Below are 57,671 nucleotides of genomic sequence, written 5' to 3'. Positions count from 1 at the left end.
GAAAGACTGCCCTTCACGGAGCATCTTGCGTTCGCCATCGACCAGAAGAATCGCGGTTTTGGGCATTAGCCCCTCGAGGTCGATCTGCGGGGCGGCGTTCACCACCGAGCAGAGCAGGCCAACCACACACATACCGGGCAAGCGCAGCAGCCGAGGTAAGCCGCCCTCCGCGGCTGGGCAAAGCAATCTTTTGAGCTTCTTCGCAATAATCATCCCAACCACCAGCGTATAGAGTGCAGCAGTGCACAGGCCATCGCGCCGGCCACCACATCATCAATCATGATGCCCATACCCCCACCCACGCGTTTGTCCAACGCACCAATTGGCCAGGGCTTGACGATATCAAAAACACGAAAGGCCACAAAGCCCGCCAGTATCCAGACCCAATCGGGTGGCAGAGCAAACATGGTTATCCAGTAACCGACAAACTCATCCCAGACGATGCCGGGATGATCATGCACCTGCAACTGCCTGCTGGCCGCCTCGCAGACCCATACTCCAAATACAAATGTGATGAGCAGCGCGACCGAATATAGGCCCGGACCCAACTGCGCCAGCAACACGTAAAATGGCACCGCTGCCAACGTGCCAAAGGTACCAGGCGCCCTGGGAGCCAGCCCCGACCCAAAGCCAAAGGCGAAAAACTGGGCCGGCGATCGATAGGGGCTTGGCAGATTCGACTGGGGATCGGGCATGGCGTGTGGGCTCCAGTGCTCTGGATTCCCGTGTGCGCGGCTGCATGGCACACCGGAATGGCGAAGTGTCTGTTATTTAAAAATGCTGGTAGCCGCTACTGAAGTCAAGCTCGAGGCCAGTGAAAACCCCCTCACCCTCTTCCACCGTACCAATGAGCGTGCAGCCCGCAGGGGCGTGCTCAGCCATCGGAAGACAGAAGCAAAGTTCATAGTCATCGCCGCCGCCCAGGGCCCAGCGCAATCTCTGGCCGCTGTCCTCCTGCGTGAGTATGGCGGCCGACAGCGGTAACGCATCCGGATCTATATTGATGCGCACACCACTGGCTGCGGCAATATGCCCGGCATCTGCCAGCAGGCCGTCGGATATATCGATAGCGGCAGAGGCCCTGCCCAGTAATTGACGCCCCAGTGCCAGGCGCGCGGTCGGACGATTAAAGCGCTGCAGCAGAAACTCGGCATGGTCTACAGAGGGCTGCCATTGGCCGCTGAGGAAAGCGAGCGCGCCGGCGGCATCCCCCAGCGTACCCGAGACGTAGACCGCATCCCCGGCGCTGGCGCCGCTCCTGAGCAGGGCCTGATCCAGCGGCAACGCGCCCAGAACCTGCACAGTAATCGTCAGTGCACCGCGAGTGGTATCGCCCCCAACCAGGGGCAGGTCATAGGCCGAAACCGCCTGTGTCACACCCTGACTGAAAGCATTGAGCCAGAACTCATCGGCCTCGGGCAGGGTCAGGGCAATGGTCATGCCCAATGGCCGCGCACCCATGGCGGCCAGGTCAGAGACGGCCACCGAGACGGCACGAAAGCCGATATCCTCGGGGAAGCTGCCTTCGGGAAAATGCACGCCCTCCACAACCGTATCTACAGAGGTAGCCAGCCGCTCTCCGGGTAGCAAGCGCAGAATCGCGCAGTCATCCCCAACCGAGAGATCCACGGCCTCGCCGCGCCCCAGGGCGGAAAAATAGCGGTAAATCAGGGTGAATTCAGATGCGGCCATCAGGACGCCGCGTCGGTCTCGGCCTTGCGCAGCTGGCGGGCGACTTTGTCGAGCACACCGTTGATGTACTTGTGACTGTCGGTGGCGCCAAACTTTTTGGCCAGGGCGACCTCTTCATTGATCACCACCTTGTAAGGTACGTCAATGCGCTCCTTCAGTTCAAAGGTCCCCATGCGCAGCAGGGTTCTCTCTATGGGGTCAAGGTCGTCGATGCTACGGTCGAGCAGCGGCTCGAACGTGGCTTCGAGTTCATCCACGCAGCCGGGCACGCCGTGCAACAGGGCCTGAAAGTATTCCAGGTCAACGCGCGCGAAATCGTACTCGGCCCGAAACTCGGCCTCGATCCCGTTGAGCGTCGCACCGGCCATCAGCCACTGGTAAAGCGCCTGCATACCATAGTGGCGGGCCTTGCGGCGCTCCGCGGCAAGTGTGCTATGGGTCGCCCTGGTCATTCAGTCGAGCTTATTCATCAGACTGACCATTTCCAGCGCGGACATCGCTGCCTCTTCGCCCTTGTTACCCGCCTTGGTGCCAGAGCGCTCAACGGCCTGCTCGATCGTGTCAACGGTGAGCACCCCGAACGAGACTGGAACGCTATGCTCCATACTGACCATCGCCAGGCCCTTGGTGCACTCGCCGGCGACATATTCAAAGTGCGGGGTGCCACCGCGAATAACCGCGCCCAGGGCGATAATCGCATCAGCATCACCCCTGGCGGCGATTTTTTTACATACCAGGGGAATCTCGAAAGCACCGGGCGCGCGAACAATTGTGATCTGGTTATGGCTTATGCCATGTCGGCGCAGGCAATCAACGGCGCCTTCCAGAAGGTGCTCGACAACGAAACTATTCCAGCGGCCCACAACAATCGTGTAGTTGCCCTTGGCGCTGGTGAAGTCGCCCTCTACTGTTTTAATGTCGCTCATGTCTGTTTCTCTCCTTCCTTTGTCGTCCCCGCACAGGCTACCGGCCCGCTCTGTGCTTGATTCGCGGCATTCAGTCCTGCGAGCTCACGAAGTCCATCACCTCCAGGCCGAACCCGGAAATCGCATTGTACTTGATCGGCGCGCCCATCAAGTGAATTTTTCCGACCCCCAGGTCACGCAAGATCTGTGATCCCAGCCCCACTGTGTTGTAGCTATCCGGACTGGCTGTCGCCGCGGCCTCGGCCTGGCCCAGGGCCATGTCGATACTGCTGAGCAGGCGCTCTGGCCCCTCGTCCTTCGCCAGCAGAACAACCACACCACACGCGTTCTCCGCCAGGGTCTGCATGCAGCGTGCGAAGCTCCAGCTGGGGTGACCCTCCACCTCGCTGCACACCATGTCACGCAGCGCAGATTGCACGTGAACCCGCACCAGCGTGGGCTGGTCGGGTGTGATTTCGCCACGCGATAATGCCAGGTGGATATTGCCTTCGGTCTGGTCGCGGTAGGCCGTCAACTGAAACTCGCCATAAGCCGTATTGATGCGCCCCTCGCGGACCCGGCGGATGGTACGTTCGTTAACCATGCGAAAATGTATCAGGTCAGCAATGGTGCCAATCTTCAGCCTGTTCCTGGCGGCAAACTCAGCTAGGGCCGGGCCGTCAGCCAGCGTCCCTTCCGGCGTGAGAATATCGGCGATAACCGCCGCCGGGAGCAGGCCTGCCAGGCGTGCGTAATCTGATGCGGCCTCGGTGTGGCCAGCTCGCGTCAACACTCCGCCCGGAACCACTTCCAGTGGAAAAATATGACCCGGCTGGACGATATCCGCAGGCACCGCGTGCGGGGCAACGGCTGCTTGCACAGTCAGGGCACGGTCCGCTGCAGAGATGCCGGTGTCTATGCCCTGGGATGCCTCAATAGACAGCGTAAAGTTGGACTTCTCGCCGATCGCCGCTTCTACCATCGGTGGCAGGTCCAGCTGGCGACAGCGCTCTTCCGTCAGGGTCAGGCAGACCAGCCCCCGGGCCTGGCGCGCCATAAAGTTCACATGGCTGGCGTCGCAATGCTCGGCAGCGACCATCACCACACCTTCGTTATTACTGTCGGCGTCGTCGTCTACCAGCACGACCATGCGGCCCTGTCGCAGATCAGAGATCAGCTCGTCCACTGTATTTACTTGCATTGCATTCTGTCTTCGTCTCTTTTGAGTGTCGTTGCAGGGCGTATCAATCGCCCTGTTTGTTGCCCCTGCTCCAGGGGCAACGAGCCGCTTACTTATTCAAATACCCACTCTCAGCCAGCGTTTCCATGGACAGCGAACCACCCTGCACATGTGCAGCACTGTCTCCCTGCATCAGCCGCTCCAGGTAGCGGGCAATAACGTCCACTTCCAGATTGACGCGAGTGCCGGGCTGATATTCGCCAAACACCGTTTCCGCCATGGTCTGTGGAATAATGTTCAGCTCGAACTCAGCGCCGTTAACCGCGTTCACGGTCAGACTTGTGCCATCCACGGTAATACTGCCCTTGTGGGCTATGTATCGCGCCAATTCATCCGGCGCCCGCAGCGTAAAGCGAATGGAGCGAGCATCCTCGTGCAAACTGACTACCTCGCCCACGCCATCGACATGGCCGGAAACAATGTGCCCCCCCAGTCGGCTCGCCGGTGTCAGGGCCTTTTCCAGGTTCACCCGTGAACCCTGCTTCAGGCCACCCAGCGTCGTAAAGTCCAGGGTTTCAACCGAGACGTCAGCCCAGTAACCATCACCGGGTAACTCGACGACGGTCAGACAGGCGCCATTGGTACAGATGCTGTCGCCCAGGGCGACGTCCGCAAGGTCCAGTTCCCCCGTGTTGATACGCAGGCGCAGGTCGCCCCCCGAGGGTTGCATCGCCGCCACTTCGCCAACGGCCTGAATAATGCCTGTGAACATACGTCTCCCTGTCGATACTGCGCGGTTCTTGGTGCTTATTGGTACCGGGGCACCACAGTAATGCGCCAGTCCTGGCCCACCCTGCGCATGTCCTCGATATGCAGCGGCAGCTTTTCGGTCATCCGCTGCAGCGGCAATTCCAACAAGGGCCGGGCGTCACTGCCCATCAGCACTGGTGCCATATATACGATCAATTCGTCCAGCAGGCCCTCTCTAAGGAAAGCGCCAGCCAAACGCGGGCCGCATTCTACCAGAATTTCATTGCTTTGCCGCGCGGTGAGAAAGTCCAGCAGACCGTGCAGATCGAGGCCATTTTTATCATGCTCAAGTGGCAGGCGGTTAACCGCTGTTGCGATGATCGCCGCCGGCACCACGGCCTGGTCTGCATGGCACAGCAGCGTCGGGGCAGCGCTGTCGAGGACGTTCGCCGACGGCGGCGTGCGCAGTCCTGAATCCAGCACCACTCGCAGCGGCTGGTGAGCGCTGGCGCGAAGCGCTTCCTCCGGTGACAAACCCAGTTCGTCCTCACGTACCGTAAGCGAACAGTTGTCGGAGATCACGGTGCCAACGCCAGTGACCACGGCACAGCTCATGGCACGCAACCTCTGTACATCTACACGCGCCGCGGCGCCAGTTATCCACTGACTCTCTCCCGAGGCCATGGCGGTCCGCCCGTCGAGCGACATCGCCAACTTGGCCCTCACGCGTCCACGACCACGGCTCATGCGGGCAATAAAACCGGGAATGACCAGGCGCGCTTCCGACTCCAACAAACCGCACTCAACCTGAATGCCGGCAGCGCGCAATTTCTGCAATCCGTTACCGGCCACCAGAGGATTCGGGTCCTCCATGGCGGCCGACACGCTCACCACCCCGGCCCGGATCAGGGCATCGGCACAGGGCCCTGTTTTGCCCTGGTGGGAACAGGGCTCCAGGGTTACATAGGCGGTTGCTCCCCTGGCGGCGTCTCCGGCCTGCCGCAGGGCCTGCACCTCGGCATGATCGCCGCCCGCGGGTTGAGTAAAACCCTCGCCGACCACGGCACCGTCACGGACCAGCACACAACCCACGTGGGGGTTGGGCATGGCAGAATACATACCGCGCCTTGCCAGTTGCAGGGCTCGGGCCATCATGCCGGTGGCGAATGCGTCTGACATCGTCGGGCGATCAGTCGGACCGCGGCTCTCTTTCGAGAAAGTCGATGGCGTCGCGAAATTCGGATATATCCTCGAAGCTGCGATACACAGACGCAAAGCGCACGTAGGCGACCTTGTCCAGCTTCTGCAAATTGTCCATAACCAATTCCCCAAGGAAGACGGAGTTCACCTCACGTTCTCCGGTGGCCCGCAGTGCGTGCTTGATCTTGTTGATAACGGCTTCGACATCCTCGGTAGGCACTGGGCGTTTCTCCAGGGCCCGGGTGAAACCGGCGCGCAATTTGGCTTCATCAAATGGCTCACGGTTGCCGTTTTGCTTGACCACGCGCGGCATGACCAGCTCGGCAACCTCGTAAGTGGTGAAGCGCTCGGCGCAGCTCAGGCATTCCCGACGTCTCCGTACCTGGTCTCCCTCGGCGACCAGGCGCGAATCGATCACCTTGGTGTCTTCAGCGGCGCAGAATGGACAATGCATAGGTTAGTCTCGATTGGCTAAGTAGCTGAACAGTAACATATTTTCGGAAGCTGTTCGCCCAACAGCGTCGTGGCGCCGGGGTAACCCTGTTGCCACAGTCAGGCCACCGCTTTTTACGCAGCCGCGCTGGCGGGGGCTTTCCGCTGTGGATGTCTGAGGCTGCCAAAAGGTTGCGCCCAGCAACCTTTGCCGGGTTCCGTAGCGGCCCGCCAGCGCGGCGGAGTTTGTGGCCGTGGCAACAGGGTTACCCCGGCGCCACGACGCTTCATGCACCGAAGTGGGTAGGCGATTTATCAATCAACCATAGACGGGGAACCGCGAGCAGATTTCCAGAACTTTGCCTTTCACCTCTTCAATGACCTGCTCGGAATTGCCGCTCTCTAGAGACTCCAGCACGTCACACATCCAGTGAGTGAGCTGAGCGCTTTCCTCTTCGCCAAAACCGCGAGTGGTGATCGCGGGCGTACCCACGCGCAAACCAGAGGTTATAAATGGAGAGCGTGGGTCGTTGGGCACAGCGTTCTTGTTGACGGTGATATTGGCCGCGCCAAGGGCCGCATCGGCATCCTTACCGGTGTAGGGCTTGCCGATCAGGTCTACCAGCATCAGGTGATTTTCAGTGCCGCCGGAAACGATATTAATACCACGCTCAATAAACGTTGCCGCCATGGCCTTGGCGTTCTTCACCACCTGCTTCTGGTACTCGACAAATTCGGGGGTGGCTGCTTCCTTGAAGGAGATCGCCTTGGCGGCGATCACGTGCATCAGCGGACCACCCTGACCTCCGGGGAATACGGCGGAGTTGAATTTCTTTTCCAGTTCTTCGTTGGCCCGGGCCAGGATGATGCCGCCACGAGGACCGCGAAGTGTCTTATGGGTAGTAGATGTCACCACGTCGGCGTGCGGGACCGGATTGGGATAAATCCCCGCCGCCACCAAACCAGCAACATGGGCCATATCCACCAGCAGGTAGGCACCGACTTTGTCAGCAATCTCACGGAATCGCGCCCAGTCCATCACCTGGGAATAGGCGGAAAAACCGGCGATGATCATCTTTGGCTTGTGCTCCAACGCCAGCGCTTCAACCTGATCGTAGTCCACCTCACCGGTTTCCGCGTTGAGGCCGTACTGGATGGCGTTGTAGTTCTTGCCGGAGAAATTAGGCTTGGCACCGTGGGTCAGGTGCCCGCCATCGGCAAGGCTCATGCCCAGGATGGTGTCACCCGGCGTCAGCAGCGCCAGGAATACAGCGTAGTTGGCCTGCGAGCCTGAATGGGGCTGCACGTTGGCATAGTCGGCACCAAACAGGGCTTTAGCCCGTTCGATCGCCAGCTCCTCAGCCTGGTCAACGTACTCGCAGCCGCCGTAGTAGCGCTTGTGGGGGTAGCCCTCGGCATACTTGTTGGTCAGCACTGTGCCCTGTGCCTGCATTACCCGGGGACTGGCGTAGTTTTCGGACGCAATCAACTCGATATGCTCTTCCTGTCGGCGCTCTTCACGGCCGATGGCGGCAAAGATTTCGTCGTCAAATCCCTCTATGGTCATGCTGTTTTCGAACATGGGTGTCTCCCGGGTACTGGCGGGGTCTCACACCCCGACTGGAAAAGCGACGCAGTTTACAGAAAAAGGCAGCTACAAAGAAGCGTTAAACCGCTAATATCCATTCAGGTTTCGACCTGCGAGCACCCGGGCGCGCGCCTGCACAATCCCGACGCCCTGGCGACTGTCACTACGCCGGTCCACATTGATAGATCATGATATCTGGCCTATATATAACGAGGTGGCGCAGTCATTGCATGGGCAATATTGCGGTGCGCGCAACACACTATCCAGGGGAAACATGAAAAGTAGCTGGAATACTTACGACACCGGTCCCTTCTTCGATGAACTGATCACGCCGGCAGGCACGCCCCGCGTGGCCGCACGGCGGGCAGTCAACCTCTTCAAGGAAATGACCAATGAGGAGATGAACGCCAGGCGCTCAGCTGCGGAACTGGCAATCATAGATATGGGCATCTCCTTCACCGTCTACTCAGAGGGCGAAAATATAGACCGCGCCTGGCCCTTCGACATGATTCCACGGATCATCACCGGAAAAGACTGGGCGAAAGTCAGCCGAGGGCTCGCCCAACGCACCCGCGCCCTCAACGCCTTTATTGATGACATCTATAACCAGCAGAGAATCCTCAAGGACGGCATCGTTCCCGCTGAGACCGTACTGGAGTCGGGAAACTACAAGGCGCAGTGTGCCGGGATGTCGCCCCGTTATGGTGCCTGGGCACATATCTGCGGCACTGACCTGGTGCGTGACAAGGACGGTAGATTCTACGTATTGGAAGACAATCTGCGCGTGCCTTCCGGTGTCTCTTACATGCTGGAGAACCGCGAGATTACCAAACGGGTACTGCCCGAGCTGTTCGAAAACTACAGCGTTCAACCTGTGGATGACTACCCCTCACGCCTCTTCAGCACGCTGGCCTCTCTCTCGCCACGGGACCGCAGGCGCCCCTGTGTAGTGGTGCTCACTCCCGGTATCTACAACTCCGCATATTTCGAGCACTCCTTCCTGGCCCGCGGCATGGGCGCGGAACTGGTCGAGGGCTCGGATATGTTCGTGGATGACGACGACTGCCTGTATATGCGCACCGTGGACGGCCCCGAGCGTGTGGATGTGGTGTATCGCCGCATCGATGACGACTTCCTCGACCCGGAGGTTTTCCGCGAGGATTCCACCCTGGGTGTGCCCGGCATTATGCGCGCCTGGAAAGCCGGTAACGTGGCCATAGCCAACGCGCCCGGTTCCGGCGTGGCCGACGACAAGGTCGTCTATGCCTTCGTGCCCGATATGATTCGCTACTACCTCAATGAGAAACCCGCCATTCGCAGCGTGAAGACCTATCTGTGCATGATTGAAAAGGACCGGGAATACGTATTGAACAACCTGGAAAAGCTGGTGGTGAAACCCGCCAATGAGTCGGGAGGGTATGGTTTGATGGTGGGCCCCCACTCCACCAGTAAGCAACGGGATAAATTCAGCCGCCTGATTCAGGAGAACCCACGCAACTACATCGCCCAGCCCACGCTCTCACTTTCCACTGCGCCCACCTACATCGGCGACACCGTGGCACCGCGTCACCTCGACCTCCGACCCTTCATCCTCAGCGGCAAGGAAACCTGGGTCACGCCCGGTGGGCTGACCAGGGTCGCCCTGGTAGAGGGCTCCCTGGTGGTTAACTCGTCCCAGGGCGGCGGTAGCAAGGACACATGGATTGTGGAGGGCTCGAGATGAGACTGCTCTCCCGCGTCGCCGAGCGCCTTTACTGGATGGCGCGCTATCTTGAGCGAGCCGAGGACACAGCCAGATTGCTGCGCTCGCACACGCACCTGATCATGGATATTCCCTCCGGGTCAGAACCCAGTTGGGAGGTACTACTGCAAACCCTGGATGCGGAAGAGGGTTTTTCCAGGAACCACCGGGTAGCCAACGAAACCAATGTACTCAGGTTCCTCATGGCTGACCTGGAAAACTTAAGCAGTATTGCCCGCTCCATTCAGGCCGCGCGTGAAAACGTCCGTACTACCCGCGATGTCCTGCCGGCAGAGGTCTGGGAACACGTGAATGAGCTTTACCACTATTCACGAGAGCACTCGGCATCATCGGTGGGCCGACGCAATCGTCACCGCTTCCTGGAGCAGGTGATCGGCCGCTGCCAGATGATCAATGGCCTGATCATGACCACGCTGTGTCGCGACCACACCAACCGCTTTGTAAGAATCGGACATTTACTGGAGCGCGCCGACATGACCACCCGCGTTCTGGACGTGGGCATAGGCACCCTGATGAACGAGGAACGTAACCCTAGCACCACCGATCCCCTGGTCTGGGCAAGCGTACTCAGCTCGCTGTCCGCCCTGGAAACCTACCGGCGCACGGTTGGGCCACTGGTAGAAGGCGCGGAGGCCGTCGACTTCATTTTCCGCGACGGCACGCTGCCGCGGTCGCTGAAGTTCTGTCTGAATGGCATTCGTGAAGAACTGGCTCCCATGCAGAACAATACAGCGGCGATGAAAGTGATCGACCGCGCACGACGCAGCCTCTCCCGTTTCGACCCACATAAAGCCGGACGACTGGACATGCATCGTTTTATCGACAAGTTCCAGGCCAACCTGCTGGCCCTGGGTACGGAGATCAATGTCGCCTGGTTTCTCACCGAGCAGGCTTGAACCTCCACCCACATAACCTCACGCGGTACACAACATGACGATTCGGGTAGCGATCAACCACCGGACATCCTACAAGTTTGACCGGCCCGTCAATATGTCGCCGCATACTGTCCGTTTGCGTCCTGCACCACACTCGCGAACGCCTATTGCCAGCTACAGCCTGAAGATCAAGCCGCAGGAGCACTTTATCAACTGGCAGCAGGATGCCTTCGGCAACTACCTCGCCAGGCTGGTGTTTCCAAAGAAATGCACCGAGTTCGAAGTCGATGTAGAAGTCATCGCCGAAATGACGGTGATCAACCCCTTTGATTTTTTTCTCGAGGAGTACGCGGAGAACTACCCTTTCACCTATCCGGAACAGCTTAAGAAAGAGCTGCAGCCCTATCTGGAGGTCATAGAGCAAGGCCCCCTGTTTGCAGAGCTGCTGGAGAGCGTTGACCGTAGCAAAGCCACGGTCAACGACTTCCTGGTTGCGGTAAACCAACTTGTCGAGAGCAAGGTCGAGTACCTGGTGCGCCTGGAGCCGGGCGTACAGACACCCGAGGAGACCCTGGAACTGAAGAAGGGGTCCTGTCGTGACTCGGCCTGGCTGCTGGCTCAACTGTTCCGCCGCCTGGGTCTCGCATCACGCTTCGCCTCCGGTTACCTGGTACAACTCAAGGCGGACGAGAAGTCCCTGGACGGCCCGTCGGGCACGGAGGAAGACTTTACCGACCTGCACGCCTGGTGCGAAGTTTACCTCCCGGGCGCCGGCTGGGTGGGCCTGGACCCCACTTCCGGGTTGTTTGCCAGCGAGGGCCACATTCCACTGGCCTGCACACCGCACCCGGTCTCTGCGGCCCCCATCGCCGGCGCCACAGACAAGTGTGAAGTTGAGTTCGAGTTCAGTAATACGGTTACCCGCATCCTTGAAGATCCGCGCGTTACCAAACCCTACAGCGAGGAACAGTGGTCGCACATCCGCGCCCTGGGCAGCGCCGTGGACGCGGTATTTGATGCCAACGATGTACGCCTGACCATGGGCGGCGAGCCCACCTTTGTCTCCGTCAATGACATGGAGTCGGACCAGTGGAATACGGACGCCCTGGGGGCGGACAAACTGAGTCTGGCCAAAACGCTGTTGCTGCGCCTGCGTGACCGCTTTGCCCCCCATGGGCTGCTTCATTACGGTCAGGGCAAGTGGTACCCCGGAGAAGAAGTTCCCCGCTGGGCACTGGGCGTGTTCTGGCGCAAGGACGGCGAACCGCTGTGGCGGGATCACACCCTGTTTGCACGGGTAGACAAAGACTACGGGCGCGATATCAAGGACTGCATTCGCTTCGGCCGCAAACTCTGCGACCTCCTGAGCCTGCCACGAGCCTGTAGCCAGCCAGCGTATGAGGATGGCATTTACTACCTGATGCAGGAGCAAAACCTGCCCAAAAACCTGGATATCCTCTCCAACAAGGTCAGCAGCGACCTGGACCGGAGACGCCTCGCCAGACTGATCGAGCGCGGCTTCAGTATTCCCACGGGCATGGTGCTGCCGCTGGCACGCAACACCGGATGGCCGCTGCAGGAGAAGGAATGGCATTCCAGCCTCTGGCCGATGCGTCGAGAGCGCATTACCCTGATCCCGGGCGACTCGCCCATGGGCCTGCGCCTGCCCTTGGCCGACCTGCCAGAGCTCGCTGAAAAAGCCGACCAATTCCGCCCCCAGCGCGACCCTTTCGAGCCCCGCAAGGGCCTCGCCAAACGCGAAGACATGCGCTTTAACGAGGCCGGTGAGCATGCCGATGACGCTCTGGAGGAGCCTGCGTATGAAGCGGTCGTGCGCACTGCGCTGTGCATCGAGGCCAGGGACGGCAAGCTGTGTGTCTTTATGCCGCCACTGGAATACCTGGAAGACTACGTGGAGCTGACTGCCGCCGTGGAGGTCGCCGCCGCGGCGCTGAGCATGCCGGTGCTGGTCGAAGGCTATGAGCCGCCCAAAGACCCACGCATGCAAAAATTGCTGGTCACGCCGGACCCGGGCGTGATCGAAGTCAACGTGCACCCGGCAAACAACTGGGCCGAGCTGGTGGAAAACACTACCGCCCTTTACGAAGAGGCTAGGCAATCGCGCCTCTCCACCGAAAAATTCATGCTCGACGGACGCCACACCGGCACTGGCGGCGGCAACCACATCACCCTGGGTGGCGCCACGCCGGCAGACAGCCCCATGCTGCGTCGTCCGGACCTGCTGCGCAGCCTGATCACATTCTGGCAGCATCACCCCAGCCTGTCGTACCTGTTCTCCGGCATGTTCATCGGTCCAACTTCCCAGGCGCCGCGGGTCGATGAGGGACGCGACGAGATGCTCTACGAGCTGGAGGTGGCGTTTTCCCAGATGACATCAGGCGAGGTGCCCCAGCCCTGGCTGGTTGACCGCCTGCTGCGCAACCTGCTGATCGATGTTACGGGCAACACCCATCGAGCCGAATTCTGTATCGACAAGCTGTATTCCCCGTCCGGGCCGGCTGGCCGGCTGGGGATACTTGAGTTCCGCGGCTTTGAAATGCCGCCGCATCCGCGTATGGCCCTGGTGCAGGCGCTGCTGCTGCGCTGCCTGGTGGCACGCTTCTGGGAAAAGCCGTACCACAAGCCCCTGGTGCGCTGGGGTACGGAGCTGCACGACCGATTCATGTTGCCTCACTATATCTGGGAGGATATGAAACACGTGGTGAACGATTTGCGCGACCACGGATATGCCTTCGACCTGGAATGGTTGCTGCCCTTCGAGGAATTCCGCTTCCCCCACTACGGCCGGGTGCAACTGGGCGATATCGAACTGGAACTGCGCTGGGCGGTGGAGCCCTGGCATGTTCTCGGCGAGGAGACCACCAGCTTCGGCACCTCGCGCTACGTTGACTCTTCCGTGGAGCGCCTGCAGATCCGTTGCAGCGGCCTCACCGAGGGCCGCTACGTTATCGCCTGCAACGGCCGTCGTGTGCCCATGCGCAGCACCGGCGTCCACGGCGAGTATGTGGGCGGTGTGCGTTACCGTGCCTGGCAACCTCCCTCAGCCCTGCATCCTCTTATCGGTGTCCACGTGCCGCTGACATTTGACCTTATCGACACCTGGAACGGGCGTTCACTGGGCGGCTGCACCTACCACGTGTCCCACCCCGGCGGCCGCAGCTACGACACCTTTCCGGTCAACGCCTTCGAAGCGGAATCCAGGCGCATCAATCGTTTCGATACTGTTAGCCACACCCAGGGGCCGTTCATTCCCATGCCGGAGGTCTCTGCCCTGCGTGAGTTCTTTCCCAACGGCGCAGTGCCCGGACCCATGGAGCCGCCACCGGAAGAACCGGCAGGTGAATACCCCTACATTCTCGATATGCGCAGCCCCGGTCCACGCTAGCGTGGCCGTAGCTTTATGCGTATATTGAGCCGCCTCAAATCAGTGTCCAGCGCCGCAGGTTAAGCTCAACCGATGTCCCAGTCGCAATCACCATCAATTGGCCAGCCAACAGTGCCGGCAGCCTCCGACACGCTGGAGTACAGCCCCCAGCCCGGGCTGCTGGACGAGACCAGGGCGGCAGACGGCAGTGTCAAGCCAGGCTGGCAATACCTGCTGCAGAGCGTTGGCGACCTGGGTCCGGAGGTGATGCGCCAACGCGAGCACAAAGCCAGACGCATCCTCCGCGACGATGGCGCCACCTACAATCTTTACGGCAAGCCGGGCAGCCCCAGCACCAGCTGGGAGCTGGACACTGTTCCCTATGTGATCGACAGTGAGGACTGGGCCGGTATTGAAGCGGGTCTGGTGGAGCGCTCAGAGCTGTTCAACCTGATCCTGCGCGACCTCTATGGTCCGCGCGATATCATTCGCCATGGTGCGCTGCCCCCGGAAGCACTGTTCGGCCACGGCGGATTCCTGCGCGCGTGCCAGGGCCTGCAAATGCCTGGTGAACAGGAGTTGATCCTGCACGCCGTCGATATCGTACGGCGCGCAGACGGCAGCGTTTGCGTGCTCTCCGACCGCACCCAGGCGCCGTCAGGCTCTGGGTACGTTCTGGAAAACCGCACTGTGATGTCACGCGTTTTTCCCAGCCTGTATCGTGACAGCCATGTGCACCGCATCGCCAGTTTTTACCATCGACTGCGCCTCAAGCTGATTTCGTTGTCACCCTCGGGGGATATTCCACGCATCGCCCTGCTCACCCCGGGTGCAAGGAATGAAAGCTACTTCGAGCATGCCTACCTCGCCAACTACATGGGCTTCCCGATGGTGCAGTCCGGCGACCTGGTGGTACGCAATGGCTTCTTGTGGATGAAGTCGCTGGAGGGCCTGAAACGCGTAGATGTGCTGCTGCGCCGGGTGGACGATGAATCCTGTGACCCAGTTGAGCTGCGCGCCGACTCGCAGATGGGGGTACCGGGCCTACTCGAGGTCGTGCGCACAGGGCGGCTGGTGATCGCCAACCCACTGGGTAGCGGCGTACTGGAAAACCCCGCGCTGCTGAAATACTTACCCGCTATCAGCATGTTGTTACTGGGCCGCGAGCCACGCCTGGATTCAGTGCAGACATACTGGGCTGGCGACCACCGGGACCTGGCTTTTATCAACGACAATATCCGCTCACTGATCATCAAGAATACCTGGCGCGGTAGCAACGAGCCCAGTGTTTTCGCCGGCGACCTGGACGAGACTCAGCTGCAGGCCCTGCTGGCAAGAATCCATCGTTACCGCCACCAGTTCGTCGCCCAGGAAAAGCTGGCGAAGTCCTACACGCCCGCATTCAACGGCAGCGGTCTGGAGCCCAGGCCGACCCTGCTACGCACATTTTCGGTGGCAACAGATAATTCATACACGGTACTGCCCGGCGGGCTGACGCGCATAGGCACATCACTGGACGGGCAGTTCATCAGCATGCAGGAGGGCAGCCCCTCCAAAGACACGTGGGTGACAGCGTCGGAGCCGGAGCGTGCACCGGTGCCGGGGCTTGCCCCGGAGAAACGGCATTTTTCAGGCGAGTCAGCGCTGGACAGTCCGCCCAGCCGGGTTGTCGAAAACCTGTACTGGATGGGTCGTTACGCTGAACGCGCGGACGCCTCGATGCGCTTGTTGCGCACTGTATTCGTGATGCTCAATGGCGAAGACCCGATCAGCGCCGATGCCCAGCGCATCCTGCTGCAGACCGTCTCCGAGATCACCTACACTCTCCCCGGTTTCACCACGGCCACAGCGGCACAGCTCGCAGACCCGGAAGCGGAACTGATGCAGATTGTGCGCGACGGTGAACGTGTCGGCAGCGTGCGCTCAACCATCAACTCGATGTTGCTGGCCGCAGACGAATCCAAAGAACTGCTTTCCACTGACACCATTCGCGTTATCAATGATGTGCGCGATGCGCTGGACAATCTCGACGGCGACCTGGCCGGCGGGCTTGCCTCGGCACCCGAAGAAGCACTGGACCCACTGGTTACCGCGCTGGCCGGTTTGTCGGGGCTGACCCAGGAATCCATGATACGCGGAATGGGCTGGCACTTTATCGAAATGGGCAAACGCATCGAGCGTGCACAACAAACCATCGCCACCGTTAAAGGTCTGATGGGCACTGTCAGCGGAGAAATGGAACAGTCCACGTTGCTGACTGCCCTGCTTACCTCAATGGAGGTATTGATCACCTACCGGCGCCGCGGTCGCGAGAAGCGCGGCATCGAACTTGGCCTGGAGCTGGTCCTGCTGGATAGCCGCAACCCGCGCTCACTGCTGTTCCAGCTGGAGCGCCTGCAGGAACACCTGGTTGAGTTGCCCAGGCCCGGCAAAGAGTCCGGCGAGCTGAATGCGGAGAGTCGCGCCCTGCTGGAAGCGAGCACCCTGGTTAAACTCAGCACCCTGCCGCAACTGCTCCAGGTCGCAGACCAACGCCGTCCCGAGCTGGAAGCCAGAATGACGCAGCTGGCGGACTTGTTGCGTGAATTCAGCCGCCTGATTACCGATAAGCACTTCGATCACCGCAGCGGCCCGCAACAATTGTTCACCAGTTTTGGCGGCACCGCCCCGGGAGTGCTCAACGCAGGCTTACCAGGCGCCGGGGAGCGCGGCTGACATGCGCTATCGAGTCACTCACTCCACCCATTACCGCTACGCCGCCAGGGTCACATCCTGCTACAACCTGGCCAACGTGGTGCCGCGCGATACCAAACGCCAGCGTTGTATCAGCAGCCGCATCGTGGTTTCACCGCAGCCTGCCGTCAGCCGTTCGCGTACCGACTACTTCGGCAACCAGGCTTACCACTTCGAAATACAGAAAGCCCACAAGGAACTGGTTATCACTGCCGAGAGCGAGATCCACATCTCGGACCGGGACCTGGACCTGAACCTGGATTTTGGTATTTCCTACGGACAGGCCCTGCACCATCTGCGCAACAACCGCTCGCAGCAAACGCTGGAAGCCCGGGAATACCTGCTCGACTCGCCCATGATAGCGGCGAGCGAGGAGCTGGCGGCCTACGCCCAGCCCTCGTTTATCCCCGACCGATCACTGAAGTCATGCGTTGCAGACCTGACCAGCAGGATTTTCCACGATTTCGCCTATGACCCGGCTTTCAGCACTATCGCCACCCCTCTCACCGAAGTACTGGCGCACAAGCGCGGCGTCTGCCAGGACTTCGCACATCTGCAGATAGGTTGTCTGCGCGCTGTGGGCATTCCCGCCAAATACGTTTCCGGTTATATCGAGACACTGCCGCCTCCAGGTGAAGAAAAAATGGTGGGTGCCGATGCCACCCACGCCTGGGTCAGCTACTTCTGCCCGGATGAAGGTTGGCTGGAGTTCGATCCGACCAATGACACGTCTGCCAGCAGCCAACACATTGTCACCGCTTTTGGTCGCGATTACATCGATGTCACACCGATCAAGGGCGTGATCTTTGGAGGGGGTGAGGCCCCGGTTCTCAGCGTTTCCGTTAATGTGGAGCGCATAGAGGACTGACTCACACTGAATCCCGGCACCGTGTCTGCGCTCCCCGCCATACCTGTCATTCAGCAGAGGGTGCGCGCGGCGCGGCGCGCTGTTAAAATCCGCGCCTTTATCAGCCCATTCAAGAGTTACCCATGGCCCAATACGTCTACACCATGAACCGGGTCGGCAAAATCGTGCCGCCCAAAAAAGAAATTCTCAAGGATATATCCCTGTCTTTTTTCCCGGGCGCCAAAATCGGCGTTCTGGGTCTCAACGGTGCGGGTAAATCCACCCTGCTGCGCATCATGGCAGGCGTTGACACCGACATTATCGGCGAGGCACGTCCGCAACCCGGCATCAAGATCGGCTACCTGCAGCAGGAACCGCAGCTGGACCCTGAAAAAACCGTCCGTGGCAACGTGGAGGAAGGCGTACAGGAGGCCATCGACGCCCTGGCTGGCCTGGAGAAGGTCTACGCCGACTACGCAGAGCCCGATGCTGACTTCGATGCCCTCGCCAAAGAGCAGGCACGACTGGAGGACGTTATTCAGGCCACCGACGCACACAACCTGGACCACCGCCTCGAAGTGGCCGCCGACGCCTTGCGCCTGCCGCCCTGGGACGCAGACGTGACCACCCTCTCCGGTGGTGAGCGCCGCCGGGTCGCACTGTGCCGCCTGCTGCTGTCCAACCCTGACATGATCCTTCTCGACGAACCCACCAACCACCTGGACGCCGAGAGTGTAGCCTGGCTGGAACGCTTCCTGGAGAGCTTCCCGGGGACCGTGGTGGCGATTACCCACGACCGCTACTTTCTCGACAACGCGGCCGGCTGGATTCTGGAACTGGACCGTGGCCGCGGCATTCCCTACGAGGGCAACTATTCGGATTGGCTGAACGCCAAGGAACAGCGCCTGGAGCAGGAAGCCCGCCAGGAAGCCTCCCACCAGAAGGCCATCAAGGCCGAACTGGAATGGGTGCGCTCCAATCCCAAAGGACGCCAGGCAAAAAGCAAGGCTCGCCTGCAGCGCTTTGACGAGTTGCAGTCGCAGGAATTCCAGACCCGGAACGAAACCAACGAGATCTATATCCCACCCGGGCCGCGCCTGGGTGATAACGTGATCGAAGTAAAGAACCTGAAGAAAACCTTCGGTGACCGCCTGCTGTTCGACGATGTCAGTTTCGTTGTCCCCCCCGGGTCCATCGTCGGCATCATCGGTGCCAACGGCATGGGTAAGTCCACCTTGTTCAAGATCATCACCGGCGAGGAGCAACCCGACGGCGGCGAGGTCAACGTCGGCGAGACGGTGAAGCTGGGCTACGTGGACCAGTCCCGTGACGACCTCGATGGCACCAAAACCGTGTGGGAAGAGCTGTCTGACGGCCAGGACATCATCCGCATAGGCAACTACGAGGTGCAGTCGCGCTCCTATTGCGGACGCTTCAATTTCAAGGGCTCCGACCAGCAGAAATACGTGAAGGATTTATCCGGCGGTGAGCGCAACCGCCTGCACCTGGCCAAGCTGCTCAAGCAGGGCGCCAACGTGCTGTTACTGGACGAACCCACCAACGACCTGGATGTGGAAACCCTGCGCGCCCTGGAAGAGGCCCTGCTGGCTTTCCCCGGCGCCGCCATGGTGATCTCGCACGACCGCTGGTTCCTGGACCGCATTGCCACCCATATTCTGGCCTACGAGGACGATGGCGGCGTGGTATTTCATGAGGGCAACTTTACTGACTACGAAGAAGACCGCAAGCAGCGCCTGGGCGCGGCCGCGGATCAGCCGCATCGCGTGAAATACCGGAAACTTAAATAACGCCGACCTCCCGGGATGCCGCGAACAATCAAGCGGACATGTAAGCGGCTTCCCCGGTGAAGTGAAAACCTCGGTTTTTAGAGGCAGGAGTGTTTGCGTCGAGCACACACAGCGCTATAGTGTTGTTATCGCTAGTATAAATAGAGCGTTAGTATGACCGAAATCCGTAATGAGCAACGCAAGAACACCCGGGTCCCCCTGGATCTTCCGGTGGAGATTCACCAGGGTGGCAGTATGTGGCCCCAGCGCCTCATCGATATCTCCCTCTCCGGAGTCGCCACGGACCAACCCGGCGAGTGGGACGCGCAATACAATGAAGCCTTCACCCTGATCATCAAGCTGGAGGATGGTACGGAAATTGAGCTGCATGCCTACCTGCAACACGTAGAAGCGGGTCGCCTGGGTTTTACCGTACAACACGTGGACCAGGAAAACATCGGTCCGCTGATGAATCTGCTCAGCCGACAAATGGACCTGTCAGCCCTGGAAGAGGAGCTCGCCCGCCTGCTGTAGAGGCGGTGGGAACGGTGCCGGCATCAGCGCCTGGGCACCAGCACAAACTGGCCGTTTTCGTGGCCTGCATCCTCAATGGCCGCGAACTGGGGTGCCTGGTCCAGGTAACCCAGACGAGCCGCTTCCATCTGCACCCTGCCGAATACCTGGGCATGCAGCATCTCGCCGTTGATCACCCCTGCGTTGCCCCCCAGCACCTCAAGCAGCGCACCGGCAAAGACCGAGTGACCATCAGGACCCTCGTCCAGCACAGGCTTGAGTCCACCAGATGTCAGCACGGTGCGCGACTTGTTCGCCATCCAGTATTTCACCAGGGCAGGGACCGCTTTATTGATGGTGGGGCTGGCATTGCGCAACATGGCGCCTGAATAGCAGGAGTCCGCCACGACCAGAACGTGTTTGGCAGGGCTGTGGTTGAGGGTCTGGGTAAGGTCACCGCTGGATACGGCATCAGACAGGGGTGCGCCCATGCGGTAGTCCGTGGGCAGCCAGTAGCCATCCCCGAATTCGTCCATCTTGCCATGACCAGCGTAATACAGCACCACTGCGTCCTTTTTGCTGAAATCCCTCGCCTGCTGCAATACAGAGTACATCTCGCTGCGATTGAGATTGATCAGCACCTCCACCGAGAAACCATAGCGCGACTCCAGCATCTGTTTCAGCTCACGGGCGTCCCGCGGCGGCGTCTGCAGGTCCGGCATGTAGTCATATTCATAGTTGGCGATAATTACCGCCTTGTAATTGCCTGCCGGTTTCACCCGTGGCAGTGAGGCTGGTACGCTGGAAAAAGACGGACCGGAAGCCGATTGTGCAGCGGCCCGGCCACGCCCGGCCGGGTTCGCGACCACCGCGGTGCCGCTGCGTGTAGCCAGCAGCCGGGTCTCCTGCTGCGCGCCCAGCATATTGACGTCACTCTGCAGACGCGCCTGTTCCCGACGAATCTGCGAGGTCTCCGTACCCACCTGCGCCAGTTTCATCCGCGTTCTTTCCAACTCCGCCTGCAGGCGACGCCGGTCCGCTTCACTGCGACTGCGACTCGTGCCCAGGTCCTGCTCCAGGTTCTGCACCTGCTGGTTCAGCGCTTCCTTCTCCCAGCGCGCCTCCTCCATGGCCTGGTCGGCTGCACGCAGGCGGGTCTGGGCCGCGGCTAACTTGGTCTTGGCCGACTCCAGTTCAATTTCCATCCAGCTGCGCTGGTCTACTTCCGCCGCCAGCTCCGAGCGCATCTGATCCTGCTCATTGACCATATCCGCCCAGCGCCCTTGCATGGCATCGCGCTCCGCACGCAATTCGCTCACCACCCGCTGTTGCTGTTCCATTTCAGCGCGCAGTATCTTAACTTCTCCCTGTTCATCCTCGCCCAGTGCTTCCATGCGCTCAGCCAGGGTGGCCGCATCTGCCTGGGCATCGGCCAGGGCGTACCGACTGCGGGTCAGGTCCTTTTCTATTTGTGCCACTTGCGCCTCAGCTGCCTGCAACTGTTGCGCCAGTGCCTTGCGCTCCGCCTGGCTGCTGGCCAGGGCGGCGCTGAGATCGGCCTCGCGCAGATTGGCGCTGGCCAGTTCATCCTTGAAGCTGCTGCGCTCCTGGGCCACCGACTGTTGCAGTTGGGCTAATTCGGTTTCCTGCCTGGCGACCTCAGCCCGGGCTGCACGCAGTGCATCTTCAAGGGCGGTCTTGTCCGCGGAGCCCGCCGCCCCGGAAGTCTGTTGTCGGCCAACTTGTTCCTGCAAACTGGCCTGCCTGGCCCGGCTATCTTCAAGCGACGCCACGGTCTGCGCGAGCCGTTGTTCCATCGCCGTCAAGTCCTGTTCCTTGCCGTTCAACTCCCGCAGCAGCGCGTCGCCCCGCGTGGCCTCCTCCTCCAACTGCTCTTTGGCGCGGGCGAGTTGCTTCTGCCTCACCTCGCCCTGGCGAATGCTGGCGGCCAGCTGGGCCTCCTGGGCACTGACGTTAGCCTCAAGTATTTCGATAGCGACCGCCTGCTCATCCAGGCGTTGTTGACGCGCCAGCAGCTGCTGCTCCAGCTCGCGCACCCGGACAGGGTCCCCTGCCGCCTGCACGGACTCCAGCTCGGCCTGCAAAGAGGCGGTAGAGCGACGCTCCGATTCCAGTTCGCGGCCCTGTGTGACCAAGCTGGTTTTGGCACTCTCCAGGTCGCGCTGCAGCCGCCCGGTGGCCAGGTTTTGCTTTTCCAGCTGGCCCAGCAAACCGTCAATACGTCGCTGCGCAGCGCTGCGCTCGGCCTCCACTTCGGAGGCCAGCAAAAGGTCTTCATCCAGATCCAGCGCACTGCGCCAGAGGCCCAGGGCCTGGCCCTTGTCTGCCTCGACGCCCAGCCCGTTTTCGTAGAAATAGGCGAGCCTGCGCTGAGCCCGACGGTCACCCTGCTCCGCGGCCTTCCCATACCATTGCGCTGCGCTCTTGTAATCCGGCTCTCCAAGCCAGCCTTTCTCATATATTTCACCCACGTATATCTGCGACGTAGCATCACCGTCCAGCGCACCCTCCATCCAGACCGCCAGCGCATTCTCGTAGTTAGCTCTATCGTAGAGGGTATATTCGCCACCGCGGATTTCACACTCGGAAGAAGTCATCTCCCGGGGTTTGCGCCGCTCCAGATAGGTCATCATGCCGCCGACCTTGCGTACCCGGCCAGGTAGCAGGCATATCACCGGTTTATTGGCGTCGACGTCAGCGTAGTTTTTACTGGCGATTGAGGCCTGCTGCTCCGTGGCCGCCATAGTGGGCATCAAGGCAAGGATCGAGGCCGCAGCAAGTAATGGAAGTTTCACGGGGTTCCTCCTGTTATTCGAGTTTTCCCTGGCCAATCGCTTCAGTATAGACCAGGCACCTGTGCCTGCTAGTAGAGCCTTCAGCAATCCAGGGACATTTCCTGCGCCAGGGAACTCAGGTCATCGTGCCCGGGGTATATCTTCAGGCCCTCACAGGTAGCGAAAGCCGCTCCCCCTTCATCGCCCTGCGACGCCAGGGTATCGGCCCACCCGGCATAGGTATCGATAATAGCGAGTATGCCTTCTCTGGCCTGTGGAGAATCCACCAGGCCCAGCACCCCGGCATAGGCGCTATAGGCATTGTCCGCGCCGACGCGCAGGATGTGATGGGCGCTGGCAAAATCGCCGGCGGCAAATTCTGCCTGGGCGATTTCCAGGTAGGCATCACCCTGCGACAGCCAACGTTGTACCCGCAACTCCTGCTCGGGGGTAAGCGGCTCGCTGCCGGCGGTGACCAGGCTATCGAGAAACACCTGCTCAGAGTCCGGTGCCTTCATCGCCAACAGCCCCAGGCCGGCAGCAGCAAGAGTTGCCGCCAGGGCCACCCCGGCCAGGCCACCGAGCACCATCTTGCGGCGAGCCCGCTCACCGCTAAGTCCCTCCGCAAAAGCGTCCACACTGGCCAGACGATCCGCGCGATTGAACGCCAACCCCTTCTCCAGCGCTGCCCAGCGACCGCCACTGAGCCCCGCCACTCGCGCGGGCTTGAGGCCCTGCGCACGGGCCTTGATTGATTCTATGTTAGCGAAAGGATGCTTGCCGGTCAGCAGTTCATAGCTCACGCAGGCCAGGGCGTAGACGTCATCCTCAGGGCCAGGAGGTAGTCCCTCGAACATTTCGCAACTGGCGTAGGCCGGGGTAAGCGCACCCAGTGCGCTGGCGTCAAATTCCGTTTGTTGCCCTCCCTGTTGGGCGCTCTCATTGGCGCGTGCGATGCCCAGGTCGAGAATCTTTGCCGCGCCGTCGGTGGTGAGGAATACGTTGTTAGGCTTGAAGTCGGAGTGCACCAGGTCGGTGCCGTGAATGTAGGACAGGCCCGCCGCCATACCCTCAATAATCGGCCAGGCCTCGTCCCAGGGCAGGCCGTCGCGGGCACGACCGGCAATGAGCTCATCCAGCGGTTCACCGCGGATGTGCTCCATGATCATGTATGGCTGTCCCAGGTGCTGGTCGAAGTGCAGCACGTGCACCACATTGGGATGGGACAACTGTTGCGACTTGCGCGTTTCGCGCTGCAAGGCCATGCGCGCCACGCCGTGGGAGGCGAAGCGGCTGCCTAGAAACTTGATAGCGACCTTGGACTGGCGATCCTTGAACTCGCGTTCGTACAGCTGGTCCACCGCAAGGAATACACGACCCATGCCGCCCTCACCGAGCAGGTGCTCCAGCCGATAGCGCCCGGAGATGATATCCCCGGGAACCGGATCCACCACATCGTCGCCAGGCGATACTGGTGGCGTGGCCAGGGTATCGGCGACGGTGGCCTGCTCCCCAGTGTCCGGGCCCGAGGTCGGGGTCGGGTCGACCACCGTATCCGCTACGGTGCCCTCGGTCAGGTCTTCAGCCTGGTGCGCGCTGCGCGGCGGAATCTTCATATCACCACATCCTGGCGGCCGCAGTGTCTGTCTCCAGCGCTAGAAACTCCCACGCACACCAATGGTAAAGAGGTTGGCGGATACATCTTCAAGGCCCAGGGTCGTGCGGTAGTCGACGAACGCCTGAATATTATTGGCGAACACCGCTGCCACACCCAGACCGACGGAGAAGTAGTCCGTGTCAGGATCATCAGAGCCCACGTTAAGATTGAAAGACTGGCCCACCTCTTGTGAGGCGTAGCGCGCGTCTACCATTCTCGCATCGTTCTTGAACTCATGGTGCCAGTCCGCGCGTGCGTAGGGCACGAGAACGCCGGAGGACGTACTGAAGCTGCGAGTCAACTGCGCCCCCAGGGTGGAAACCAGGGACTCGATATCCTGATCCCCGTAAGCCAGGTTAAGCCCGCCGTTGACAGCGGAATCCTTCTCCGTATAGCCGTCCACGGTAATGTCCAGGTAGCTCAGCCCCAGGTCGACACCGAGGTCAAAGCCACCGAGTTCAAAAGTGGTTCCGGTAGACAAACCGAGGCCCAGGGTGTCACTGTCGGTTTTGCCGCTCATCGTGCGATCGATATCCAGATTTTGACCGCGGCCAGAACCGTCGGCAGCGCCCTGGTAGCGCACCACCCGCTCTGTCTCATAATCGTTACTGCCGTAACTCACCAGCCCGTCCACGTAGAAACGCCCGAGGTTGCCGATCAGGTAAGCACTGAGACTGTAACCATCCAGCTCAAAGCCACCGCCCGACACAGTGGAGGTAAGCGAGTTACCCGCCAGCGATGACCTGCTGTTGTCAAAGTCCACCTCATAGTCGGCATAGCCCGCGGCAACGCCGGCTACCAGGCCAGAATCGAACATATAGTCAAAGCCCAGAGTGGCACCATAGGAGTCGTAATCGTATTCGTCCTCAACCTGAGTGCCGTCGCGCTCACCAAAACCGTAGGCGCCGTTGAGAAACCACCCCCAACCCAGGCCGTCACCTTCCTCACCGGCATTGCCGCCGACCACCGGCGTGCCGTTCATGGCGAGGTTGACGCCACCGGCTGTAGAGCGCGCCCCGGCACGTATAGCGTCCAGACGCATACCGATATTGGCAAACTGCCCGTTTGAGGTCTCCGAGGCCAGGCTGCCCTTGGACACCTGCTCCTCACCGGTGAGTTGCTGCATCGCCTCGGCGAGCTGCCCACTGCTCCAGCCCAGGTTATTACCGGTGGGGCCATCATTATTCGCCAGGGCATTAGCGGTGGTGACCATTTCGTTACAGCGGAAAAAAAGATCCTCTTCTGCGGTTTCCGCCGGGCGTATATCGCCAGCCACCGGACGGTACTTATCCAACATCTGGCCACAGGTCAGCTGCACCACATTACCGGTACCCACCTGCAGGTCTGTGCTGTTGTCCGCTCCTGCTACCACGGAGCCCAGCGTCGTATCCTGTGTCTGTGTCTGCGCCTGTGAGTGCGCAGCAATCGTCACCCCAAAGACCGCTATTGCTATTTGCTTCTTATTCACGATGAACTCCTATTTTTATTTTAACCGCTGCAACCGCTAAACGCAGATTATCAGAGTAGTTGCGGACAGGTTATTATCATAGACCAAAATTTTAGGCGAAGTTAAGTCTTGTCAATTCCCGCCCCTCCAGCCCGGCAGGCGAAACCGGCCCCGCTTGAGCAGCTTGGCGGCAGGGCGCTGGCCCTGCTGCTGACTCTGCTCAGTGCCGCCTGCGGCCAAAACCCTACTCATGAGGCAATGGCGCTGGCTGCCGGGGCCGACGCCCATACCGGCTATATTACCGGCACCACGTTCTCCCACCTGCTGGTCACGCGCATCCCCGACGGGGATGTCGAGCAACTCAGTGTCTACCTCGGCGGCGATGGCCGCGCCTTCATCCGTCCTGGGCAGGTGTCCCTGGACCCGACGCCCAGGCATCATCTGGGCCTGAACCTGATGCTGGCAGACCCTGGCCCGGCGGCCTATATCGGCCGCCCCTGTTACTACAGTGCTGCCGGCAGCACACCCTGTGAGCCCTCTCTGTGGACCACATCCCGCTACTCCCGGGAAGTGCGCGACAGTATTGCAGCGGTAGTGGCCGACCTTGCCGGGCAGCACCCGGAGGCCGCCATCCGGCTGATCGGCTTCAGCGGCGGCGGCACCCTGGCCATGCTGGTGGCCGCAGTCAGCCCCGCAGTGGTCGAAGTGGTGACCCTGGCCGCACCACTGGATACCCAGCGATGGACAGAACTGCACGGCTATAGCCCCCTGACCGGTTCTCTCAATCCCGCAGACCAGCATCATTGGCGGCCTGGCCTGCGACAGTCGCATTACTTCGGGGAGCACGACAAGAACGTCCCCGCCGCACTCGCAAGTGGCTTTATCCGCAGGCTACAGGCAACCGGCCTGCCGGTAACATCACACACCGTCAGTGGCTTTGATCACAGCTGCTGCTGGCTACAGGCCTGGCCTGCCCTGGCGGAGCTAAAGAAGCTGCCACAGGACCAACAGGGCGGCGACGAGCAGCACCGCCCCGGCCGTCCATTTCAAGGCAGCACTCCCTGATTTCGTACTTGTCGCTTTGCCTGCACTGGCCGCCGCAGGAGCGGCCGGTTTCTTGCTCGCCGCCGGGCTGCCACCTGCCTTGCCATGAAACACCAGACGGGTATTTCCCAGGCTGATTTCATCCCCGTCACCCAGGTAGGCAGAGAGGCGTTTTTCGCCATTTACATAGATGCCATTGGCAGACACCAGGTTGACCAGCTGCCAGCGCCCACCGCTGTGGCTCAGCTGGGCGTGTCGCTTGGATACGCTGCTATCATCGAGCAAAATCTGACAGCGCTCCTCACGACCGATCTCCCACACGTCGGGACTGTCGCCGCCGCTGAGTTCAAGTTCCAGTAATTCAGGTTCACCGCCGGTGGCAGACAGCAACAGCAGGTGAGCCAGCTCCGAGGCCCTGCCCATGGCCTGCCCGGCGGGGCTCTCCCGCTGCAGTTCATCCAGCCCCAACACCCGGGTGTGGCCCTCTTCGGGCCCATCCACCCAGCTGCCGGGCACCGGCGCATCCGCCGACGGCGAGGGCTGCGGCGCAGGTGGCGGGTCTGCTTTCACGGCCGCGGCAGGGGGCTCCTTGTTCACCGCCTCGTCTGCCGGCGGCGCCGCACTGACCACAGTGGCACCGGCATCGACCACGGTCGCGCCCATATCCACCACGGTGGCATCCATTGCCGCTGCGCCGCCACTTATCGCCACCACGTAGCAGTGCTTTTCGAAACAGAGGATATCGCCATCGGCAAGCTCCACCTCACCCACCGCCGGCGTTTCATTGACCCGGGTGCCGTTGGCGGACCCCAGATCCTCTACCGTTAGCCGGCTGCTCTGTACGCGCAGCCGTGCGTGTTCGCGTGATACCCGGCCATCATCTATGACCATGTCGCAGTCGGGGGACCGGCCCACCGTCTGCTCTCCCGACAACTCGATGCTTGCGCCGTCACTGGCGACAAGTTTCGCCGTAAATTCACTCATTTTCGTTCCTCTTTACACTACGCCCTGGCTGATCAGGCCAAGGATTACTGCAACGATTAGCGCTGCCCCCAAAAAGATCCTCAACCGCCTGGACCTTTGCGCGCCGGTATCATCCTTACGTTCATCCCCGCTCACTCCCGGCTCCGAGCCTGGCGTGAAATTCTGTACGGTGTCTTCCGCGCCGCGAGGAGCAATACGCCGCACCACCGTCTGTCCCGTATCCCCGCTGTACTCCACCGCCGCGGTGGCCATTCCATGGTATTCCCCACTTTGCGGATCGAAGTGCCAGTATGTCCTGGGAGCGCCCTCACCCTCGCTCGCGGCCGCGCCCGCGCAGTCCACCAGCAGCGCAGTGATATTGTCCTGACCGCCCTTGTCCACCGCCAGCTGGACCATTGCCTTGCAGCGGCTGGCCGGGTCTTCGTCCCGGCCAAGAATCGCAGCCAGCTCGCCGCTATCCAGCACATCGGAGAGACCGTCGCTACACAGCAACAACTCCGCTCCTTGCGGCAACTGTCCCTGGTTCTCTCCCACCGCGAGGTCACCCTCTTGCTGCAGGCCAATGGCCTGTACGATGATGTTTTTACGCGGATGCACCCTGGCCTGCTCGGGAGTAATCTGGCCCTGATCCACCAGGGTCTGTACGAAAGAGTGATCCTGGGTAAGCAGGTGCAGCATGCCGTCCCACAGGTAGGCCCTGCTGTCACCCACCCAGGCGATCCGGTAGCCGGACTCGTCGCATTGCAGGCCGACCACGGTAGACGCCATACCCTGGCGCCCCTTGCCCTGTTCTATCGCCTCGCGTACCGAACGATTGGCCTCCTCCACCGCCTCGCGCAGGGTCAGCCCCTCGGCGACCCCTGCTGAAATCGTGCTGCAGGTCAGGGCACTCGCCACCTCCCCGGCATTGTGGCCACCCACCCCGTCGGCAACCAGGGCCAGACCCAGCTCACGGTCCACCAGCCAGTTGTCCTCGTTGTGGTCTCGCTGCCCGACGTCGGTCGCCGCCTCGGCATTGAGTACAACCGCCTCATTCACAGGGCCTTCTCCACCTGCCCGGCGAGCACCGCAAACTGCTTGGGCACAAAGCGGTTCTCATCACGCACGGATTCGAACCAGGCATCCATGGCCTTCTCGTAAGTCCCGGCATCGCCCAGTGCCAGACCCAGGGTTTCCACCCCGAGGAACACCTGTTCAGCGGCGGTAAAGTGACGGAACTGCCCAGCGGCCGCGCGCTGCAACAGGCCGCCGCGCAGCCGTTCCATGGTGGTGCTGTCGTAGTTACTGCCACTCAGTTTTTCAGCCATCGGGGCGAGCAAGTCGTGTAAGCTGCGGGCCTTTGCGACCACTGCCTCACGGCTTTCCAGGGATGCTGTATGCAAGGACCGCAACGCATTGTCCAGCGCGCCGGCCTCGCCCAGCTTGCCCGTCTTTATCACCGCGATAAGCACGACCAGGCTGCCATCATTGAGGCGCACAGCCCCTGGGGGCAGGGCCTGATCAGCCCCCTCCCGCTGCCAGCGCAGGTCGTCCATAGGGTGGTGGCAGGCATGACACTGGTAAAAAGACAATTCGGGGATGAGGCCAGGATCAGTAAACCAGGACTCCTGCAGCAACTCCAGCTGCGCCATGGCGGTAACTGACAGTCCCGCCAGCCACATATTGACCGAGGCAATCGCCGGTTTACGCTCCCGGTAGTCGCTGTCGACCTCGTAGTGTGCGGGCTGGTTGACGGTGAATGTCTCCAGTTCGAAACTCAACCGTGGATGACCGGCACCCATGATCCGGTGGGTGGCAAACTTGTCCCGGGTACCCAGATGGCAGGACAGGCAAAGGCGTGCCCGCGCCAGCGGTTCCTCGGTGGGGTACATCCCCTTGGCCAGGTTATCCGCATGGTTCGTTCCCTGCTCCGCATGCGATTCCAGCCAGCGTCCGGCGCCACCGTGGCAGGCCTCGCAGCCCACACCGTCGGAAATCTGGAAGCGCCTGCCGCGGGCCTCGCTGGCGACATTGTCCGCATGGCAGTCGAGGCAGATTTTCGCTCCCGCCGCTGACGGCAGCCCGAGCTTGCGGGCGATAGCCCTGGACTGGTCTGTCTGCAGGGTGCGATAGGCGCGGGAGTGGTAATCCTGGCGCAGCCAGATCCGGTACTCGTTCAGCCACACAGTGCTACCGGGCTCGGGGCTGCTCTTGCCGTGGCACACGCTGGTGCTGCAACTGGCCACACCCTCGTGCACATCGGCCCCCGCTTCGGGCAGGGGCAACTGCTGGGCCTTGAGGCCCAGGGAGAGAAACAACAGGGACAGTGCTAGTTTTCCACGTACCATGGCTTACCGTCTTTATCCACATAGAGTCTGCGCATTTCAGCTTCGTTGAGGGGTCGCGATCCAACGCGCCCGAATACCGCCACCTGACCGCCGGTCTCGTCCACCCCACGATCGCGCTCCAGGGGCCGACTCAGGGAACGCGCCGGGGACGGAGTAGTATAGCTGGCGATCAATTCAGGCTTCGGCTCGGGGCTGAAGCCATAGAATTTGGGCTGACTGTCCGGCGAGGTCAGCTGCAGTACCTTGAGCCCGGCGCTGCCATCGGCCACGTAAGCGAATATAGAGGCGTTGGTCGCAGCCACGGTGACATCGCTGGCATCCACCAGACCGTCTTTGAACAGCTGCAGCAAACGCGGTTGCTCCGCGCGCTTGATGTCGATGATGGCCAGCCCATCGGCGCCGGCGGCCACGTAGGCGTAAGTGCGCGCCAGGTGCAGGCGCCGGGCATCGGCCAGGGGTACCGTGGCACCTTCCACCAGCTGCGGCGAGGCGGGGTTGGTAATGTCCACCAACTTGAGTCCGTCCGCGTCAGTGACGAAGAGATAGCGGAACTGCTGGGCCACCGAGTGGCCGCGATTCAGCGGCACCACCGCCTCCAGCACCGGCGTCAGGGGTTTGTCCAGGTTCAGCACCACCAGGCCTGCATCAGCGATAATGTAGACGTAACGACCCCCTATGGTCATATGGCGCGCGCCGTCCAGCACCCCGTTCTCGTTCCAGGTCAGTGCACGCTCAAGGAAGTTATTGCGCGGTTCCCCGTCCATCAGGGTATCGATGTCGGTAAGGATCAAGCCCTCTTCGCTGTCGGTGATATAGGCGTAGTCGTAGGTGGGATGGAAAGGCTGCTCCAGGTTGGTCTTGCGCATCAGGTCTCCCTGGTTGCGCGAGGGCTGGATCGGCTGGGTGGTGGGCAGCACCACGCAGGTGGCATTACTGCTTTCCACCCGGGTGTCATGACCCAGGGGACTGAAGGGCGCAGTAATGAGGCGCTGGGCCACACCTTTGTTACCGATACTGGCAGCGTCATACACCTGCATACCTTTCTCCCCCTCCGCCACGAACAGGTATTCGCCGCGCAGCTGCAGGCAGGCCGCAGGGCCAGAGCCGTGCGGATAGCCGTGTTGCAGCATTTTGCCCTGCTCCTGGTGGGCCTGGAAGAAGTCCGGGTAGGCGTAGCGCTGCAGGTAGGAGCCGATCACCGCCTGGGGTTCCTGCCACTCGGTCACCTGCACGCCGGTGATGTGATCTTCGCCACCAACATAGGCATGGTAGCCAAGGAAGTCGGCGAAATCAGTACCGAACATCAGCAACTGGGCCATGATCGCGTTGTTGTCATTTTCCCGTGACAGGTGGCAGTCCTCGCACTGCTTGGTCTCGGTTTTGCGCACCGTGTGCGGGAAGTGGGGGTTCATCGCCTGTGAGCTGTAGCCGCTGGACGCGATGGGCGGCTGCTGTACGTAGATTTTCTCGCGATTGGCATTGGTGGAGGACAACACCAGGGCAGAGGTGGAGCGCACCGGCGCGATCTTGCCGCCCTTGGCGGTCTCCCTGCGCCCGAGGAAGAACATCTGGTCGCGGGCGACCTGGGGATTATAGGTCGCGTAATTGCGCGACTCACCGCCTTCGTAGTGGTGCCGGTCAGTCTTGTTGTTGGCTTCGATCGGGAGGTGGCAGCCGGCACAGCTGGTGGTCCAGGAGGTATGACAGGTATAGCACTCCATCTCGTCGTCGGAGTGCGCCAGCTCGGTGGTCGCCACTTCGGAACCCCAGTTCTGCTTGCTGGTGTCCTTGCTCATCAGCTTGGCCCGCGCCGCCTTCTCGTTGTACTCGGGGTGCGCCGGGCTGACGGTATCCTTGACCAGACTCATCTCCCACTCCAGCTCCGGGTCCAGCACCGAGCGCTGGATCAACTTATTGTCGATCCACTCAAAGCGTTTGCGCCCGTCCGGATTGCGGATGGCCCCCAGGTCGGTGCCCCCCTCCAGGGCCGCCGGCCCGGAAGTAAACAAGTTGGGGTAGGCCTGGGCAGAGCCGTGGCAGTCCTTGCAGTCGATCTCCACCGCAGCGGCCACTTCACCGTAGATGTGCCCGTTGCCGTGATTATCCTGGGCGTAGTGGCAATCCACACAGTGCATGCCCACATCCATGTGGATAGAGGACATATGTACCGCCTTCTGGAATTTCTCCGGGTCGTCGTCGCTGACCGTATTGCCCTCAGCGTCGAGCAGGGTGCCGTCACGGTCGCGCTTGAAAATCGCGCGGAAGTTCCAGCCGTGGCCGTGATAGTCGGCGAACTGGGTGTCATTGAGCCCGGGATTCAGCTCGGAAACGGCCTTGAGGAATTCCATATCCGCCCACTTGCCACGAGGGGCAGCGCCCTCCGGGTTGCGGTCCAGCACCTTACGCCGCTCCTCCTCGGTGGGATAGACCTGTTTCTCCGGCCACATGGCGGGCGCATCAGACTCGTAATCCCACATGGTGTAGCCGAGGTAGCTGTTGACGAACATATTCGGCTGGTGCATGTGGCAGACCATGCACTGGCTGGTGGGAATCGCCCGGGTGAAGGCGTGCTGCAGCGGGTGGCCGGAGCGTCCTTTCTTGATGGTTGGATCTGCAGTCTGGGTTTCCCCGGTGTGGCCGAACTCGGCGTACTGGCCGGAATGGGCCGGGTCGCGATCGTTGGCGTACACCACGTGACAGGAGGCGCACCCCGAGCTGCGGTAGTCACCCGGCTGGTCGTTGGTACCCAGGAACCAGGTGTGGGGGTCGTTCAGGCGCGTCTTGGTGATATTGATCACGGGCACGGATATGCGACCACCGGTGCCAGGGCCACGGTTGGACTGGCGGAAGTCGGGCCGCCCGGGTTCCTCCAGGCGCTGCAATTGGCCCAGGGCGTTGGGGACACCGGTCTCCGGGAACAGGTTGGATATATTCCTGCCGCCGCGCTCAAACACGCGGAAAATATCCCCGGGCTTGATGGTCTCCCAGGCCGGCAGGGGGAACAACTGGGGCAGGATACTGGCCTGCTCGGTCATTTCCGGTGTGGGCTTGAGAGGGGCGATTATGGAAGCGGGCTCACCCTCGCGGGTGTAGGCTTCTCCAAGAATATAGCGTTTGAAAGGCAGGATGCCGTTGTTGTATGCCGCTCCGCCCCAGAGCATGGCGGAAGTGGACATCAGGCTGCGCTCCGCGGCCTCGATGATGGGCAGGTGGCAGGCACCGCAGGCCTCCCGCGCGATCCGGTAATCCGAGGGGTTGATAAAGCGCACGAACTCCGGGCTCTCTTTGTTGAGCAGGGTGTACGTCTGCTCCGGGTTTGCGCTGGAGGGATAGTGCCAGGCGTCCGGGTAACGGGGCAGTACGTGGGCCTGCTCCATCGCTGCCACATAGGCCGTTGCCGAACGGTCCAGCCCCGGCGTCACGTTCACTGCGGCATCACCACCGTGACAATCAGTGCAGCCCAGTTTGACCGCCGGGTTGGCATGCATGGTTTTCTGGTCGGTCTGTGTATGGCAACTCTGGCAACCCGAGGACTTTGCATCCATCTGCTCCTGGGTCTGGCTGACCGGGGCGTTCGGTGCAGTCACGTAATTACGCTCCACCGCCTTTGCGCCTGACGCGGCCAGGCTGTCACTGGCGGGTACGGCCAGTAGCGCCACGGCACCGAGTACGGCCCAGGTTCTGGACAGGACCCCCATTCGCTTTTCCTGTACTTCCTTTATCATCTCAATCCCCTAGAAAGTCAGTATCACGTTCAACAGCACGGAATAGGGATCATCATCCCCGTAAAGATCCTGGAACCCATCGCCCGACAGTAACTGGGCGTAGGACAGGCGAGCCACCACATTCTGGCTCATGAAAGGCCGCCAGATCAGCGCTGCGGACAGGTCCATGCCGATCTCGCTGTCCACACTTCCCTGGTTGCGCGCCACCTCCAGCACCTCCGTCTCGGCAAAGGCCAGGTAGTTGGCATTGAGAGAGAGGCGCAGCTCCGGGAGGATATCCATGTCGACGCCGCCACCCACCAGCACTACGCCGGGATTGGTAAAGTTGGACTGGCCGTGCTCCTTGGATGAGCGCATGGAATTGAGCACACCGTTGCGCTGCGACAGGGCCACCCGGCCGCCGCCGATCAGCGGCACACCCTGGCGTATCCAGTAGCTGGTATCCGCGCCGGCGAACTGCGGATTCTCGAAGATCGCGTCGAAGCCCTGGCTCTTGTCGTCAAACGGGTCATCGTCACCCGAGCCATAGAGGAAGGACAGGCGGGCACGTATCCAGTCGAAGTCCATGGACGGTTCGGCGGCAAAGAAGTATGCCTCGATGTCCGAGTCCTCGCCGTTGAATACCGCGCCTTCCTCCTCGCCCAGGGCGACGTAGAAAGAGGTGGTGAGATTCACCCGACCGATATGACCATCGCCATTGTAGCCCAGGTAGTAAACGTCATAGTCGCGCAGGCGCTCCTGGCCCACGGAGGCCGGGCGGGCGATAAAGTCGTTATCGTCGTAGAAAATCTCGTCTTCCCGGTTGCGGTTATAAATGGCGGTGAACTGGGAGAAGAAGCCCAGGCTGGGCTGGTCCTGCCAATAGAGGTTGGCGACGAACACGTCGTCGTCACGCAGGTCCTCGCCAACATCGTTAAGACCTGAGTTGGTGTCTTTTTCCATGCGCCGGAACCACGCCAGGTTGTACTGGAAGCGGTTGTTGCTGCGGGTGCCGAACAGGCGCACACCGAACGGCGAGTCCTGGAAAAGGAAGCCGCGGAAGTCACTGGAGAATGGCTGGATGCCCACGCGCAGGCTGTCAAAGTCGTAGCGGTCGGAGACATTGCGCAGGTGTTTGTCGACGAACGCCGCCTGTATGCCCGCGTGGCCATCGCTGCGCGTGTAGTCGTCTTCACCGGGGTCCGCGTTGAGTCCCAGTACCTCGTCGAGTTCCGTATAGTTGTAATTGAACACCGGCGTGAACCTGAACTCCCAGTCCGGTGGTCGGAACACGGTGTCGCCCTGGTAGTAGACCAGTTCCACGGCAACATTCTGGTTGAACAGGAACTGCTCAGTATCCCCGAACACATCAAGTGACCCGGGATTCCTTGTGGTCTGTCCCCCCACCGGAGTGGGTACGTCGCGCCACTCCAGCACAGAGTCGGAAATGGCGGTGACATTGAAGAACCAGTCACCGTGGATGGGCTTGTCGCCCTTGATAGTGTTCTGGTTGTAGGGGTCCCACCAGTTGTCCTCGTAACCGAGGCTGTCGACAATGCGCCAGCGATCGGGAATGGGCACAGCCTCCACGTATTGCTCCGCGGTAGGCCGGGGAATGGATGAATAGCGCCGTGGTAACACGGTACGCGTTTCGCTCTGCGGCGCCTCGCGGGTTACCTCACCGGTGGTTTCATCCACCACGACTTCACGGTAGGTACAGTCGCGATTGGACCCTCCCGTGCGCCGCCGGCCACTGCTACTGCGGTCCCGGGTGTCGTTGTCATCGCACTCCAGGCCCGGCTCGTTCTGCTCGGCCTGTGCCCCCGGCACAGCGGCCAGCAGGGTGAGTCCAGCTGCCAGCAGCAGCGGCGTGAATACTCGATTTTTCAGTAGTTCTATGTCCATGACACTACTTCCCCGCGCAGACCTGTTGTTCGTCGCTTCCAAAATAGGGTGATTGCGGGCACTGCACATAGCGCAGGCGCTCGCCCATGGGTTTCAACCGGTCGGCGCGTATCTCCGGTGGTGCGTTGTTGACCCCGGCGCCCGCCTCGTGCACGCCGAGAAATGCAATCATGTCATCCTGGTCGATACCGTCCCCGGACACGCCGATGCCCCCCACCAGCACATCGCCGCGGTAGATGGGCACGCTGCCGGGAAAGATCTGGATGCCGTTGGCCACACGCGGCGCACTGGACTGGGCGCAGTTGGACGGCACATCGTCGCCCGCCAACCCCAGGGCAAAAGCCACGTGCCCGAGTACGTTGTTGAAACTCAGGTCCAGCTGCAGCCCGGTGGAGAACACGCTCCACTCATCCGCGGAAAAGGACTTGCTGAACGGGCCATGGGGATTGCCGAGGATGCCGTCCGGGTAAAAGGGCCTGGAGAGGTTTCCCCCGGAGCGGTCGGAGAACGCGGTGCCGTCGGTCAGTGCGGTGGGCCCCACAAAGGCCTGGACCGCGTCCACATAATCGGCAATGAACACCTCCGCCTTGGGGGACAGGTCCGGATTAACGTACACCGCGGGATCGGTGATGCCGCGCAGGAACGCGGCGGCATCTGCGGAGGAGAACAGGGCCGCTGTGCGCGCCTTCTGCAAAGACACATCCGCGCCGAACACCGGGGCATCCCGGGTACGTGCCATGCCCAGGATGGAGCCCTGGCTGTCCACCACCGAAACTGTCACCCGGGCCGCACTACCAAGTGGTCGGCGGATCTGCGCCCGTGCCCGGTTGGCCACGGCCAGGGCCGAGCTGATCAAGGCCTCCACTTCCCCGGCACTCAGGGGCGCCACGGAGAGCGAACCTCCATCGGTGCCATCGCTAGGGGGAAAACGGTTGGCATTGCTTTCATCAACAAAAACGAAGGCGTCCAGGCCGGCAAAGCCGGTAGCCGGACGTATGCCCGAGCCGGGTTGGCCGAAAGCCTCGCCCGCGCGTATACCACCGCTGGTATAACCGATGACCGCAATGGACTGCCCGCGACCCACCAGGCTGTCGTAGGCGGGCGCCTGCTCCGGCGCCTCGCGCAGGTCGCCAAAGCCGACATCGGCGAAGCGCAGCGTCTTACCCTCTACGGTGATGCGGTCCGCGCGCCGGTCCAGTGGCGCGGCGAAATCCCAGGTTGCCGCCAGGGCGATCTGCTCGTCCAGGTCACGATCGGTGTCGAGAATATTTTTGTCGATGGAGTACCGCCCGTCCGCCATGACCCCCACGCCACCGACCACCGTGCCATCTTTGTACAGGGGTAGCCCTCCGGGATCAGCTGACAGCCCCAGGGGAGAGCGCTGCGGGCCCACACCGGTCTCCACCACCGGGCCGGCCTGGGTGAAGTCGGAACAGGCCAGCTGGCTGAACTGCACCCCGAACAGGGGACCCGCTGGCTGATTGTCCTCACCGGGATTGAAATGCTCCTGCACGATCTGGTTGGCGGTACGGGTGGTAAAGGCATTGCCCTCGCTGGACAGGTAGGCCCCGGTGACCGCCTTGGCGATCGCGGCCAGCGCATCGCCATCGCTACCGGCGGGGAGGACCACGCCTTCCAGTCCGGTACTTACCGAGGTGGGAAAGGAGGTACTGATCACCACCTCCCGGGATGTCGGTGCCATGCGATGCACCGCCAGTACATTGCCCACCCGGTCCACCACCGCAATGGTGGCCTCGGCGCCCAGCGCGTCTGCCTGGGCAATACCCTGGGCCAGCACCTGCTTGATGTCTGCCACCGTGAGAGCGGACCCGGCACCGGCGCACTGGCCAATGCAGGGTACATTCTGGTCATCCTGATCCGGGGAAGTACCCGCGCTACTGCCACCGCCACCACCCCCGCCACAGGCCGGGAGCATGCTCGACAGAATTACAACCATTGCCATCCGTTTCATCATCTACTCCCCCCCTGAACCCGCAGGTTCGTATGCGGTATCGTGACCACGGGCCTGCAACGCCGGTGTAGCTCCGGCCTCGTGGTAAACGTGACAGCTAACGCAGTCCACCGCAGAGACCCGCTCGTTATCCGCATGACAACCCAGGCAGTTCTCCCGCCCGGGAATAAGAATATCCGCGGCCTGGTCGGACGCGCTCGCATCGTGACACGTTTCACACACATTGCGGCCCTGCTCCCGGGCCAGGCTGAGGTGACTACTGTGATCGAAACTCGAATGCGGGTACCAGTCCCCGGTGACCTTGATGGGTTCCACGTACCAGCGGTCGTGAATACTCTGCATACCGGTCTCGGTGACCTCGTGACAGGTTACGCAGCCGGTTTCCGCAAACTGGAAGCCGGCCTCTGACATCGCCTCACGGCGCCCGCACTCCAGGCCGCTGCCCTCGCAGCTGCCTGCGGCATCCCGCTTCCCGGGCACCCGCCGCGGTTTCTTCGCCGCCCGCTCCTGCCGCAACACCGGATCGGTAAACTCGCGGATGAAGTGCGCCTCCATGGCCACCGTGGCCGCGCGCAGATCTCCGTGGGGCAGCTCCAGCTCTGGTTCGAAGCTATCGAAATTGAGACCGTGACAGCTGCGGCAGTGGGCGTCCATGGTCACCGGTTCGAAGTGCTCGCCGTCGTCTTTGAGGGTGTGGCAGCTGGCGCATTCCAGTCCTTCGCTGCTGAGCTTGTCCTGCACCTTGTCCACATCCATGTGTACAGCATGGGTGAATTTCAGGTTGGAGCGTTCCCGCTGTGTCTCGGGCAGCGCGCGCACGCGATCTACCTGCCAGCCGTGTACACCCCCGGGACCCCTGGGCGTGAGCAGGGCGAGACGGAACTCAGGGTGGGCCGCCTCGGTGAAACCGCTGACCGCTTCCATGCCCTCCGCATCCGGCCAGTCCGCGGGCTGCGCGTGGCAGTCCACGCACAGTCCCCGGTCCCTGCGCACCAGGGCCTGGGGCTCGTTGTGCTCCCGATGACAGCTGGCACAGCGTTCACCGCTGAAGTGTTGCGCCGGATGCACGGTCACGTCCACGTGTTCATTGACCTCGCGGTGGCAGACCAGGCAAGCCTCGTCCTGCACCATTTTGAAAGGTTCGGTGTGGCAGGCCTGGCAGTCATCGCCAATGCCGGTGGTGCGGTGCGCCGCCACCAATGGTCCACTGGACCACATGCCGTCATCGGGCAGGGGCAGCGAGCGCAGCCGGGCCCCCAGCTCAGGCTCGAACAGCACCACGGCGGGCACCACCAGGCACAGCACCAAAACCAGCAGGGCCAGCAACCAGCTACTACGGCGGCGGCTCCATATCACCTGCTCCAGTTCCAGCGCGCCGCCGTAATTTACCGCGGCAGTGGCGGTGGCTTCCAGGCGCAGGGCCAGGTCAAAGCCCGCCGGCGGTGCAATCAGTTCCAGACGATGCCCGGGTAGCTCCAGCGCAACCCCCTGCTGCAGGTCGGCTTTTGATACCTCCCGGCCATCCAGTTCAAAACGAAAGCCGCGGGCGCGCAGGCTGGCGCCGTCTGCGCCTTTGGGGGTTATTTCAACAACACCGGGCAGGCCCGGCAGCTGTACCATCGCTCCTTCAGCCCCCCCCAAAGTGAGGCGATTGCCTTCATACTCCGTCTCCAGCGCTTCCGCACTGCCCCGACCTGTCTGTTTTCTCACCAGGAAATGCATGGGGTTACCAGTAAATAAAGACGGAGAGAATGTGCACCAACAAGGCCGCCAACAGGGCGAACGTCAGGGGCACGTGGAAATAGAGCCAGAGTTTCAGCAGGCCCTTGAGACGGATATCCCGACGCAGCAAGTGCAGGATCACCTGCCGCCGGCCGAACAGCGACAGCAGTTCACTGAGCGTCTCCGCCTCGCTCTGCTTGCGCGCGTCGGGAATGCGCCGGGAGAGCGTCTCAATGAGCACCGACTGTTCCGCATTGGAGACCGGTTTGCCGCCACCCGGCTCCTGTACCAGGGAGCGGTCATTGGCACGCAACTGCTGGAACAGGTTGCCACCCAGCCGGGTGAGCTCCAGCGCACTGAGCACCATGCCCTGCAACTGCGCGTCGCTGCCTGCGGCCACGTCGCGGATGCGCTGGTCCAGTTTGCCCAGCTCCTCCAGCCACGCCGCCCGGTCCCTGTCGACGATATTGCTCGCCACCCGGTCCGGCAGGTGCACATAGACGTAGAGGCCATAGAAGCCGGAGAAGATCACCAGGCACATCAACACGTACGCGAGCGTATGCACATTCCAGCCAAACTGGGCGGCACAGTGCAGGGTCGCCACTGCCAGCAGCACACTGCCCAGGTAGATATGCGCCGAGGTCCACCCCTGCACGGTACCGGCACTGGAACTGTAGCTGCGCTTGCGCACGCCCAGCACACTGAGCCAGAGAATGAGCAGCGCCCCGATAGTGCCGAGCACATAACCCTGCCAGGTGCCGCCATTGGGGGGCTGGGCCGGAGACGCGCCCTGGGATACATAGAGCGCGATAGAGAACAACCCCAGAAGCAAAGCCCACTTGCCGTAGCGGTAGTTACGCCAGTTCAGCATTCCCGTGCGCATGCTCAGCGGGCCTCCACCAGTTCAACGAACTGATCCGGGCCCATGCGTATGGCCGCGCCCGTGGGGCAGGCGCGCACACAGGCCGGGCCGCCGGGGCGCCCCATGCAAGCATCACACTTGACCGCCTTCTTGCCTACATCCTTACTCTCGGCGGTGGGCGTGAAGCCGGCCGGCTCGCCAGGCCCGGACCCGCGCCCGAAGAGCAGCCAGGACCACAACCCGGGCTTGGGCGGCGCGCTGTAGCTCAACTTGATGGCGTCATAGGGGCAGTTGGTTTCACAGTTGCCGCAGCCAATGCAGCTTTCGGTGATAAATACCTCGCCACTGGCCGCCCGGCGGATCGCGTCCGGGGGGCAGTCCTTCATGCAATGGGGCAGCTCACAATGGCGACAGGAGACCGGCACGTGCAGGCTGGCCAACGAGGCGCCGGACTCCCGGTCGAGGCGGGAGATACCATCATGGGTTTCCGCACAGGCACGCTCACAGTTGTCGCAGCCCACGCACAGAGACGTGTCGATCACCAGGGCGTTGGTGGCCTCGCCCATACCCTGTTCCATAAGGAAACCGATTGAGCGCGCCGCCTCGGGCTGCGAGGCCATGGAATTTGTGTACTGCAGCAGCTGACTCAGCTCCCCCTGCAGAGTGCTGATGTGTTCCGGCTCGCTATTGACCAGGGCGAGGAACTGCTCGCGACCCAGACGCAGGGTCTCCGTGCGTACCGCCGCGGTGGCGGTATTGCGCCGCAGGGGGGCGCCCATCAGAGCCATCTGTCCCGCCAGTTCACCAGAGTGCAACTGCGCCACGACCAGCTCCGTGCCGCCCTGGGAAAGTACGACGGTGCCGCTGCGGATCAGGTGCAGGCAGTCACCGGTTTCCCCCTCGGTGAACAGCACCTCCCCGGCGGCGAACTGACAGGTCTGCACCTGGTCTGCCACCAGCGCCAGTTCCTCCAGGCTCATGGCCGGGCGGAACGCCGCCTGCAGGGCGCGCATGATAAACACACGGTCTATTCCCTGGCGCACCTCCTCGTTGGAGTTCATCAACTTGACCATAACCCGTCGAGGCGTCTCGATGAGAATGCTGTCGCGCTCGACGATGGCGTCCCCCTGTCGCGGGCGACCGGAGAGCAGGCTCATCTCACCGAAGAACTGGCCTGGCTTGATCTGGTGCCACGGGCCGTCCTGCTCCAGTTGCAGGCGCACTTCACCTTCTACCAGGGTGAAGAACGTGGTACTGAATTCGCCATTACGATAGACCGGCTCACCCGCCGCCACGAAGACCGTGGAACGCTCGCCTCCCTGCGGGGCACGCGCCAGCTCTTCCGCGGGCAGGCTTACCGTGATGCGGCTCTCGATAATCAGTTCGCGGAAAGCCAGCGGGTTCATGCGTTTGAACATGGGTACCCGCTGCTGGTACAGCTCGAGAATATCCTCAGCATCCATGACATAGGGCAGGCCGGAGAACTGGTCCTGCAACAGTGGGTAGTCCGCCGGGCGGGTGTCCTTGCCGTGGATGAACTCCACCACGTCATAGCCCTGGTTCATCGCCTGTTTGATCAGCGGGTAACCGCCCAGGGCGCCGATTACATATAGGCCCGGCACATTGCTCTGGTAGTGGCGATCCACATCGGGCACTGCGTCGGCACTGGCACTGCCGATCTCTATGCCGCAGGACTCCACGAAACGCCGCGGGGGGACCGTACCCAGCCGGGCGATGATGCGATGGCACTCCAGACGCTCTTCACCCCCCGGGGTGTTGAGCACAATGGCACCGGTCTCCCCGGGGGCATCGGGCAGCTCCACGGCGGCCACGCTGCTCTCGTAGCGGCAGTGAAAGGCCCGGTCGCGATCGTTGATAGCGGCCAGTACCGCGTTCAGGTTGCCGTCTTTGGCGCGGCTGAACTCACCGCGCCGATTAATAATATAGACGGTGTTGAAATCCGACAGGGCGATGGCGTTCTCGATGGCCGCGTCACCCGCGCCTACCACCACGATGGTCTCGCCCTTGAAATCTTCCGGATCGTCCAGGGTGTAGAGGACGAAGTCTGACTCAGCATCCCCATCTACGCCCAGGGTGCGCGGGTTGCCCTGGGTACCGATAGAGAGCACCACGTTCTCAGCCGTGACCGAATCGCCGGAGGCCAGGCGCAGGGTAAAATTGCCTTTCTCTCCTTCGATGCCCACCACTTCCGCGTTATAACGGACATTCAGCCCGCCGCCTATGCTGTTGTCCCAGGCACCGAGAATTTCCTCACGCTTGCCGGCGGCGAAGGGCACCTCACTGCGTAGCTGCAGAAAGCCGGGCTCGTCCATGACGTGCTTGCCTTTCTGGTACTTCTGGATGGTTTTGGCGAAGGTCGTGTGCCCCTCAAGAAGCACGTAACTGGGCGTACTGGCACCGGTCTCGGCATCATAAATGGCCGCTCGACCAGCCACACTGAGCCCTGCTGGCCCTGCCCCCACAATCGCTATCCGATAATCAAGCGGCACAGGTTATCCTCGGTCGCGTTATTATTTTTTCTTGGGAATCCCTTTCCCGCTCTAAAGAATATAGGCCAAAGTTTGAAGTTCGCCAAGCATTTAACCTAGTGCTTCGGACGACTTCAGCGCGAGGATGCGAATGCAGCTATACGTTGCCGCTTTGCCCATGGCCACATCGCGAAAGCGTTTCTGGCAGCCAGGCAAAAACTGAGCAACTACTAATGGCGGCCATTGGCAATTCAGACAAATCGTGCAATATTGGGCGGCGTTGATTGTTTCTCACAATCAGCGACTGGACGTCCCAGGAAGAAAAAGAATCAGCGGAAGATGATCGAACAGGAAATACCTGGTTACACGATAACGAAGAAGCTTGGAAGCGGGGGAATGTCAGCTGTTTACCTCGCGGAACAACTGAGCTTTGGTCGACATGTCGCCCTGAAGATTCTGTCGCCCGGAATGGCGGAGACCGAACACTACGGCCACCGTTTTGTACGAGAGGCCCGCATAGCCGCCAGCCTGTCGCACCCCAATATTGTTGCTGTTTACGACACCGGGGTCATCGAAGGCCACTATTATCTTGCCATGGAGCACCTTTCCGGTGGTGATCTCAGAGAGCGCCTGCGCCTGGGTATTCCGCTTCCCGAGAGCATAGCAATCGTTCAATCAATTGCAGACGCTCTCGACTACGCCACCACCGCAGGCATAGTCCACAGGGATATCAAGCCGAGCAATATAATGTTCCGGGAAGATGGCAGCCTTGCCATTGTTGATTTTGGCATAGCCAGAGACCTTACCACTGAAACGATGGTGACACAGGTGGGCACGGTCCTGGGAACACCCCACTACATGAGTCCCGAGCAAAGCCTGGGCGAAGAACTCGACAACCGCTCTGACCTTTACAGCCTGGGCATTCTTTTCTTCGAATTACTAAGCGGAACACTACCCTATTCCGGGGACAGCGCGGCGGCGGTGGGCATACAGCAGGTTCAGGCGGAAATACCGAAGCTGCCTGATGGCTTCGAGCTGTTTCAGCCACTGATCGATAAAATGCTGGCAAAGCATCCCGACGATCGCTTTCAATCCGGTGCCGAAATCATCGCTTACATCGACCACGTCGCTGAACAGGTTACCCCCGAACTGCAAACGACGGTACTGTTGAGCCGCGATGAAATGCCGCACAGCAGCAGTCGGAGTTCGCTCGCCAACTCACCCAGTGCACGAATATCACGCCGCAGGATTACACAGAACAAGTCAATCCCGCGCACGTTGCACCCCCGCGCACCACAGAATAAAAGCAGAGCATGGCTGTACTTGCTGGCAAGTGCGGTGGGCATCGCCTCGGTCGGTCTCCTGCTGTGGATTTCTCCCTTTACGGCCGATTCAGGGAAGTTGCAGAAACCGGACAATGCCGGGACAGCAGGCACCGCTTCGACGGATAAAACGGCATCGAGCAATCGCGTCGGCGACAGCTCTGGAGGATCGGACAGCATATCAGCGACTGCTGCAGAGGAATCGCGACTGGACCAGCTGGTGCTGAGACAAATCGAACTGGCAGGTGAAGCCCTGGAGGGCGGAGAGCTTTCCCGGGCGTCAAATCACCTGCAGATGGCGAGCGACATCCCGTCATCCCATCGCACCGAAATTGAAGCGCTGGAATCACAGCTGGATGAGGCAAAGCGAGAACGAGCAGAAACCCAGAACCTGGAAGCGCAATTCAGATCGCAGCTGAACGCCGGGGATATCTACCTCCCGGCCTCAAATAACGCCTACATTACGCTTTCCCAACTAGCAGAACGCAAGCTGGCGACAGATCAACTTAGCCAATACCGACGCTCCGCAGACGCAGCTGCAAACAAAAAAATCGAGAGCTTACTGTCAAACAATTTCCTGACCAGGGCCAAAAGAGAAATAGAACTATGGGGGAGTTATGTGGACGCCAACACGACCGGCCCTGCCCGCCTGTCCCTGGAGTCAAAAAACTCGCGCTGGCAACGCGAGCAAGCGACCAACGCAACATTAAACCGACTGGCTGCTGAAGCGGAGACACTTCAACAAGCCTCCCCGAATAGCCTACGGCTAAATCAGGAACTTTATCGCCTCTACACCAAGATGCTATCCCTCGATAGCAACGACCAGACCGCAAAAACGGGCATTGAGGAGCTCACCGCCAGAGAACTCGATTCGGCACGCTCACATATCGACGCCTGGGAATTGGAAAAAGCCAGATCATCACTTGAATTCGTTCGCAACGCGGATGCCACGGCCCCCAACCTGAATAGACTGAAAGCCGACTTACTCGCTCGCGAGTCAAAACGCGCATTGGCCCAGCAGGCAATAGCAGATGCAAGGTCAGCGGCGGATCGAGCCGCTTCTATTCATGCGCAGTCCACCGCCACGAAAAAAGCTACAGTGAAAATAACTCGCGAACTGGACAATGCACTGAATAAGCTGGAATCTGCCGAGCAACTGGAGCCAGGGCGAATCGATGTACTCTCTGGCCGTAAAGAAGTGTTCGCCCTTTACTCAACTTTCTTCGATCGAAACATCATGGAAGGAAATATAGAGATGGCGGCCGTCTATTACGAGTCCATTTCGTCCAGCTCGATAGTGAACCGTGCTGAACAGCGCACAATCGAAAAGATGCGGGAGGAACTGGAATCCCAGAAAAAGGTAGGTGCAAGGTATTTCCCGACCTTCTAAATCCTAAAACGTATAGGCCAGGCCGATACGCATCTGTATATCCGTTTCTTCGATATCGTAATCACCATCAGGTGACTTCATGTCAAAATCGTACTTCACGTAATCAGCAGACAAGCTATAGCTCACCTGTTCGTTAAGCGCGGCTTTCCAGGCAACACTGAGTTTCAAGCCATCACCATCGCCAGTTTCTGAAAACTTGAATGCACCTGCAAAAAGCGTATCGAGGTCCGCATCGAGGAAGCCATAGGCAGCGCTGAGAGAAAGACCACCGGTATCGGTGAGCGGTATCGCATAACCACCACCGAGATAAAATCCATCATGCTCAAACTTGTAATCGGTACCGCCATCTCCAGTGACCGTTGTGTCGGACCAGCGATATCCCGCATAAACACTGGCACGTTCCCAGAGTCGATAGCCACCAGTTAAAGAGTATTCCTGCTTATCGCCATCGAGCCCTTCACTATAACCTAGCGCCTGTATATTCAGATCTTCGCTTGCCTCGGCAGTCTGATGGAAATACCCATCCAGATAGGCCTTACCCACAGCCGCCGTTAAGCCTACCCGCAGAAGAGGGGCGACGGTCTGAAGTTTATAACTGAGAGTATCGGAAGTGCCGCTGGCAAAAGGTGAATCTTTCACGTCAAGCGTATACTGAGTGAACCCGATTTCCGCTCTGGGTATGAGCGTAACCTCAACCGCTGTCGCGCACCCGGCATATAAAAACGCAAGCGCTGGCATCGCCACGCATCTGGTGTTCCATTTCATTATTCTTCTTCCTTGTTTTCAGCCCGGTGGCGAGTTGGCCACAACCAGAAAAGCCCCAAAACGTAAATTAAATTCCAAACGCTGTACTTGTCAATAGTTATAAGGCCATCGCTAGCCGAGTAGCCTTCAGGGAGCCCCGTCATCAGGCATCAACACTGTCCAGAGCCTCAGAGAGCCTGCTCACCGCCACCACCTCCATTCCGGGGATCGCCCCCTTGGGCGCATTGCCTTTGGGCACGATGGCGCGCTTGAAACCGTGCTTGGCAGCCTCGGAAAGACGTTCCTGCCCGGAAGGTACCGGGCGAATTTCACCAGACAGCCCCACCTCGCCAAAGATCACCATATCCCGGGGCAGCTGCCGGTCGCGGTAGCTGGAGACGATCGCCAGTAACAGGGCGAGGTCGGCACTGGTCTCCAGTACCTTGACCCCGCCCACCACGTTGGCGAATACGTCCTGGTCACCCACCTGCAGGCCGCCGTGACGGTGCAGCACCGCCAGCAACATGGCCAGGCGATTCTGCTCCAAACCTACCGCCACTCGCCGGGGGTTACCCAACTGGCTGTCATCCACCAGCGCCTGGATCTCCACCAGCAGGGGACGGGTGCCTTCCCAGACCACCATCACCGCGGAGCCGGAGGAAGGTTCATTGCTGCGATCGAGAAAGATGGCGGAGGGGTTCTTCACCTCGCGCAGGCCCTGCTCGGTCATGGCGAACACGCCCAGTTCGTTGACCGCGCCGAAACGGTTCTTCTGCCCTCGCAGTGTGCGGAAACGGGAGTCGTGCTCACCCTCCAGTAAAATGGAGCAATCAATCATGTGTTCCAGGACCTTGGGGCCCGCGAGGGAGCCGTCCTTGGTCACGTGCCCCACCAGGAACAAAACGGTGCCCGTCTGCTTGGCATAGCGGACTAGATAAGCGGCGCACTCGCGCACCTGGGACACACTGCCCGGCGCGGAAGCGATCTCGTCGGTGTGCACCACCTGGATGGAGTCCACCACCAACACCTTCGGCTTGAACTCCTCTGCTGCCGCGACGAGGCTTTCCACGTTGGTCTCTGACATCAGCCGGAGTTTGTCGGTGGGCAGCTGCAGACGCTGCGCGCGCATGGCCACCTGTTGCAGGGACTCCTCACCGGTGATGTACAGCGCTTCCATGTTCTGCGCAAGGTGGCACATGGTCTGCAGCAGCAGCGTACTCTTGCCGGCTCCCGGGTTACCGCCTACCAACACCGCCGACCCGGGAACGAGCCCTCCCCCCAGCACGCGGTCGAACTCCTCGGTGCCGGAGGAGAAGCGCGGCAGGTCGTGCAGGTCGATATCCCTGAGCACCCGGGCGCCGGACAGGGCGCCGGCAAAGCCCGCGCGATTGGCGGTAACTCCGGCGCCGGCACGACCGGACCCCTTGGCCGGGCCCAGTCTGATCTCGGTGATGGTATTCCACTGCCCACAGTCACTGCACTGCCCCTGCCATTTAGCGTAGTCAGAGCCGCATTCGTTGCAGACGAAGGATGTTTTTTGTTTGGCCATAGATAACAAGGACGCCCTGCTGACTGCAGGAGCGGCTGCAGCTGCGATAAAAACGGGGGTTACGCCCTCCTTCATCGCGGCTGAAGGCGCTACCGCAACAATTGCCCACCCACGACCAATCGGCGGGTGGAAATCATTTTTTACTGTCGTAACCCATTCAGGCCCGCTATCCTAGCAGACCGCCCATCGATACTGTTACCACCATGTCAGATTCTTCCCTGGTCCCCGAACGACAGCTGGTTTTTTCCCCCGGCCTGGCGGCGACCATCGGCCTGGAAGAGACTATATTGCTGCAACACCTACAGGTATTGTTCGAACACCGGCAGGCGCAGGTACAGCGCAATCATGCCTGGCTCAACGTGGAGCGCAGCTACCTGCTGACGACCCTGCCCTTCTGGAATGCCGTCGACCTGCATCGCATTACCCGCTCACTGGTGGACAAGGGTGTGATCCTCATGGAATCCCCCCCGTTGCACAGCAGCGAGCACCTGCTGTTTGCCATTAACGAACCGGTGGCGGCGCAACAGCCGGTAGCAGAGCCCGCGCCCCCTGCACCCGCGCCCAGTCGACGCTCTGCCGCGCTGTTGCCGGTGCACTGGTCGCCCAGCGAGGACCTGCTGCAACTACTGGGACTGAACCACAACATACCGCGGCAGTTCGCCCTGGACCAACTGGAAGATTTCATCTTTTACTGGCGCGAGCGCGGGGAAACCTCCCACGCCTGGGAGAACAAGTTTCGCCAACACGTGGTCAGCAACTGGCGGCGCCAGCAGAGCCAGGGATCCAAGTTCCAGGTAGAGGCACCGACGGCCCTGGACAACCACTGGCAACCCAGCGCCGATGCGATGGAGATCATGGCCCGCGGCGGCATCGACAGGGACTTCATTGAGCAGGCAGTACCGGAGTTCATCCTGTACTGGCGCGAGCGCGGGGCAGCGCCGAAAGAACTCAACTCCAAGTTCATCCAGCACATTCGCATACAGTGGGCACGTTACACGTCCAGCCTGGAGCACAGCACCGAACCCAAGCGCATCGTCGACCACTGGCAGCCCAGCGCCGACGTTTACGATATCCTGCGCATGTCTCATATCGACCTGGATTTTGCGCGGTCAGTACTGCCGGAATTTATCGTCTACTGGAAAGACTCCAACCAGGCCCACACCTCCTGGAACAGCAAATTCCTGCAGCATGTAAAATACCACTGGGCCAAGCGCCACCAACTGCAACAAACGGACAAAAGCCATGGCGGACAGCAGGGAACTGATTCAACAGGTCGCACGCGAGATAGAAGCCTCGAAGACGACCTCACCGACACCAGCTGGGCGAGCTGACGCAAAGCGGGCCACCGATGAGGGCCACGTTGAGGCCATCAACCAGGTCTTTGCCCTGTTTCGCCTGAACTACCACAATCAGTATTACTCCGCCTACCCGGACCAGACCCAGCTCAAGCAGATCAAGAAGCTGTGGCTGGACGCCCTGGCAGAACTGCCCGTTGAGCAGATTCTCAAGGGCGCCAGGCACGCCATCGAGCACAGCGAATACCTGCCCACCTTGAACCGTATGCTTGAATGCTGCCAGGCAGGCCTGGTGGAGTTCGGCCTGCCCTCTGCTCACGACGCCTACGTGGAAGCCTGCCAGGCCGCCTCACCCAAGTCCGCACAAGCCTGGAGCCACCCTGCCGTATACCTTGCCGGCCGCGACAGCGACTGGTTTTTCCTGGCCAATAATGAGGAGCGCCGCGCATGGCCAGTCTACCGGGAGCATTACCAGCGATACGTGTCTGCCGTGTTACGCGGTGACCAGTTGGAAGTGCCCGCACCCCAGGCCCTGGAAAAACAACCCGCTGAGCCACTGTCGCGGGAAGAGCAGATAGCCCATTTGAAGAAGCTGCGGGCGGAATCCGGACTGTAAATTCCATCACAAGCGCCCCGAACGTTCCCCGCCGGACGCAGCTCGCGTAACGTGTAAGCCAAACCCAGCCACGGAGGGCATGGGATGGCCAAACAGGCGGCAGTTTATATCCTTGCCAGCCGCAGCACGGGAGCACTCTATATCGGGGTGACCGGCAACCTGATGCAACGTATCTGGCATCATCGCAACATCCGGGCAGAGGGTTTCACCTCACGGTATGCGGTGCACAAACTGGTCTACTTCGAAATGCACCGGAATGTGCGCGATGCCCTGGCCCGCGAAAAGCGCCTGAAGCGCTGGCACCAGACGTGGCGATTACGGATCATCGAAGAACAGAACCCACAGTGGATGGATTTGTGGGATCAGGTGATTCAGTAGCGCCAGCGGATTACGCCGCCAGGCTCAATACTCGTCGGAGAAGCCCCTGGCGAGGTTTTCAAAGCGGGTGTATTGGCCAATGAAAGCCAGCCTACAGCTGCCAATGGGGCCGTTCCGCTGCTTGCCGATGATGATCTCCGCGGTGCCTTTGTCCGGGGAATCCTCGTTATAGACCTCGTCCCTATAGATAAACATGATCACGTCAGCGTCCTGCTCGATCGCGCCGGATTCACGCAGGTCCGAATTGACCGGGCGCTTATTGGGGCGCTGCTCCAGGGAACGGTTGAGCTGTGACAGTGCGACCATGGGCACCTTGAATTCCTTGGCAATGGCTTTGAGACTGCGGGAAATCTCCGATATTTCAGCGGTGCGGCCCTCGGAAGAGCCGGCAACCTGCATCAGCTGCAGGTAGTCCACCATGATCATGCCGATATCACCGTCGTTTTCGCGGGCCACCTTGCGCACCCGGCTACGCACTTCCGTGGGTGTCAGCGCTGGCGTATCGTCAATAAACAGCGGCATATCGCGAAGCTTGTTCACCGCTGCAGTGAGCTTGGGCCAGTCCTCCTGTTCCAGCTTGCCGGTGCGGATGCGGGTCTGGTCTATACGCCCGATGGAGGACAGCATACGAATAATCAGCTGGTCGGCAGGCATCTCCATGGAAAACACCAGTATGGGCCGCTTGGCCGCCAGCAACGCATTTTCCACCAGGTTCATGGCAAACGAGGTCTTACCCATTGAAGGCCGGCCGGCGACAATGACCAGGTCGGAGGGCTGCATGCCCGAGGTCATGCCATCCAGGTCGTCGAAGCCGGTGGTAAGGCCGGTGATGTCACCGCCGGAGTTGAACAGTTCGTCAATACGGTCCAGGGCTTTTTTGAGCAGTGGGTTCACATCCAGCGGGCCGCCGGACTTGGGGCCCTGCTCACTGATCTGCATGATGCGCCGCTCGGCTTCATCCAGCAGTTCCAGCGAGGTGCGTCCCTCCGGGCTGAATCCGGAGTCGGCGATATCCTGTGCCGCCTCGATCAGTTTGCGCAAGCTGGCGCGCTCACGCACCACCTGCGCATAGGCGCGAATGTTGGAGGCACTGGGCGTATTCTGGGCCAGCTCCGCCAGGTAAGGCAGGCCGCCAGCGCCCTGCAGTTCACCCCTGGCCTCCAGTTTGTCGGCCACGGTGATCACATCAATAGGCTCTGCGGCATCGGCCAGCTGGGCTATCTCACGGAAAATAGCCCGGTGCGACGGGCGATAGAAGTCAGTGGCAGCTACCTCCTCTGCCACAGAGTCCCAGCCGTCGGCCGAGAGCAGCAAACCGCCGATCACCGACTGTTCGGCCTCCAGTGAATGCGGCTGCATCTTGATCCGCGCCAGTTCGCCGTCAACGGCGCCGGGGAGTTCGGATACATTGGGTGGGTAGCCAGGGTCTTCCATTTATCGCGTTTTCTTGTATGGCCAGACAGGGTATCGAAAATTCCCGCGCCCGTCATTCTCGCGAAGGCGGGAATCGGGAAAAACAATGGGCTCTTTTATCAGCAATCGGCCAGCTGCAACATACGCATGCCGACCAAATCCCGGACACAAAAAATGCACCGGCCAGGGATGACCGGTGCATTTCGGAATATAGGCCGCCCCGCCTGAGCGAGAGCAACAGGCCTCTTACTCGGCGATGACCGCCAGAGCAATGACCCCGTTCACATCACCGTGAACCTGGATGTTGACCTCGTACTCACCCAGTTCGCGCAGAGCCCCCTCGGGCAGGCGTACTTCGGCCTTGTCGACCTCAACACCCGCTGCGCAAACGGCTTCGGCGATATCGCGTGTACCGATTGAGCCGAACAGCTTGCCTTCTTCGCCCGCATTGGCAGTGATGGTGATCGCCTCCAGTGCGTTGATCGCAGCAGCGCGCGCTTCCGCGGCGGCCAGCGCCTCGGCGGCAGCGGCTTCCAGTTCAGCACGACGCGCTTCAAACTGGGCGATTGCCCCTTCAGTGGCCGGTACGGCCTTGCCCTGCGGGATCAGGTAGTTGCGGCCAAAACCGGCCTTAACGTCCACCTTGTCACCCAGGGTACCCAGGTTGCTGATGTTCTCCAGCAAAATGACTTCCATCTTACTTTCCTCGTTATGGGGAGCTTGCTCCCGCTACTTCATAATTCTCATTCATCATCGCCGGGGCTGACGTCCTGACCGGGTTTCCCTGTCCAGCGCTGGCGAAAATTAAACCAGCTGTCAGCGATGGCGGCGAAGACAACCATCAGTTTTATCGGGTCCAGTAACAGCCAGGCCAGGTAAAAGCCAACCAACCACCCTGTACCCTGGCCCTTCCAGTGGACCCTCGCATGAACCAGCGCCAGACCGGCGAAGCTCAGCGGTAATAATGCAATCACTGCCCAGGTGCGATACTCCATACCCAGCGCGGACAGCGCGACGGCTGCCATGGCCATTGCGGTGGCCACTGCCGGTGTATAGCGCAGGAGCCGGAACTCGCTGCTGAAACCACCCGGGTTGTACAACGCTGCCTGCCAGTAACGCCCCAGCATCAGGCACAATACTGCGGTGGCACCGGTGCCCGCCCCCATCATGCCGGCGATCTGCGCCGCGGTGGGTCGCGCCAGCTCTACCGGCTCGCCGCCCTGCGACAGTTGCTGCTCCATGCTGGCGAGAAACTCGCCGAACAAAGCCACCATCTGCTCCAGGTACTGGCCACCGAAGCTCATCAGGGCCAGACCACTGATCACCCCGACCGCAATACTTGCCAGCACCGCCAGCGGCAGGCTGACGCTGATGCGCAGTACCACGGCCAGCGCCGCTGTGCCCACCAGCAGGGAGAGCGGCCCGCTGTCACCAACGGTATACAGCAATACCCCGGAGGGCAGCAGGGCCCACAACAACAGCTGGGCGCCCGCCCCCACGCCTTTGCGCAGGGTGACCAGCGCCAGTATCGCGGCGCTGATCCAGCAAAACAGTATGCTCCCGGACCCTGCTACGGTAAGCAGTAGCGCCTGGAAGCGCCCGCGCATGGCAAACTCAGCGATCGCCTTCATCGGTTCAGGCCGGCCTGCCCGGTAGTGCGGGTCAAGGGATTCCTAGCTGTGCGAATCCGAGTAGGGCAGCAGGGCCAGGAAGCGTGCGCGCTTCACTGCTGTAGCCAGCTGACGCTGGTACTTGGCCTTGGTGCCGGTAATGCGACTGGGAACAATTTTGCCGGTCTCGGAGACGTAGGCTTTCAGGGTTTCCAGATCCTTGTAATCGATTTCTTTAACGCCTTCGGCGGTAAAACGACAGAACTTACGACGACGGAAAAAACGGGCCATGACAATACTCCTCTCTTACTCTTCAGCTTCGGCGGCAGGCTCGGCGGCCGGCTCTTCAGCGGGTGCAGCAGGCGTCTCTTCGGCGGCGGGCGCCTCAGCTGCCTTGCGCTCTTCGTAACGGGTCTTGCGCTCGCGAGACTCTTTCTCGGCCTTCATGATGTGGGATTCATCAGTCACGGCCTCGTCGCGGCGGATCACCAGGTTACGGATCACGGCGTCGTTGTAACGGAAGGTTGTAGTCAGCTCGTCCAGAGCGTCGTTGGACGCTTCCACGTTCATCAGCACGTAGTGTGCCTTGTGAATCTTGTTGATGGGGTAGGCCAGCTGGCGGCGGCCCCAGTCTTCCAGGCGGTGTACCTGGCCACCATCTTTAGTGATGGTGTTGGAGTAGCGCTCGATCATGCCGGGCACTTGCTCTGACTGGTCCGGATGGACCATAAATACGATTTCGTAATGACGCATTGAATAGCTCCTTACGGGTTAATGCTACCCGTCGCTTCTCGTGAAGGCGGTGTAGCAAGGAGGATCGGGGGCACGGGGCCTCCGGGCAAATTTTGAGGCGCGGATTGTATAGAGTTTGAGCAGGGGTAGCAAGCGTTGGATCTCCCCGCGGTGATCTAGCCCCTACCCTCGCTGCCGCACCACTTCGAACAGGCAGATCCCGGTGGCCACCGACACGTTCAGGCTGCTGACCGAGCCTGCCATGGGCAACCTGATGAGAAAGTCGCAATGTTCCCGGGTGAGGCGACGCAGCCCACTGCCCTCGGCGCCCATCACCAGCGCCATGGAGCCGCGTAAGTCATTGTCATATATGGTGTTATCGGCTTCACCAGCCGCACCATAGATCCACACATTGCGGGCTTTCAATGCCGCGAGTGTACGAGCGATATTGGTGACCCTGACAAACGGCACCACCTCTGCGGCGCCGCAGGCCACTTTGCGCACGGTGGGGTTGAGGTCCGCTGAGTTGTCTTTGGGCACGACGACGGCGTGCACACCCGCAGCGTCGGCACTGCGCAGACATGCGCCGAGATTGTGGGGGTCGGTGACGCCATCGAGCACCAGAATCAGTAAAGGCGCCTGCTGCTCATCCACCAAACGCAGCAAGTCGGATTCCTGCCAGAGGTTTGATTGTGAGCCTTCGCCATCGGCGGCGATATCAAGGCTTTCGGCCACAGCACCCTGGTGTCGGCCGCTGACCATGGCGTCCAGACCCTTACGCGGCTCCCGAAGGACGGTCACGCCCTGGTTCTGCGCCAGCTCCAGGAGAGCAGAGATACGCTTGTCTTCGCGGCCTTGCTGCAGCCAGAGGCGCTGCACGGACTTCGGGTTCTGGCGCAGCAGGCTGTCGACAGCGTGGATTCCGTATATGTATTGCATGGGTCGGGTTCTTCCGGGCTTATTGGTGCGCAGTGCGCACCCTAAGAATATGGGCTAGTGGTCCAGGGTGTAAATTTCACATCATGCGGGTGTCAGGCATTGTTTTGATTGCAGCTTGCGCGGCCTGTGCATAATGCATCGATTGTCATGTGCATCCCACCCCCGCAGGGTGCGCACCGCGCAGCGTCTATCCCCTCTATCCGGCCGCTCAACGCCGGCGACGCGTCCCGGTTTTCCCTTTAGGCTTAGGCTTGGATTTGGCCTTAGGCTCGGTCTTGGATTTGGCCTTAGACTTGGCTTTTGCCTGGCCCTGCTGCCCTGAACCGCCTTTTTTTCCACTCCTGCGCCTGGGCGCCTGATCGCCCTTGCCTTTACCTGTTTTCTTTTTCTGCGAGCCGCCGGCGTCAATCATTTCCAGATCGATCTTGCGATCATCGAGATCAACCCTGGCGACCTGCACGCGCACCTTGCCGCCCAGTTGGAAACTACGTCCGGTGCGTTCGCCCGTGAGGCGCTGCTTGGCGCGGTCATAGTTGTAGTAGTCACCGGGCAGCGCAGTGATATGCACCAGGCCCTCTATAAACAGGTCGCTGAGCTGAACAAACAAACCAAAGCTGGTCACTGCAGCCACCACACCGTCGAACTCGTCGCCGACGTGCTCCTGCAGATACTCACACTTGAGCCAGGCATCCACCTCACGGGTGGCATCATCGGCACGCCGTTCAGCCATGGAGCACTGCTCACCACATACCGTCATGGCATGGATGTCATAGGGAAAAATCTGCTGCCTGGGTATCGGTTGCGCACCCTTCACCCTCTGCACACCTTCAGCCGACTTTTTCTGGCGTACCATTGCGCGGATGCCGCGATGCACCAGCAGGTCTGGGTAGCGGCGGATAGGTGAGGTAAAGTGAGCATAGGCGTCATAATGGAGGCCGAAGTGCCCACCATTATCAGGCTGGTATTTGGCCTGACTGAGAGAGCGCAACAGCATGGTCTGGATTACGTTGGCGTCATCACGACCGGCAATGTGCTCCAGCAGGTGTTGATAATCCAGCGGCGTAGGCTTGACACCACCCCGAAGCTCAAGCCCCAGTTCACCCAGGAACTTGCGCAGACCTTCCAGCTTTTCTTCACCGGGCCCCTCGTGCACCCGATAGAGAATGGGTAAATCATTCGCCTCAAAGAAATTCGCAGCGGCCACATTGGCGCAGAGCATGGCCTCCTCAATCAGCTTGTGCGCATCGTTACGCACCACCGGCACAATCGCTTCGATCTTCTTCTGTTCATCAAAGATGATGCGCGTCTCTACCGTATCGAAGTCGATGGCACCGCGCTTTTCGCGTGCGCCCCGCAGTACTTTATATAGCGCATGCAGGCGCTTCAGGTCGGGTTCACGCTCTGCATCCACATCAGGATGACTGCCATGATCCAGCACCTCTCCCACCTGCGTGTAGGTCAGCCGGGCATGAGAATGTATTACCGATTCGTAAAAACTATATTTGGTGAGCTTGCCCTGACGCGACAGGTTCATTTCGCACACCATGGCCAGGCGGTCCACACGCGGTTTCAGCGAGCACAATCCGTTGGACAGTGCCTCGGGCAGCATGGGCACCACGCGCTCGGGGAAATACACGGAGTTGCCGCGTTTGGCAGCTTCTTCATCCAGCGCCATACCAGGGCGCACATAATGGGAGACGTCGGCAATGGCCACAAACAGGCGCCAGCCGCCGAGGCGCTTCTCGCAGTAGACTGCGTCGTCAAAGTCGCGGGCATCCTCACCGTCGATGGTGACGAAAGGCAGCTTGCGCAGATCCACCCGATGTTTTTTGTCGTCCTCGGCCGGCTCAGCATCAAGACTTGCCGCCTCGCGCTGAGCATCCTCAGGCCATTCAAAGGGGATGTCGTGGGAGCGTATGGCCACGTCGATTTCCAGCCCCGGGTCCAGGTGATCACCCAGTATTTCGGTGATCCGTGCCTTGGCGCCCAGCCGACGCGTGGGATAGTCGGTGATTTCCGCGGTGACGATCTGACCGTTTTTGGCACCCTGCTTCTGGTTGGGTGGAATCAGGAACTGGTGCGTGAGGCGCCCGTTGTCCGGAATCACAAAACCGATACCGCTTTCTTCCTGGTAGCGGCCCACCACCCTGGTGATGCCGCGCGCCAGCACCTCTACCACCTTGCCCTCCAGGCGGCCACGGCGGTCCTCGCCGGTGACCATGATCAGCACCTCGTCACCGTCGAACACGAAATGCATCTGCCGGGCATTAAGATAGATGTCCTCGCCCTCGCCCACCGGCATGGCAAAACCATAACCGTCGCGGTGGCCCTGCACCTTGCAATGCACCAGGTGCATCTTGTCGACAAGACCATAGGCACCCTTGCGGTCAGACATGATCTGGCCGTCGCGTTCCATGGCGCGCAGGCGCTTACGCAGGGCGTCGGTTTGCTCTCCCTCCGTCAGGCCAAGCTTTTTACACAGCTTGCTGTGCACCAGCGGCTTGTTAACCTCGCGCAGAACGTCGAGGATAACTTCCCGACTGGGAATGGGGTTGTCGTAATTGGCCGCTTCGCGTTCGGCGTGCGGGTCGGCGATGGTCTTATCTTTCCGGGCCATGTAGTTGGGGCCTTTGCTTAAAAGGCAAGTATACGTCACTGCGGCCCCGAAAGCGGCACTTTCCCGACCGGGCGCAGCCCTCGCCCGATCGCGCCCAGCGCAGAATGGACTACTGCTTAAATCACCCCGTAAGCCACCATGGCATCCGCGACCTTGATAAAGCCCGCCACATTGGCGCCTGTTACATAGTTCACGTGATCCCCTTCCTGCCCGTGCTGCACACACTGGCGGTGGATGTCGGTGATAATCTGCTGCAGCCGCCCCTCCAGGTCTACTGCCGACCAGGCCAGGCGCTGGCTATTCTGGCTCATTTCCAGGCCGGACACCGCCACGCCACCGGCGTTCGCGGCCTTACCCGGGCCATAAAGTATTTTGGCCTGGTGCAGAACATCAACTGCGGGGATTGTGGTGGGCATATTCGCGCCCTCGGATACCGCCAGACAACCATTGCTGACCAGGGTACGGGCATCTCCTTCCTCCAGTTCGTTCTGGGTCGCACAGGGGAAGGC

Annotated in this window: 44 protein-coding genes (2 of these 44 cut by a window edge); 12 read left to right on the top strand and 32 right to left on the bottom strand. The window is 60.8% G+C overall.

The features are described from left to right. The 10 genes from C0039_RS11625 to glyA form a co-directional block, all read right to left on the bottom strand. On the bottom strand, positions 1-213 hold the 5' portion of the coding sequence (locus C0039_RS11625) for a retropepsin-like aspartic protease family protein (RefSeq protein WP_101518135.1). Its footprint begins 486 nt before the window's first position; the window shows 213 of its 699 coding nt (coding positions 1-213); its start codon is at positions 211-213; its stop codon lies beyond the left edge, outside the window. Continuing rightward, the gene (locus C0039_RS11620; RefSeq protein ID WP_101518134.1) at positions 210-695 is read right to left on the bottom strand and encodes a phosphatidylglycerophosphatase A family protein; all 486 of its coding nucleotides are present in this window, start codon (positions 693-695) and stop codon (positions 210-212) included. The genes C0039_RS11625 and C0039_RS11620 overlap by 4 nt, the downstream gene beginning before the upstream one ends. 76 nt (positions 696-771) lie before the next feature. Continuing rightward, a complete protein-coding gene (thiL, locus tag C0039_RS11615; protein WP_075999122.1) occupies positions 772-1,692 on the bottom strand; it encodes a thiamine-phosphate kinase in 921 nt (306 codons plus the stop codon). Then, positions 1,692-2,144, bottom strand: a complete 453-nt coding sequence (nusB, locus tag C0039_RS11610; protein WP_075999123.1) for a transcription antitermination factor NusB — start codon at positions 2,142-2,144, stop codon at positions 1,692-1,694. Before nusB ends, thiL begins: the two co-directional genes overlap by 1 nt. Then, a complete protein-coding gene (gene ribH, locus C0039_RS11605; RefSeq protein ID WP_075999124.1) occupies positions 2,145-2,618 on the bottom strand; it encodes a 6,7-dimethyl-8-ribityllumazine synthase in 474 nt (157 codons plus the stop codon). Positions 2,619-2,688: 70 nt separating this feature from the next. After that, entirely contained in the window at positions 2,689-3,798 is a 1,110-nt protein-coding gene (ribB, locus tag C0039_RS11600; protein ID WP_075999125.1) for a 3,4-dihydroxy-2-butanone-4-phosphate synthase, read from the bottom strand. Positions 3,799-3,886: 88 nt separating this feature from the next. Continuing rightward, on the bottom strand, positions 3,887-4,549 hold the full coding sequence (locus C0039_RS11595; protein ID WP_101518133.1) for a riboflavin synthase: 663 nt from the start codon (positions 4,547-4,549) through the stop codon (positions 3,887-3,889). 35 nt (positions 4,550-4,584) lie between these two features. Then, a complete protein-coding gene (gene ribD / locus C0039_RS11590; protein ID WP_101518132.1) occupies positions 4,585-5,706 on the bottom strand; it encodes a bifunctional diaminohydroxyphosphoribosylaminopyrimidine deaminase/5-amino-6-(5-phosphoribosylamino)uracil reductase RibD in 1,122 nt (373 codons plus the stop codon). A gap of 10 nt (positions 5,707-5,716) precedes the next feature. Next, positions 5,717-6,181: a transcriptional regulator NrdR gene (gene nrdR / locus C0039_RS11585; RefSeq protein WP_075999127.1), complete on the bottom strand. Its 465-nt coding sequence runs from the start codon at positions 6,179-6,181 to the stop codon at positions 5,717-5,719. A 297-nt stretch (positions 6,182-6,478) separates the two neighbouring features. Then, a complete protein-coding gene (gene glyA / locus C0039_RS11580; protein WP_075999128.1) occupies positions 6,479-7,741 on the bottom strand; it encodes a serine hydroxymethyltransferase in 1,263 nt (420 codons plus the stop codon). Positions 7,742-8,021: 280 nt separating this feature from the next. Here glyA and C0039_RS11575 point away from each other — a divergent pair, with 280 nt between their 5' ends. The 7 genes from C0039_RS11575 (at position 8,022) to C0039_RS11545 (ending at position 19,670) form a co-directional block, all read left to right on the top strand. After that, the gene (locus tag C0039_RS11575; protein ID WP_075999129.1) at positions 8,022-9,470 is read left to right on the top strand and encodes a circularly permuted type 2 ATP-grasp protein; all 1,449 of its coding nucleotides are present in this window, start codon (positions 8,022-8,024) and stop codon (positions 9,468-9,470) included. Beyond that, complete coding sequence (locus C0039_RS11570; protein ID WP_075999130.1) at positions 9,467-10,405, top strand: alpha-E domain-containing protein; 939 nt, start codon at positions 9,467-9,469, stop codon at positions 10,403-10,405. The genes C0039_RS11575 and C0039_RS11570 overlap by 4 nt, the downstream gene beginning before the upstream one ends. Before the next feature lie 34 nt (positions 10,406-10,439). After that, on the top strand, positions 10,440-13,790 hold the full coding sequence (locus C0039_RS11565; protein WP_101518130.1) for a transglutaminase family protein: 3,351 nt from the start codon (positions 10,440-10,442) through the stop codon (positions 13,788-13,790). A gap of 72 nt (positions 13,791-13,862) precedes the next feature. Beyond that, positions 13,863-16,484: a circularly permuted type 2 ATP-grasp protein gene (locus C0039_RS11560; RefSeq protein ID WP_075999131.1), complete on the top strand. Its 2,622-nt coding sequence runs from the start codon at positions 13,863-13,865 to the stop codon at positions 16,482-16,484. A gap of 1 nt (position 16,485) precedes the next feature. Then, the gene (locus C0039_RS11555; protein ID WP_075999132.1) at positions 16,486-17,370 is read left to right on the top strand and encodes a transglutaminase family protein; all 885 of its coding nucleotides are present in this window, start codon (positions 16,486-16,488) and stop codon (positions 17,368-17,370) included. A 122-nt stretch (positions 17,371-17,492) separates the two neighbouring features. After that, positions 17,493-19,157 (top strand): energy-dependent translational throttle protein EttA, encoded by a 1,665-nt coding sequence (ettA, locus tag C0039_RS11550; protein ID WP_075999133.1) that lies wholly within the window; start codon positions 17,493-17,495, stop codon positions 19,155-19,157. 153 nt (positions 19,158-19,310) lie between these two features. Then, positions 19,311-19,670 carry a PilZ domain-containing protein gene (locus C0039_RS11545; protein ID WP_075999134.1) on the top strand — a complete coding sequence of 120 codons (360 nt, stop codon included), beginning with the start codon at positions 19,311-19,313 and terminating at the stop codon, positions 19,668-19,670. Positions 19,671-19,693: 23 nt separating this feature from the next. Here C0039_RS11545 and C0039_RS11540 read toward each other — a convergent pair whose 3' ends face one another. From C0039_RS11540 to C0039_RS11530, 3 genes are all read right to left on the bottom strand, one after another. After that, on the bottom strand, positions 19,694-22,465 hold the full coding sequence (locus C0039_RS11540; protein ID WP_101518129.1) for a caspase family protein: 2,772 nt from the start codon (positions 22,463-22,465) through the stop codon (positions 19,694-19,696). A gap of 80 nt (positions 22,466-22,545) precedes the next feature. Further along, positions 22,546-24,060 (bottom strand): serine/threonine-protein kinase, encoded by a 1,515-nt coding sequence (locus C0039_RS11535; RefSeq protein ID WP_075999136.1) that lies wholly within the window; start codon positions 24,058-24,060, stop codon positions 22,546-22,548. A 39-nt stretch (positions 24,061-24,099) separates the two neighbouring features. Next, on the bottom strand, positions 24,100-25,569 hold the full coding sequence (locus C0039_RS11530) for an autotransporter outer membrane beta-barrel domain-containing protein (protein ID WP_101518128.1): 1,470 nt from the start codon (positions 25,567-25,569) through the stop codon (positions 24,100-24,102). A gap of 108 nt (positions 25,570-25,677) precedes the next feature. On the opposite strand from C0039_RS11530, the gene C0039_RS11525 reads away from it, so the two are divergent. Further along, positions 25,678-26,613, top strand: a complete 936-nt coding sequence (locus tag C0039_RS11525) for an alpha/beta hydrolase family protein (protein ID WP_101518127.1) — start codon at positions 25,678-25,680, stop codon at positions 26,611-26,613. Here the strand turns inward: C0039_RS11525 and C0039_RS11520 are convergent. The 9 genes from C0039_RS11520 to C0039_RS11480 are packed head-to-tail and all read right to left on the bottom strand — an operon-like array spanning position 26,533 to position 42,578. After that, a complete protein-coding gene (locus C0039_RS11520) occupies positions 26,533-27,576 on the bottom strand; it encodes an FHA domain-containing protein (RefSeq protein WP_101518126.1) in 1,044 nt (347 codons plus the stop codon). The two genes, C0039_RS11525 and C0039_RS11520, sit on opposite strands and share 81 nt — an antisense overlap. Before the next feature lie 12 nt (positions 27,577-27,588). Then, positions 27,589-28,614, bottom strand: coding sequence for a PP2C family protein-serine/threonine phosphatase (locus C0039_RS11515; protein ID WP_101518125.1), 1,026 nt, complete (start codon positions 28,612-28,614; stop codon positions 27,589-27,591). After that, positions 28,611-29,903, bottom strand: a complete 1,293-nt coding sequence (locus C0039_RS11510; protein ID WP_101518124.1) for a multiheme c-type cytochrome — start codon at positions 29,901-29,903, stop codon at positions 28,611-28,613. The genes C0039_RS11515 and C0039_RS11510 overlap by 4 nt, the downstream gene beginning before the upstream one ends. Next, the gene (locus C0039_RS11505) at positions 29,885-33,628 is read right to left on the bottom strand and encodes an LVIVD repeat-containing protein (protein ID WP_198171784.1); all 3,744 of its coding nucleotides are present in this window, start codon (positions 33,626-33,628) and stop codon (positions 29,885-29,887) included. The genes C0039_RS11510 and C0039_RS11505 overlap by 19 nt, the downstream gene beginning before the upstream one ends. 9 nt (positions 33,629-33,637) lie before the next feature. Then, entirely contained in the window at positions 33,638-35,512 is a 1,875-nt protein-coding gene (locus C0039_RS11500; protein WP_075999143.1) for a hypothetical protein, read from the bottom strand. Between the two features lie 4 nt (positions 35,513-35,516). Beyond that, the gene (locus C0039_RS11495) at positions 35,517-37,487 is read right to left on the bottom strand and encodes a heme-binding protein (RefSeq protein ID WP_075999144.1); all 1,971 of its coding nucleotides are present in this window, start codon (positions 37,485-37,487) and stop codon (positions 35,517-35,519) included. Further along, positions 37,488-39,194, bottom strand: a complete 1,707-nt coding sequence (locus C0039_RS11490; protein ID WP_165787108.1) for a cytochrome c3 family protein — start codon at positions 39,192-39,194, stop codon at positions 37,488-37,490. It abuts the gene before it with no gap. Between the two features lie 16 nt (positions 39,195-39,210). After that, complete coding sequence (locus tag C0039_RS11485; RefSeq protein WP_101518122.1) at positions 39,211-40,089, bottom strand: hypothetical protein; 879 nt, start codon at positions 40,087-40,089, stop codon at positions 39,211-39,213. 2 nt (positions 40,090-40,091) lie between these two features. Further along, entirely contained in the window at positions 40,092-42,578 is a 2,487-nt protein-coding gene (locus C0039_RS11480) for a cyclic nucleotide-binding domain-containing protein (protein WP_101518121.1), read from the bottom strand. 318 nt (positions 42,579-42,896) lie between these two features. Between C0039_RS11480 and C0039_RS11475 the strand changes: the two genes are divergently transcribed. After that, the gene (locus tag C0039_RS11475; protein WP_101518120.1) at positions 42,897-45,269 is read left to right on the top strand and encodes a serine/threonine protein kinase; all 2,373 of its coding nucleotides are present in this window, start codon (positions 42,897-42,899) and stop codon (positions 45,267-45,269) included. Between the two features lie 3 nt (positions 45,270-45,272). Here C0039_RS11475 and C0039_RS11470 read toward each other — a convergent pair whose 3' ends face one another. Together C0039_RS11470 and radA are read right to left on the bottom strand one after the other, a co-directional pair. Beyond that, positions 45,273-46,034, bottom strand: a complete 762-nt coding sequence (locus C0039_RS11470) for an outer membrane beta-barrel protein (protein WP_101518119.1) — start codon at positions 46,032-46,034, stop codon at positions 45,273-45,275. Positions 46,035-46,176: 142 nt separating this feature from the next. Beyond that, positions 46,177-47,562, bottom strand: coding sequence for a DNA repair protein RadA (gene radA / locus C0039_RS11465; RefSeq protein ID WP_101518118.1), 1,386 nt, complete (start codon positions 47,560-47,562; stop codon positions 46,177-46,179). A 203-nt stretch (positions 47,563-47,765) separates the two neighbouring features. On the opposite strand from radA, the gene C0039_RS11460 reads away from it, so the two are divergent. The 3 genes from C0039_RS11460 (at position 47,766) to C0039_RS11450 (ending at position 49,851) form a co-directional block, all read left to right on the top strand. Beyond that, on the top strand, positions 47,766-48,893 hold the full coding sequence (locus tag C0039_RS11460; protein WP_075999149.1) for a DnaT-like ssDNA-binding domain-containing protein: 1,128 nt from the start codon (positions 47,766-47,768) through the stop codon (positions 48,891-48,893). Beyond that, positions 48,805-49,473, top strand: coding sequence for a replication protein P (locus C0039_RS11455; RefSeq protein ID WP_165787106.1), 669 nt, complete (start codon positions 48,805-48,807; stop codon positions 49,471-49,473). Before C0039_RS11460 ends, C0039_RS11455 begins: the two co-directional genes overlap by 89 nt. Positions 49,474-49,557: 84 nt before the next feature. Next, positions 49,558-49,851 (top strand): GIY-YIG nuclease family protein, encoded by a 294-nt coding sequence (locus C0039_RS11450; RefSeq protein WP_075999150.1) that lies wholly within the window; start codon positions 49,558-49,560, stop codon positions 49,849-49,851. Between the two features lie 24 nt (positions 49,852-49,875). Here the strand turns inward: C0039_RS11450 and dnaB are convergent, their stop codons facing one another. The 8 genes from dnaB to gdhA all read right to left on the bottom strand — a co-directional run. Next, positions 49,876-51,285 carry a replicative DNA helicase gene (gene dnaB, locus C0039_RS11445; protein WP_075999151.1) on the bottom strand — a complete coding sequence of 470 codons (1,410 nt, stop codon included), beginning with the start codon at positions 51,283-51,285 and terminating at the stop codon, positions 49,876-49,878. Positions 51,286-51,510: 225 nt separating this feature from the next. Then, the gene (gene rplI, locus C0039_RS11440; RefSeq protein WP_101518117.1) at positions 51,511-51,960 is read right to left on the bottom strand and encodes a 50S ribosomal protein L9; all 450 of its coding nucleotides are present in this window, start codon (positions 51,958-51,960) and stop codon (positions 51,511-51,513) included. A gap of 47 nt (positions 51,961-52,007) precedes the next feature. Next, on the bottom strand, positions 52,008-52,895 hold the full coding sequence (locus tag C0039_RS11435; RefSeq protein ID WP_075999153.1) for a hypothetical protein: 888 nt from the start codon (positions 52,893-52,895) through the stop codon (positions 52,008-52,010). A gap of 42 nt (positions 52,896-52,937) precedes the next feature. Further along, a complete protein-coding gene (gene rpsR / locus C0039_RS11430) occupies positions 52,938-53,165 on the bottom strand; it encodes a 30S ribosomal protein S18 (RefSeq protein ID WP_075999154.1) in 228 nt (75 codons plus the stop codon). Between the two features lie 15 nt (positions 53,166-53,180). Then, positions 53,181-53,627 (bottom strand): 30S ribosomal protein S6, encoded by a 447-nt coding sequence (rpsF, locus tag C0039_RS11425; RefSeq protein WP_075999155.1) that lies wholly within the window; start codon positions 53,625-53,627, stop codon positions 53,181-53,183. Positions 53,628-53,789: 162 nt separating this feature from the next. Continuing rightward, complete coding sequence (rlmB, locus tag C0039_RS11420; protein WP_101518116.1) at positions 53,790-54,545, bottom strand: 23S rRNA (guanosine(2251)-2'-O)-methyltransferase RlmB; 756 nt, start codon at positions 54,543-54,545, stop codon at positions 53,790-53,792. Between the two features lie 208 nt (positions 54,546-54,753). Further along, positions 54,754-57,162: a ribonuclease R gene (gene rnr, locus C0039_RS11415; protein ID WP_101518115.1), complete on the bottom strand. Its 2,409-nt coding sequence runs from the start codon at positions 57,160-57,162 to the stop codon at positions 54,754-54,756. A 116-nt stretch (positions 57,163-57,278) separates the two neighbouring features. Next, a protein-coding gene (gene gdhA, locus C0039_RS11410; protein ID WP_101518114.1) for an NADP-specific glutamate dehydrogenase crosses the window boundary here: on the bottom strand, positions 57,279-57,671 show its 3' end. It continues 951 nt past the right edge of the window; only the last 393 of its 1,344 coding nucleotides appear in the window; its start codon lies off the right edge, out of view; the stop codon is at positions 57,279-57,281.

This window comes from Pseudohalioglobus lutimaris (genome assembly GCF_002866825.1).
GTDB lineage: Bacteria > Pseudomonadota > Gammaproteobacteria > Pseudomonadales > Halieaceae > Halioglobus > Halioglobus lutimaris.
The sequence above is the reverse complement of the archived record's forward strand: the minus strand, read 5'-3'. Positions and strand labels throughout refer to the sequence as shown.

Coding starts and splice junctions, on each gene's coding strand:
- C0039_RS11620 (WP_101518134.1), bottom strand. CDS start 695: ATGCCCGATCCCCAGTCGAATCTGCCAAGCCCCTATCGATCGCCGGCC.
- thiL (WP_075999122.1), bottom strand. CDS start 1,692: ATGGCCGCATCTGAATTCACCCTGATTTACCGCTATTTTTCCGCCCTG.
- nusB (WP_075999123.1), bottom strand. CDS start 2,144: ATGACCAGGGCGACCCATAGCACACTTGCCGCGGAGCGCCGCAAGGCC.
- ribH (WP_075999124.1), bottom strand. CDS start 2,618: ATGAGCGACATTAAAACAGTAGAGGGCGACTTCACCAGCGCCAAGGGC.
- ribB (WP_075999125.1), bottom strand. CDS start 3,798: ATGCAAGTAAATACAGTGGACGAGCTGATCTCTGATCTGCGACAGGGC.
- C0039_RS11595 (WP_101518133.1), bottom strand. CDS start 4,549: ATGTTCACAGGCATTATTCAGGCCGTTGGCGAAGTGGCGGCGATGCAA.
- ribD (WP_101518132.1), bottom strand. CDS start 5,706: ATGTCAGACGCATTCGCCACCGGCATGATGGCCCGAGCCCTGCAACTG.
- nrdR (WP_075999127.1), bottom strand. CDS start 6,181: ATGCATTGTCCATTCTGCGCCGCTGAAGACACCAAGGTGATCGATTCG.
- glyA (WP_075999128.1), bottom strand. CDS start 7,741: ATGTTCGAAAACAGCATGACCATAGAGGGATTTGACGACGAAATCTTT.
- C0039_RS11575 (WP_075999129.1), top strand. CDS start 8,022: ATGAAAAGTAGCTGGAATACTTACGACACCGGTCCCTTCTTCGATGAA.
- C0039_RS11570 (WP_075999130.1), top strand. CDS start 9,467: ATGAGACTGCTCTCCCGCGTCGCCGAGCGCCTTTACTGGATGGCGCGC.
- C0039_RS11565 (WP_101518130.1), top strand. CDS start 10,440: ATGACGATTCGGGTAGCGATCAACCACCGGACATCCTACAAGTTTGAC.
- C0039_RS11560 (WP_075999131.1), top strand. CDS start 13,863: ATGTCCCAGTCGCAATCACCATCAATTGGCCAGCCAACAGTGCCGGCA.
- C0039_RS11555 (WP_075999132.1), top strand. CDS start 16,486: ATGCGCTATCGAGTCACTCACTCCACCCATTACCGCTACGCCGCCAGG.
- ettA (WP_075999133.1), top strand. CDS start 17,493: ATGGCCCAATACGTCTACACCATGAACCGGGTCGGCAAAATCGTGCCG.
- C0039_RS11545 (WP_075999134.1), top strand. CDS start 19,311: ATGACCGAAATCCGTAATGAGCAACGCAAGAACACCCGGGTCCCCCTG.
- C0039_RS11535 (WP_075999136.1), bottom strand. CDS start 24,060: ATGAAGATTCCGCCGCGCAGCGCGCACCAGGCTGAAGACCTGACCGAG.
- C0039_RS11520 (WP_101518126.1), bottom strand. CDS start 27,576: ATGAGTGAATTTACGGCGAAACTTGTCGCCAGTGACGGCGCAAGCATC.
- C0039_RS11510 (WP_101518124.1), bottom strand. CDS start 29,903: ATGGTACGTGGAAAACTAGCACTGTCCCTGTTGTTTCTCTCCCTGGGC.
- C0039_RS11505 (WP_198171784.1), bottom strand. CDS start 33,628: ATGATAAAGGAAGTACAGGAAAAGCGAATGGGGGTCCTGTCCAGAACC.
- C0039_RS11500 (WP_075999143.1), bottom strand. CDS start 35,512: ATGGACATAGAACTACTGAAAAATCGAGTATTCACGCCGCTGCTGCTG.
- C0039_RS11495 (WP_075999144.1), bottom strand. CDS start 37,487: ATGATGAAACGGATGGCAATGGTTGTAATTCTGTCGAGCATGCTCCCG.
- C0039_RS11485 (WP_101518122.1), bottom strand. CDS start 40,089: ATGCGCACGGGAATGCTGAACTGGCGTAACTACCGCTACGGCAAGTGG.
- C0039_RS11475 (WP_101518120.1), top strand. CDS start 42,897: ATGATCGAACAGGAAATACCTGGTTACACGATAACGAAGAAGCTTGGA.
- C0039_RS11470 (WP_101518119.1), bottom strand. CDS start 46,034: ATGAAATGGAACACCAGATGCGTGGCGATGCCAGCGCTTGCGTTTTTA.
- radA (WP_101518118.1), bottom strand. CDS start 47,562: ATGGCCAAACAAAAAACATCCTTCGTCTGCAACGAATGCGGCTCTGAC.
- C0039_RS11460 (WP_075999149.1), top strand. CDS start 47,766: ATGTCAGATTCTTCCCTGGTCCCCGAACGACAGCTGGTTTTTTCCCCC.
- C0039_RS11455 (WP_165787106.1), top strand. CDS start 48,805: ATGGCGGACAGCAGGGAACTGATTCAACAGGTCGCACGCGAGATAGAA.
- C0039_RS11450 (WP_075999150.1), top strand. CDS start 49,558: ATGGCCAAACAGGCGGCAGTTTATATCCTTGCCAGCCGCAGCACGGGA.
- dnaB (WP_075999151.1), bottom strand. CDS start 51,285: ATGGAAGACCCTGGCTACCCACCCAATGTATCCGAACTCCCCGGCGCC.
- rplI (WP_101518117.1), bottom strand. CDS start 51,960: ATGGAAGTCATTTTGCTGGAGAACATCAGCAACCTGGGTACCCTGGGT.
- C0039_RS11435 (WP_075999153.1), bottom strand. CDS start 52,895: ATGAAGGCGATCGCTGAGTTTGCCATGCGCGGGCGCTTCCAGGCGCTA.
- rpsR (WP_075999154.1), bottom strand. CDS start 53,165: ATGGCCCGTTTTTTCCGTCGTCGTAAGTTCTGTCGTTTTACCGCCGAA.
- rpsF (WP_075999155.1), bottom strand. CDS start 53,627: ATGCGTCATTACGAAATCGTATTTATGGTCCATCCGGACCAGTCAGAG.
- rlmB (WP_101518116.1), bottom strand. CDS start 54,545: ATGCAATACATATACGGAATCCACGCTGTCGACAGCCTGCTGCGCCAG.
- rnr (WP_101518115.1), bottom strand. CDS start 57,162: ATGGCCCGGAAAGATAAGACCATCGCCGACCCGCACGCCGAACGCGAA.